Here is a 55,000-nt window from a genome sequence, read left to right on the forward strand (position 1 = left end):
GAACTCTCCCAAGAAGCAGAGGAGATCGGCTTCCTGGGTGTCATGTCCGGACCGTTGGTGCGTTCTTCGTACCGTGCCGGTCGTCTCTGGGCCACTGCCATGCGCAAGAAGGGCTTGGACATTCCCGAACACCTCGCCCACATCGCTGAAGGTATCGAAGATTCCGGCCACACCCGCCAAGAAGCCGCCTCCCTGCTAGCCGCAGGCTAATCATGCCGCTGGGGTCGATGCCGGGGGAGTGGGAGCCGGAAGCAGGTGCGCCGGAAGCAGGTGCGCAAGATTCAAGTGCGCCGACAGCAGCGGCCCTCCCGACGCGCGTTGAAATTATCCCCACGGCGGGGATTGTGGATGCAGTGCTCACGCAGCTGTCAGTCAGCACTACGGTCACTGTGACCTGCCTTCCGCACCACGGTCTTGAACGCACCATGGCTGCGGCGCTGGAGCTCGCTGATCACGGCTACAACGTGGTCCCGCACCTTGCTGCGCGGTCCGTTGAATCACGCCAGCAACTCGCGGCCATGGTCCGTTCATGTGTTGCGGGCGGGATCACCGAGATCTTCGCCGTTGGCGGCGATAAGCAGTCAGCAGCTGGGCCCTACGGTTCGAGTGCCAGCGTCATGAAGGACTTGGCCGAGCTGAGCGGCGGTTTACTGTCCATGGGTGTTGGCGGGTATCCGGAAGGGCACCCCGCCATCACCGACGCGCAGTTGCTTGACGATCTGCGAGCCAAGGCGGCTCTGGCTGATTACCTAGTGACGCAGATGTGCTTTTCACCGGACGTGATTGCCGCCTATCTCGCCACGCTCTGGGAAGAAGGCATCGATCTGCCGGTCTGGGTAGGCGTTGCCGGGGCAGTGCCGCGCACTAAGTTAATCTCGCTTGCCACCAGGATTGGTGTTGGCAGTTCGCTGCGCTTCATCAGTGGCAAGGGTTCCCTGGGGCTGCGGCTACTTGGCGGCAGTCGCTACAGCCCGGATGCTCTCGTTGCCGGGATGGCTGCGCTGCCGGCGCCTCCGGCCGGCATTCACTTCTACAGCTTCAACAGTCTCGACAGCCTGGTCCCAACGTCCGCCTGATCGTTCTTGCCTAGAGGCCTGGATAAGAGACTCCGATGCTAAGCTGGTACTTCGAATCTTTGTACTAGGCGGTGGTGGTGTGTTTGGTGTGGATCCGGCAGCTCGCACGCCGCCCCCTGGTGAAGCAACTGGCTTCGCATCGCCTGCCCGCGACTATTTTGATGGCGGCATTGACCTCAACCGTCATCTGATCAGGGACCGCACCAGCACCTTCATCATGCGCGTGTCCGGGGAGTCCATGGCCGGGGCAGGTATAGCCGACGGCGATGAAATCATTGTGGACCGGGCCCTCACCCCGCGCGATGGCTCAGTGGTGGTGGCCGTCGTCGACGGTGAATTGTTGATCCGCCGCCTCATCATGCACGACGGCGTGACCTCCCTGATCTCTCACCCCACCGAGTTGCCGTCCCCGAGTCTGCGTGCGGACTCAGAAGCCGACATCTTGACGGGTGAAGCAGCCGTCTGGGGCGTTGTTACTAGGTGCCTGCACTATGTGTAAGCGCTGCTTTTGCGGAAAATCCTGATGCGGCGGTAGATTCTTGGCCCCAACCAGAAACAGTGGAAGCCTACGACGCGCTCATGGACGATCCGGCTACCTAAATGAGTATTGCTCAGGTGCGTGCGCGACTCTCGGCAAAGTATTCCAAACAACCGTGACTCGCACGTTTTGCTGAACGCCACCCGGGACGCAGGAGTAAGTCCTCATGTCACGGCGCTATGGGCCGTTGACGGATGGCTATGATTGGGCCAAATGACGTAGCCAATTCGCGGGGGACTATCTTGGGGTATTTTCGAGGGACAGTGGATAAGGGCAAGAAACCGGTGGAAGGAATTCCCGTCCCGCCGTTTGCCAGGCCACAACAAAAGCGAGACTTCGTCTCCGCGCTGCAAATGTTCGTGGCCCACCTAAACGAGGGCGAGCAGCAAGGATTAAGCCAGTACGCCATGAACGCGGCACTGGAGGCCGAGAGCTACGCCATGAAGGTGACGGACAAGGAAGAATTTGACCCCTACCCGTCAAGAACAGTGTTTGCCGTAGCCTGCGCAGTTCGGTTTCCAGCTCCTTGGACGCCGGAAGGAATTGCTGCCTTGCTCAAGGAGTATGGACGCAGGGGCCACCGGCTCGAAGAATTCCACACCGTTAGTGCTGGCACTATTGAGTTTGGCATTGATCCGGTGACGGTATGCCAGCGGCACGGCGACAACGGGTGGACTGTGACCAGCAACGAGCGAGGCCACGTCCGAATGGCGGCCCGTCCTGCGGACGACTTTGCCATGGTGATGTATCTCATGGACCAAGGGACCGGGCATCCCGGGCCGTACCATGGCCAGTACAACGAGCGGATAGGGACGGAACTTCGTCAGCCGGCACAGGCTGTGGTGGGCGAGTGGGGAAAGTTCGTGAAAAACTCGGCATCGATCAACAACTGGCTCAGGGAGTGGCCCCGCCCAAGCTGAAAGGGCTGCGCCGCCGTCGTCCCACTGGGTGTGTCTGCCGTTGCAGGGTGCCCAATTCTCCTCGAGGGGATGTCAGCATGGCGGGTTAGGACGTAAACATCCACTTCCACCATGAGGCCGACAACATCAGTTTTACCGTGAAAGTTAGGCAGCCTGGATTCGCGGACGCGCTGGACCCCGAGCCCCGGCTGCTGGAGCTCTTCGATCGTCTGGTAGAGCAGAAGGTGCTGCCGCCGTTCGGGGATCGCTGACGCACTGCAGGGGAGGGGTGCTGGACGGGAGCCGCAGTTTTTGCCGTGCTCGCCGTGCACTCTCTGGCACTCTTCGGCGCCTCCACTGTCAGTGCCCCAGCCTAAGATGATGAGATGGGGAAAAGACGCGGACTAACAGAATCGGCAAAGCGCACACCCATCTATGTGGAGATCCATATCCGAGCCACGATGGAAAGGGTGTGGGAACTGAGCCAGAACCCGGAGCTGCACCCACGGTGGGATCTACGGTTCTCCCGAATCATCCCTGTGGACCATGATGCCAACGGCCAGCTCCGTTTTCGTTACGAGTTCCTCCTTCCCTTGCACGCCATTAAAGGAACCGGAACCTCGCTGGGTCACCGGCACCGGTCCGACGGGCAAGCCACCTCCGTGTTGAAGTTCGATACAGCTGATGTGCTCTCGCCCATCGGTGCCGGGGCAGGCTATTGGCGGTACCTCCCGACAGCTGAGGGCCTGAGGTTTATCACTGGGTACAACTACCAGCCAGGCATGGGCTTGCTCGGGCAGGCCTTGGATGCTCGGTTCATACGGCCCGCTTTGGGATGGGCCACTGCCATAAGCTTTGACCGGCTGAGATTGTGGGCGGAATCGGACTTGGAACCTCAGGATTCCCGCAACCGGTGGTTCATGGATGCCGGCGCCAGGGTGGCAGGCCTGGTGGGTGCAGCTGCGCTGCTTCGCCGAGCCCATCACCCGCGAACCTCGGCAGGATCAGCTCTCGGCATGACAGTGCTGGGTGTGAGTGCGGCGTTGGCATCGTGGGCACTTCCTGCCCATGGCTCGGTGCCCCGGGCAGGGCGATGTTCGCGTACGGCCCCCAATGCTCGTTCAGCACGCGCCCCGTCCGCGCTCGCGGATCTAGAATCACCAGGACAACACCACTCCGAAGACGAAGCGACAGTCAGCAAAACGGCAGCCGGCAACATCACAGCACCAGTAGGGAAGAACTAGACGTGGCCTCAATTTTTGAAACGGCGTTGGGGGAAGACTTTCAACGACTGCATCCCATGCTGCAGAAACGCTTCGGTGTTGATGTGGAATCCGGATACGCCTGCGTCGGTGAAGGGGTATTCTCCGAGGTTCGTCGTGGTGCGTGGTGGACGGTACCGTTTCTGCGGTTTGGTGCGTTTCGCAATATTCTGTTCCCCGATCACGGAAACAACATTCCCTTCACCATCGAAAACTACCCCTACATTGACGGCTTTGGCCGCCCCACTGTCACGTTCATCAGGACTCTGGATGCGCCAGGGGCCCTCAAAGGCCGCACTAAGAAGCGCCGCTTTGATGCCACCATGGTGTACAGCGAAGCGCGTGGTGCCGTGGTGGACTACCTCGGCACCCATCAGCATCTGGCCACGGATCTGGTTCTGGAGGTGTTAGCTGATGGCTCACTGCACCTACAGACCACAGGGCAACGGTTCTACGAAGGCCCTGTGGCGTTCAGCTTTCCCAGCATCGGCACCGGCACAGCGGACCTCTATGAAAGCTATGACGAAGACCGGGATATCTTCACCATCCAAATGCAGGTGCGGAACACCGTCTTTGGATTCCTCTTCGGCTACAGGGGCGAATTCAGCTGCACCTATCCACTGGTGGAGAACAACAACATTCCCCTGCACCTCAAACCGGTCAGGGAAGAAATTCGTGAATAGCGGCAGGGGAGATGCACCGTGAGCAACGCACGCATTGCGCTGGTAGATGTCAACAACTTCTATGTCTCTTGCGAGCGGGTCTTTGACCCAACGCTGGAAGGGCGTCCCGTCGTCGTGCTTTCCAATAATGACGGGTGTGTGGTGGCACGATCGGCTGAAGCCAAGGCGCTGGGTATTGCGACAGGGGCACCCTGGTTTCAGATACAGTCCCAAGCCAAGGCGTGGGGGCTGGTGGCGCGCTCCAGCAACTATGAGCTCTATGGTGATTTGAGCGCCCGGGTCATGGAAGTGGTGGGCCGATTCGGCACGTGGCAGGAGGTGTACTCCATCGATGAATCCTTTGTGGGATTGGTGGGGGATTCGGCCCAATTGCAGCTGGCCGGACGGGATATTCGGGCCGCGGTGATGCGCAATGTGGGTGTTCCTGTCTGTGTCGGCGTTGCTACGACAAAGACGCTGGCGAAGTTCGCCAACCGGATCGCCAAGCAAAACCCGGCACTGGGTGGGGTGTGTGCGCTGGAGGCGATGCCGGCGGGGCATGTCGAGAGCATCCAATCGAAGGTTCCCGCTTCAGGGTTGTGGGGTGTTGGCGGTAAGACAGCAGCCCGGCTGAAGATGATGGGCATTGAAACCATCGCCGATCTCAAGGCCGCCGATCCTGCCCTGATTCGTAAGAAGTTCTCCGTGGTGCTGCAACGAACGGTCATGGAACTCAATGGCACAGAGTGCATGCCGCACACGGAAGAGCGGGTGAACAAGCAGCAAATCATGTTCTCGCGCAGCTTCTCCGAACCCGTCACCACGGTGGCGGGCATGGAAGAAGTCATGGGCATCTACGCTCAGCGCGGCGCCTCCCGGCTGCACGAAGAAGGCCTGCGGGCATCCCTGATGACAATCTCCGCCGGCACCAGCCGTTTCACCGCGGGGGAGGGTAGCTTCCCGGCAGCGACCATCCGTTTTGCGACGCCCACTCAGGACCCCATTGTGCTGGTCCGGGCCGCCGTAGCTGCTATCAGGGAAGCTGCCGTTCCCGGTGCTTCGTATCTGCGGGCCGGGGTCATGTTCAGCGGGCTCGAACCGGCGTCAGGCGCAGGGATGCTGGATATCTTCGGGACAGAGGCGAAGCCGCCAGAAGTGGGCGGGGTCCTCGGGGAGGTGCGCAGCAAATTCGGCAACATGGCAATCGGGATAGGTATTGGCGGGCTCGCCCAGGCTCCGCAGTGGTCCATGAAGCGTGAGCACTCCTCGCCGCGCTACACCACCGAATGGAAAGAGCTGCCGGTGGTGCGGGCATAGGCCGGCTCACTGGTGATCCACGGACCGCTGAGCTGGCCCGCCACTAGACTCAAGCCCATGACACTCGTGAAAACCACCAAGTCCCGGCGCCTGGCGCTGTCCTTCGCCGCAACCGATGTCATCATTCTTGGTTTGGTGATCCATTTCTTCGTCCCGGGCGATGTTGCCAGTCTCATCGCCGACGCCCTCTACACCGTGATGGTCTACCTGGTACTGGCAGTGATCTTGCCCCGCGCCAAGAGAGCATGGCTGGCGCTCGCCGCCTTCGCCATCAGCGCCCTCATCGAGCTCGCCCAGCTGACGGGCGTGCCCGAACAACTCGCGGTGAGCTTCCCGCCGTCGCGCTTGGTCTTTGGCACCACCTTTTCCGCCCTGGACCTGGTGGCCTACGCCGTAGGTGCCGTGGCGGTGTACTACGCGGACACCATCATTTCTGCACGCCTGTCCGCGCGCTCTTCTGCCAGCGATTCTGCTAGCGATTCTGCGAGCGGCGCCCAGTGGCGTCCAACACAGCCGGAATAGCCTTCCGCCACCACCCGTTGGAGCTCATAGGAGGCAAGAATGCTCGACGTGGTGGTTATTGGTGCTGGTCAGGCCGGACTTTCGGCTGCGTATTATCTGGCTCGGCACGGGCTGGTTCCCGAGACGGACTTTGTGGTTCTCGATGCGAATCCGGCCCCCGGTGGTGCGTGGCTTCACCGCTGGCCCTCGCTCACCCTGGGCGCAGCTCACGCCGTGCACGATCTTCCGGGCATGAAACTGCCTCGCTCAGACCCTGACGAGCCTGCCGCCGCGGTGGTCTCGCGCTACTACGAAAGCTACGAGAAGGCCTTTGGCTTACCTGTGCACCGGCCCGTAAAAGTCCTGGCGGTACGCACCTTGGTTGCGGACTCCGCCATGCTCTTTCCCGAGGATGACGCCGGCCTCCCCGCCGACATTGCCGGCCCGCCTCTGGTCGTTGAAACGAACCGCGGATCCTACGAAACCCGCCTGGTGATCAACGCCACCGGAACCTGGGATAAGCCCTATTGGCCATACTATCCGGGCAAAGATGTCTTTGCCGGACGGCAGCTGCACACCCACGATTTCCGCTCAGTGACCGAGCTCGCCGGGCAGCGCGTTGTGGTGGTTGGCGGAGGAACATCGGCCGTTCAGTTTCTGCTGCAACTCTCTGAATCGGGCGTAGAAACTGCGTGGACTACCCGGCGCCCGCCGGAATTCGCCAGCAGGGAGTTCGACCCCAACTGGGGCCGCGACGTTGAGCGTCAAGTCAATGAGCGCACGGCCGCAGGACTGCCGCCCCTGAGCGTTGTGGGCGTGACCGGACTTCCTTTAACACAGCAGTATCAAAACGGGATTGCCGCTGGCACCCTGGTTTCACGGGGCCCGTTGCAACGATTGACGGCGTCGGGAGCTCTTTTTGAAGACGGCACCACCTTTGATGCAGATGTGGTTCTGTGGGCCACCGGCTTCCGGGCTGCCCTTGACCATTTGGCGCCGCTGAAACTACGCGAACCCGGCGGTGGCATCGTCATGGATGGCGTGAAGGTGGCCCGCGAGCCACGCCTGCTCATGGTGGGCTACGGCGCCTCAGCTTCCACGCTCGGTGCCAGTCGGGCCGGCCGCGCTGCAGCATTGGCCGCCCTTGACCGATTGAGCGTTTCCGTTTAGCGATGCCGCTAGAACCGGGGAATGGAAATATCCACACGTACTTGACAGTTGGCGCAAGTAAGACTCCTTTGAAAGGCACTACCCATGACACTTCCCCTATCCATCCTTGACCTGGCCCACGTTGGCGATGACGGCATTGCCGAAAGCTTCCGTGCATCCGTTGATCTGGCGCAGAAAGCCGAGGGGTGGGGGTACAAGCGGATCTGGTTCGCCGAGCACCACAACATGCCCTCCATCGCGTCCTCGGCAACGAGCGTGTTGATCGCGCACGTGGCAGCCAACACGAAGTCCATCCGGCTCGGGGCCGGTGGCATCATGTTGCCCAACCACTCACCGTTGCAGATCGCGGAACAGTTCGGCACGCTCGAGACCTTGCATCCCGGCCGCATCGATTTGGGCTTGGGCCGCGCTCCCGGCAGCGACCAAAACACCATGCGTGCCCTGCGCCGTGACCCGATGGCTGCAGACACTTTCCCCTCCGATGTACAGGAGTTGCAGGCCTATTTTGCTGGCCAAACACGCATTTCCGGTGTCAACGCCTACCCTGGCAAGGACACCAATGTGCCGCTGTACATTCTCGGCTCCTCGTTGTTTGGAGCTCGACTGGCAGCGGCCTTGGGATTGCCGTACTCCTTCGCGTCGCACTTTGCCCCGCAGGCGCTGGAGGACGCAGTACGTATTTACCGCCGCGAATTCAAGCCCTCCGAGGTCCTGGCCGAACCGTATGTGATTGCCGGCGTCAACGCCATTGTGGCCGACACCCAAGAAGAAGCAGACAAGCTGGCTCTGACCGCCCGCCGCAATCGTGTGGTGTCTCTGGTGGGCCGCGGACAGACGTTTACGGACGCTGAAATGGACCTCTTGCTGGATTCGCCAGCGGGCCAGCAGGTCAACACGATGTTCAGCTACGCCGCGATCGGAACACCGGCCGTTGCGCGTGAATACTTGGAAAAGTTTGCCGTGAAGGCCGACGCCGACGAGCTCATCGTAGCCACGCAGGTCACCGACCGTACCGCCTGGATCCGCAGCTATGAATTGCTCGCAGGGGTTATGGAACTGACGCCTTCGGTGTAGCGTGCTGGCATGGCTATTGCACGCTTCCCCAACGTTGTCCTTGATTGCCCGGAACCATCCCAGTTGGCGACCTTTTATGGCGCGCTACTGGGGTGGGAGACTTCGGGGGAGGGCGACTGGCTCATGATCAAACCCGCCGACGGCAGCAATTGCATTTCCTTCCAGCAGGCCAGCGGATATCAGCCCCCGGAATGGCCCGGTCAGGACAAACCCCAGCAGCTACATCTGGATTTTGATGTTGACGATCTCGACGCCGGTGAGGCCGAAGCGCTAAGTCTCGGCGCCACCAAGGCCGAGTTTCAGCCCGGGACCACCTTCAGGGTTTTCTTGGACCCGGCCGGCCACCCCTTTTGTCTCTGTTCTTCCTAAGACTGCTTGGAACTGGTCGTGCCGGCGGGGATGTGCTGGCGGTCGGAATGGGAGATGCTGACGGCCGCCACGATGGTGCCGATCACCACGCCCACCAGAGTGTCAGCCACGCGGCTCAACGCGGCGTCCGGGCCTAGATTTGTTCCCAGCCCGGTCATGATCAGCGCCATGGGGGTCACCGCGATGGTGGTCAACGTGTAGTTTTTGAGCACCAGGAGTTCTGCCAATACCTGGAAAATAACCACAAGAACCACGGAGGGCCAGAAGCCCAAGGCCAGCGACAAAATCCCTACGGCCACGATGGCGCCGAGCACATTACCCACTAAACGTTGGATACTGCGCTGCACAGTGGTGGCGTAGCTCAAACCCTGGAGAGCAGCGATGGCGCCCATGGTGGCCCACAGGGGATGTTCCAGACCAAGCCCGACGGCGGCCCAACCGGAGAGTGCCGCGGCTGCGGCCATTCGCAGGGCCTGATGGATGCTGGCCCTGGCCGTTAGCTCGGCCTTGGCTGCTTCCACGAAGCCCTTGGGTACCAGGTGTCGGGTGGAATCCACGGACGGCACTGCGGGAGTCATTGGTGCTGAGACTGTGGGGATGCCGTGGATCTTACGAAGCTCGGATTCGTGCTGGGCCAAGCGGCCAAAGGCTTCCGAGTAGGAGCCATCGCTTGAGGACTCAAAGAGGGCCAGCGCAGCCTCAGCTTCATCAAGCAGGAGGTGCAGTTGATCCGCATTCTGATGGAGCCTGACCGAACGCGAAGTGGACGTGTGCACCGTCCCGACACTCACGGTCACCGATTCCCGGGCCGAGCGCAAGCTGGCCTTGGCAGCGGTACGGAGGGGGCCGGCGTCGTCCGCTTCTAGGCGGAGAATGTTGGCGATGGCCCGTGCAACAGCCAGCCGCGAGGGAGCCAGGGGAACCCAGAGAACCGGTGCCATGGCCGCGAGCCAACCAACCACGACGCCGATGATGATGGCGACGATGGGCCAGAGCATGGCGGCGTAGCTGTGCGTATAGCCCGAACCGGCTCCAGCCGCGAACACCAGAATGACGGCGCCGGGACCGGAGATGCGGAACGCCAAGAAGATATGTCCGGCCAGTCCTGCGAGTACGGACAGGACCACAATTTGGATCATCATGGGCACGGCCGCAGCGCCGAGGAAGGTGCCAATGACCATGGCGATGACCATGCCAGCACCCACGATTGCCATCATGCGTCCTAGCCTGCGATAGGGCTGATAGCGGCCAAACGCACTGGTCAGGGCCCCGAGAGCGGCCATGCCGGCAAGTTGCGGCTGACCCAGTAGACCGCCTGCGATGAGAACAACGGTGGCCGCGATTCCAACTTTGATGGCCGTGGTGAAGATGGCATCGGCCGGGCGCACAATAAAGGCATCGCGCCAGGTGGAGCGAGCGAGAGGATGAGCCAAAGCGGTGCCGGTGTGGCGGAATCGGGGGGATGTGGTCATTTGACTATTCTACAATCTATTTTACTAGTAAAATAGATGCTAAACATGTGAGTGTTGTCTCTAGACTGGAAGTATGAGCGCAGAAGCGATGGATTTTGTTGATCGGGCACGGCAGGGGTGGGAGATATCGCGCCCGGACCTGGACGTTTCCAGTATCGAAGTCATGGGACGCATCGGGAGAATCGGGGCCTTGGCCTCGCACCATGCGGGCCGAGCTCTGCAGTCTGCGGAAATTACCCGGGCAGAATTCGATGTCCTTTGCACACTGGCTCGCGGCGAGGGCCCGCTGCGTGCAAGTGAAGTCACCGCTGCCACCATGCTCAGCGGCGCCTCCACCACAAAGAATGCCGAACGGCTCGTCAAGCGCGGACTCATTGAGCGTCTGCCATGGGAACGCGATGGTCGGGTGGTCCTGATGCGGCTCACGGCTAAGGGTGAGGAGCTCATTGACAGGGAATTTCCGCGCTTCTTGGAGACTGACGCTGCCATGTTGGCAGGGCTTACGGCCAACGAGCGGACGCAATTGGCGGCGCTGCTGCGCAAGGTTGCCCTGACCGTTGAAGCCCTGACTTAGCTCTGGTTCCGCCACCATTGGATGGTTGCTTGGGCGGCTATATCTAGCGGTGTGGGGGCGAGGTTCAGAAGTTCCTCACTTGCCGTTGAATCCATGATGAACGGTCGCTGGAATTGGTAGAGCAGTTCCGCCAGTTCACGCATTGGCGGAGAAACTATCCCAGCGGCCTTGATGGTCCAGTTGGGTATGGCACCAACGGCCGGAGTCGGTGCGCCAGCGGCCTCGGCAAATGCGTCAGCAAGCTCGCGCTGGGTCAGTGCTGGCAGAGTAGGTGCGTGCAGAACCCTGTCCCATGCCTCCGGGGTATCGGCGGCCCGAATCATGGCTGCAGCTAAATCTGGAACGTAGGTGAATGAGTGCGGGGTATCTGTGCTGCCCAGAACGTGGATGCGTTTTCCGGCTAGAACGAGTGGCACCATTCGGTCGCCAGCATGGGCGTTATGCACGTGCGGCCCAAAGAAATCCGAGGCCACTACGCTCACCATTCGGGTGTGCGAGGCTGCGCGGGCGGCCAGAAGCGTTGTCCGCACGCCGCGCTTTCCGTGCGTGGCAAGCCGAGGACTATGTTCGGCCATGACGTTCTCCGGGGAACTGTAGGAGTAGAGGCTTTCCGGGAAAACCACGACGGCGCCCACCTCGGCCGCCGCCTCCAGTACCGTGCGTTCGGCGCGAGGCAGCTCTTCGCGCCAGGCTTTTGCGCTGTATTTTGAGCCGTGAATGCAATGAAAGACTGCATTGGCTCCTTTTGTGGCAGACCTCAACTGTGCAGGGTGACTGACGTCTAGGCGCAGTCTTTCAATGAGGGGATGGATCGGACCTGAGCCGGAGCGGGTCAGGAGACGGACGCGGTGTCCGGCCTCGGCAAGTTGTGTTGCAACGGTGGTGCCAACAGGGCCTGCGCCTGTAACGACTTTGATGGATTCCATGGCTGTAGTCATTTCTTGAGTCTGCTGAAAGGTGGAATAAGAGCACTGCTCTCAGTTCAAGAATGGTGACTCGCCTGAATTAAGTCAAGAGCAGTGCTCGCTTAAGTTGACGGTGGTCTCGAAGGTGGTGAGACTGGAACCATGAAACCGACACCCCGAGAACGCGCACGGCAGCAAACCATGGTGGAGATTATTGAGATTGGTCGGGCGCATTTGGAAATCCATGGGGCTGCGGGGCTGTCTTTGCGGGCCGTAGCGCGCGATCTTGGCGTGGTGTCTTCCGCCATCTACCGATACGTCAAGAACCGGGATGAACTGCTGACACTGCTAGTGGTGGACGGCTATAACGCACTCGGCGACGCCGTAGATGCGGCGCTCAAGGATGTGCCAGCCGGTGATTTTCGGGCCCAGTTCCGCACTACTGGGCGGGCCGTGCGGGAATGGGCAGTAGCTGAGCCAGCCCACTATGGATTACTTTTTGGCTCACCGGTCCATGGCTATGACGCACCAGCGGAACAAACCACTATGCCGGGAACGCGGGTGGTGACTCGGCTGGTTTTGATTCTGAACGAGGCCTATATAGCCGGTGAGCTCACCGCCCCAGAGCGTGTACTTGATCCGCGCCTGCGCGCAGACTTAGCAACGATCCGCCAAGAAATGGGGGTGGCCATGGACGATTCCGTCCTGGCCGCCGGGGTCCTAGCATGGTCATCACTCTTCGGGGCCGTCAACTTTGAGGTTTTCGGCCAATATGGTGCGGCGACCTTCAGCGTTCCAGCCGAACTCTTTGAGTCTCATCTGGATGGGCTCGAAGCGATGGTTGGTCTGCGCTAGATTAGGGTGCTAGATTCCTGCGTTAGGTCAGGGTGCCATGACTAGGCACGTGCTCGAGGCGGTGGCCAGGACACGGCCCTCGCTGTCGCGAATATCGGCCTCGGCAAATGCTGCCCGGCTACCTGGCTTGGTGATCCAGCCATGAACGGTGACCCGCCCGGTGTCCCTAGTGATGCCGCGAAGCATGGAAACCTTCAATTCCAGTGTGGTGTAGCCAACCCCGGCTGGCAGTGTCGACTGGACGGCGCAGCCACACGCCGAATCAAGCAGCGTGGCAGCAAATCCGCCATGAATCGAGCCAATGGGGTTGTAGTGCGAGGCATCCGGAGTGGCCGCCAGCAACACATCACCAACGCTGGCGGTGAGAAATTCGATGCCGAAATGACTGGCGATCGGTGGTGCCGGGAAGCGTCCGTCAATGATCGCCTGGAGCTGCTCGACACCCGGGAGACCAAAAACATCGGCCAGGTAGGGAGCAGGGTCCTCGTAGTTCAGGGTCTTGCTCTGGTGCGGAAACTCGGATCGCTGTGTCATTGCTGGCCGCCTGAAATAGAGAAATGCTTTGCTCTGGAGCATAGTGTGCCAGCCGCTGCCGCTACGAATGTTACCGACGAGTAGCCGTCACGTAGATTACCCTAGCGCAGGCAAACGGGAGAGCAGCTCCTGGGCGGCCGACGTCGGATCCTGAGCCTCGGTAATGGCCCGCACCACCACAATCCGGGACGCGCCGGCAGCCACCACCTGATCGACGTTGGACAGATCCACCCCACCTATCGCGAACCACGGCTTGGAGGTCCCCAGCGAGGCGGCATGCTCCAGCAGGGAAAGGCCCACGGCGGCCCGGCCCGGCTTGGTGGGGGTGGCCCAGAGCGGCCCCACGCAGAAGTAGTCGGCGTTGGGATCGGTTGCAGCGGCAGAAACCTGAGCGAGGTCATGGCTGGAGAGACCCATTGAGACCGCCGGGCCCACCAGCGAACGCGCCGCCGGCAACGGCAAATCCTTCTGGCCAATGTGGAACACGGGCGCGCCGCTCAAGGAAGCAATATCGGCGCGGTCATTCACGGCCCAAACCTTGCCAAATTCCTGCGCAACCGACTTCAAAACTTCCAGTAATTCCAGCTCCTGCGCCGCCTCGATGGACTTGTCGCGAAGCTGGATGATGTCCACTCCACCGGCATAGGAAGCCCGCAAAAAATCGGCAAAATCACCCTGTTCGATGCGCGCGTCCGTGCACAAATAGAGCCGGGCACTTTGTAACGAAGGGGTAGGAAAAGTGGTGGTGGCAGCGGGGATGGCAGAAGTTTGGCTCATATCTCATAGACTAATGCAGTACCGCGGGAGCCAGTGAAGCTGGCTGAGAGGGCGCCGACTGCGCCGACCGAATGACGCCCCCTGCAAGGGCGCAAGAACCTGATCCGGATCATGCCGGCGTAGGGAAGGAAGAACTGTGAGCGCTGTTGCGCCCGAAATTTTGACCACCGAGGTGGCCGTCATTGGCGGCGGCATCATTGGCCTCGGCATCGCATGGGAAGCCCAACGAGCCGGCCATACTGTCACTGTCATTGACCCCGCTCCTGCCACAGGGGCCACCTTTGCTGCGGCCGGAATGCTGGCCCCGGTGAGCGAGTTGCACTACCAAGAAGACGCCTTGCTGCAGCTGACACTGGCATCGGCGGCGCGCTGGCCGGAGTTCGTAGGCTCCCTCCCTGACGGGTTGCCCACCGGATTCAACACCTCCCCGACCTTGGTGCTGGGAGGCGATCCTGCAGATCGCCAAGCACTGTCCGATTTACGCGATGTCCAACTGCTCCATGGCTTGGACGTGTCGCAGCTAAGTATTCGCGAAGCGCGGGCACTGGAGCCGATGATTGGCCCGCAGATTTCTTGTGCCTACAAGGTGGAGGCAGATCATCAAGTTGATCCGCGAGCCATGGCGGCGGCACTGCGGGCGGCGCTGGTGGCGTCTGCCCGTGTGCGCGGCACCTCGGCGGCGAGCTTCATTGAACAATCCGCCACCTCGCTGTTGCACGAGGATCCCAACGACACTCACTCACGGGTGACCGGCGTGCTGCTGGCCGATGGTCGTGAGGTCCACGCACGGGAAGTGATTGTGGCGAATGCGCTGGGAACGCCGGCATTGGCTGGCCTGCCGGACGGGCTGAACTTACCCATCCGTCCTGTGTACGGCGACATCCTTCGACTCCGCGTTCCGGAACAGCTTCGCCCGCTCACCACGGCCACCATTCGTGGCATGGTGCGTGGACTGCCGGTCTATATTGTGCCGCGCGAGGATGGCACAGTGGTGATTGGAGCCACCAGCCGCGAGGATCACAACGCTGGGGTCAGCGCCGGGGGAGTGCATCAACTCTTGCGCGATGCCCAAGTGCTGCTGCCCGCCGTCGCGGAACTGGAACTCCTTGAATGCACGGCCCGGGCCCGCCCGGGTACCCCCGACAACGCGCCGCTGCTGGGCCGGGTTGCCGGAGCTGACGGTAAGGACATTCCAGGGCTCATCATCGCTACCGGGTTCTTCCGTCACGGCGTCCTCCTCACCGCCATCGCCGCGAACATTGTGCGCCAATTGCTGGGCAACATCACGGATCTGGCGTGGGAAGACTTCCGCCCAGACCGCTTTTCACCCACGCTTCACCCGGCACACACTGCCGGCCACACCACCTAGGAGCAAGCCATGAACACGATCAACCTCAACGGTGCCACCGAGTCTCACCCGGACGGAACCACCGTGGCCCATCTTGTGACAGCCATGACAGGACGGGAACTGCTGCCCACCGGTCAAGCGGCCGACGGCGGTCGGCTCGGTGTTGCTGTTGCCCGCAACCAGGAGATTGTGCCCCGTAGCCAATGGGCCGCCACCGCCGTGGAGCACCACGACGAGTTCGAAATCGTCGCCGCAGTCCAAGGTGGTTGAGATGCCTTCACGCGCTACGCCATCTTTGAAATCCAGCCTGAACCAGACTGAAAGTGAACGCCATGACTGAAATCCTGACCCGCAATGATGCCTTGGTGATCGACGGGGTGGCTCTGAACTCCCGCCTCATCATGGGCACCGGCGGCGCCCCCAGCCTGAGTGGTCTGGGCGCTGCCCTGGTCGCTTCCGGCACCGAACTGACCACCGTGGCGATGCGCCGCTACTCGGTAGATGAGTCAGCAGGCGGCGGCACCAACTTGTTCAAGCTGCTGCTGGAAAACAACATTCGCGTCCTGCCCAACACCGCTGGCTGTTTCACGGCCCGCGAGGCCGTCATGACGGCCGAGCTGGCACGCGAGGCACTTGAGACGGACTGGGTGAAGCTGGAGGTGGTGGCCGATGAACACACTCTTTTGCCCGATGCCCTGGAACTGGCCGAAGCCACCGAGCAGCTGGTCAACCGCGGCTTCAAGGTTTTCGCCTACACCAACGACGATCCCGTCCTGGCGCTGCGCCTGGAACAGCTCGGTGCGGTTGCCGTCATGCCGTTAGGAGCCCCCATTGGAACCGGCCTGGGCATCCTCAATCCGCACAACATTGAGCTCATCGTTTCCCGAGCCGGAGTGCCCGTAGTACTCGACGCCGGCATCGGCACAGCCTCCGACGCGGCCCTAGCGATGGAGCTGGGTTGCGACGCCGTCTTGTTGGCCACTGCGGTCACCCGTGCGCAGAATCCTTTAGTCATGGCTGAGGCCTTTAAACACGCGGTCATCGGTGGCAGACTGGCATCACAGGGTGGCCGCATTCCTAAGCGGGCACACGCTTTGGCCTCTTCGGTGATGGCTGGCCGCCCCGACTTATAAGACCCTGGTATGGGGGCCAAGGCGCGTGGAATCGCTGAAAGGATACGCTGATGGCTGCCCCTGATGATGTGCTGACTTGGGCCCGGATCCATACAGAATTGGAATCGCTGCCCCAGTGGCGTTACAGCGGTGACCTGCGCACGGTACTGAAATGTCCGACGTCGGCCGTGGCCTTGGAACTCTTCGCCACCATTGGGGAACTCGCCCAAGAAGCGAACCACCACCCAGATGTGGATTGGCGCTATGACACCTTGTTCATCGCCACCAGTTCACATGATGCTGGTGGGCAAATTACCGCCCGTGACATCGCCTTGGCGCGCGCCATCTCGAACGCGGCGGCGGAAGCAGGGGCCGTGGCCAGACCGGAACTGATCGCCAGGGCCTGATGATGGGTTCGCTACACTGTGACGTTTTCGCCTTGGATCAAACCAAGGCGAAAACGTCACAGTGGTGCGAAAACCGAAACAGTTAGTGCATTTGCAGGATCTGAGTGCTGCGCTGTACTTGGTGGGCATGGCGGGAACGGCCCACAAACGCGGCGGTGGCCCAAGCAACGGCGCCGCCCACCACCATGGATGCGATCCACGGAATCCATGCAGTGGCGCTGTCATTGTTCAGGCCCAGTGCCATGGTGAGGATCCAGACCAGCAATGAGGCGGCCACGGCAGCACCTGCAGGAAGTACCGCGCCAAAGGTGGAACGATGCTTGCTTACAGCCCAAGCGATAGCGCCAAAAGCGCCGGCTGTGAGGGCAATAATGACCAGGGCAACCATGAATATTTCCGTCTCTATGAGTCTGAATCTAGAACTTGGAAGTCTCGCTTAGAGGGCGCCGAAACCTACGCCACGAGCCTTCTCGCCACCGAGTTCAACGTAACCTAGCGCGTTGCCGGGAACAATGATCACACGGCCCTTTTCGTCTTTCAGACGCAGCTCGGTGCCCTTGGCCAGTGCCTCGGAGACCTGATTGGCGACGTCGTCCGCGCTCTGCTCGGATTCAAGGATGATTTCACGGTTGATGTTCTGGATGCCGATCTTAATTTCCACAGCTGTCTCCTTGATGCACACGTACTAATAGAAAAGATATAACAACCACTCTAGGGGCAGTCGCTTCAGGATTCCTTGGGGAAGCGGCTAATTCCGCGCCAAGCTAAACGGTAGACCAGATCACTGGCCACATCGAGGTCAAGGTCGCTGCTTGCCTCCAGCCAGTAACGGGCGCTGACCTGGGCCATTCCGGCCAATGCGCGGCCCAGCAAGGTGGCCTCAACGGGCGGTAGTTTGGTGTCCTCGGCGATGACGGCGCCGATCGCGTCAGCGTAGTTGGCGTTGAACTTCTCTAGGCGTGCGGCCACCTCTGGGTCATTGACCAGATCGGATTCGAAGACCAGCCGGTGGGCCTGGTCGTCGTTGGCCATGAATTCAAAGTAAGCCTTGATGGCGGCCTGCACGCGCAAGTCATTGTCAGTGGTGGAATTCAGGGCGGCCAGCAGCATGGTGGTCAGCGCCTCGAGGTGGCTGTCCAGTAGTGCTAGGTACAGCTCCCGCTTGCTGGGGAAGTGCTGGTAGAGCACGGGCTTGCTGACCTTGGCGGTCTCGGCAATCTCATCCATGGCGGCCCCGTGGTAGCCGTGGTTCACAAACACCTCGAGTGCCGAGGCGAGCAATTGGGCACGGCGTTCATCACGCGGCATGCGGCTCGGTTGCGTGCGCGGCGTGGGGCGTTCCTTCGCGGCTGGGTCCAAAGTCATGGCGGTTGCCTCTTTCTCCGTGCCCCGAGGGTGATGCATAGGGCGGTTTGTGTCATTCTACCGGCCGGTAGTGACGCGGACTGCGCAAGCCGGACTAGATTTGTAGCTATGGTTTCCTTGATCCAGCCCCTTTCCACCACCAAGCCTGCAACTTTGCCGCCGCTCGTTGAGCCCGGCCCGCCCCTGGCCCCCGAGGAACTGGAGCGGTATTCGCGCCACGCGCTGATCCCGGAAATTGGTTTGGAGGGCCAGCGCCGGCTGCGCAACGCCCGCGTGCTCGTCATCGGCGCCGGCGGTTTGGGTTCCCCGGCGTTACTGTATTTGGCTGCGGCCGGTGTGGGTACCCTGGGTATCATCGATGACGATTCCGTGGAGCTCAGCAACCTGCAGCGCCAGGTGATCCACGGCGTGCACGACATCGGCCGCACCAAGCTCGAATCCGCGCGCGATTCCATCTTGGAACTGAACCCGGGGATCAACGTGGTCCTGCACCAGATTCGGTTGGATTCCGCCAACGCGCTCGCGCTGTTCGAGGACTACGACATCATCCTTGACGGGGCCGACAACTTCGCCACCCGCTACCTCGTCAACGACGCCGCAGCCATTCTGGGCAAGCCGTATGTGTGGGGTTCCATCCTGCGCTTCGACGGCCAAGTGAGCGTCTTTTGGGACAAATTCGGCCCCAATTATCGCGATCTCTACCCCGAACCGCCGGCGCCCGGCACCGTCCCCTCGTGTGCTGAGGGGGGCGTTTTCGGCATGCTGTGCGCCTCGATCGGGGCCATGATGGTCACCGAAGCTGTCAAGCTCATCACCGGGATTGGCCAATCACTGCTGGGCCGGCTCCTGATTTTCGATGCGCTCAGCTCCCGGTGGCGTGAAATTCGCATCTCCAAGGACCCCGCAGCGCCGCCCATCACCGAGCTCATCGACTATGAGATTTTCTGCGGTCTGCTCCCTGCCCAGAAGGACGACGCCGATCTCATCTCTGTGGATCAGCTCGCCTCACGTTTGACTCGCCGGGAAGCCGGCGCGGACAACTTTGTACTGGTGGACGTGCGCGAACCGGTGGAATTCGAAATCTCCCGGATACCCGGATCGGTACTGATTCCCTTGGCCGGAATCCGCGACGGGTCCGCGCTGGGAGGCCTGCCGCAAGGAGTTCCCATCATTCTGCATTGCAAGGCGGGAACCCGCTCGGCCCAAGCTTTGGCGAGTCTGCGCGCAGCCGGTTTTGCCGACGTCGTGCATCTAGAAGGGGGCATTGACGCTTGGGCTGCTAGCGACAAACGCGGTGCACAGGAGTAAATTGCGCACAAGGGCCCCTTTTAGCGCGGGCCGGCACGCAAAGAAGAGGCGCATCATGAGTCGAGTCGATTTTCAGCCCACCCCGCAGCAGCCCATTGGTTCGGGATTTGGCCACGATAGTACGGCAGGTGCTGTGGTTGGGGGCCTGAATCTTGCCGGGTGCGCGGCGATTGTGACAGGCGGCTACTCGGGGTTGGGCTTGGAAACCGTGCGTGCACTCGCCGGTGCCGGGGTGGAGGTTAGTGTTCCCGCACGCCGCCCTGATCACGCCCGAGGAGTACTTGCCGCGGCAGATCTGGGCGGTGTGGCCGTGTTTGAGATGGATCTTGGCTCGCAGGAGAGCGTGAAACGGTTCGCTGCGCAGTATCTTGGCTCGGGGCGGCGCCTGGATATTTTGATCAATAACGCCGCGATCATGGCGTGTCCGGAGACGCGGGTGGGGCCTGGCTGGGAGGCGCAGTTCGCCACCAACCACCTGGGTCATTTCACGCTGGTTAATGAGTTGTGGCCGGTACTTTCCGTAGATGGTGCGCGTGTGGTGGCGCTATCCTCCACGGGCCACAAACGTTCCGGCATCCACTTTGACGATCCCCAATTCACCCAGGGGTACGACAAATGGGAAGCCTACGGTCAGGCAAAAACTGCCAACAGTCTCTTTGCCGTTGAACTGGATGCGCTCGGGGCCGAACACGGAGTACGTGCCTTTGCCGTCAACCCGGGCGGCATCATGACCGGTCTACAGCGGCACCTGACACAGGAGGAAATGGTGGCAGCCGGCTGGATGGATGCCGAGGGCACGCTGCGTGAGGGATTCAAAAACGCCGAGCAGGGTGCCGCCACCTCTGTCTGGGCTGCGACCTCACCTTTGCTTGATGGCCACGGCGGGGTCTACTGCGAAGACTGTGACATTGCCGCACCCACTGACCCCGCCTCGGAGCTGGCCCGTATTTCCGGTGTCGACGCCCACGCCATTGACCCCGAGGGTGCCCGGCGTCTCTGGGAACTGTCGGCAGAACTGACCGGCGTCAACGCGTTCGGCTAGTTCGGATAGTGGATATCCGCTTAGCTCCGGTAGGCAATCAGCGGCGCCGCCAGGACGTCCGCGCGCCTCGAGTGTGCAGTTCTCGATCGGGGAATCCAGCCCGAGAAAATCATCAGGAAGCTGCCGGTCTTGAATCGTGGGACAAGACGATTCCCGCGTAGCCAGCCAGCCAGCTGTCGTGAGCAAGCTCAGGTTCGCTGAGGTATTTGCGGACTGGAGGTAAGACCGACTGGAGACATGCCGGATTAACTTGGCCTACCACACGGTCAGGAGCGGTTCAGCGACGAGTAGGTCTGTTGGGGCTTACTTTTTGAGCCCGAGGATAAAAGCTGAGTTAACGGGAGAGGCATTATTCGGATAATGGGGTGCGGCAAGCGGTAATGAGTGTGGCGACCTGCCCGTGGGCTGCAGTCCGCGGGTCAGGCGATTGCTTCGGTGGCGGTGGCTGTGCCCGTGCCGGAGTCTGTGTCTGTGGCCGTTTCGGTGAGGGAGTCGTCCGAGGTGACGGGGCCGCCGTCGTTCTCTGCCTTTGAATTCAGGGCAGAACCAATAATTTCTGGCGAGAGCTTGAGCCCGTAGAGGACATCCAATGCTGCCAGATAGCTTTCGGAATCACCCGCAGCTGCCAATTCCTTGGCGCGAACCGTGGGCACATGCAGCAGCTGCTTGACCATCCGGCGCATGGCAAATTCCACCTCGGCGGTGGCAGCGTTACAACCGTGCTGTTTTCGGACCTTGGCCAGTTCATCGTCCAAGACACTCATGGTGTGCCGGCGCAGAGCCACGATGGCGTGATCCAAAGACCGTGCGTTGCGGGCCTGCTCAAAGTTTCTGGTAGCTTCGGCCACCATGGCTGAGGCTTGTGCCAACGTTGATTCCTGTTCGGCCGGGGCCGCTTGTCGCACGGTCTCCAGCGTCAGCAGGTCGACGCCGGGAAGAGCAGCCACATCGGAGTCAAAATCGTGGGTCAGGGCAAGATCAATCACTGTCAGCTGCTGTGAATCGGCGTGGCGCAGCTGTGCCAAATCAGCGTGCGTGATTTGCTGCCCGGAGCCGCTGCAGCCCACCAACAAGGAGGCCTGTGCCAGCGCAGAGGGGAGCGAGTGCTCATCAAGGGCGGTGCCGCCGCGCGAGGCGACGAAGGCTTCGGCCCGCCCCGAGGAAGAGTAGACGGAAATATCCGTGCAGCCGCGCTGCATGAGCTGGGCCATGGCGGCCCCGGCGTAGGCCCCAGTACCAAAAAGCACTGCTGATTTTCCGGCGAGGGAGCTGGCTGGTGCGATAGCGTTTGGCGACACGCCGGCCGATGGTGCGATAGCGTCTTGAAGGTCTGCGGCGAGGTCTAGCGCCACGGAGACGATCGACATGCCACGTCGGCCCAGTGCTGTCTGAGCGCCCACCTCTTTGGCGGTCTTGGCGGCGGATTGGAACAACCGCACCAGAGACGGCGTGGTGACACCCAATTCCTGAGCGGAGCCGAGCGCGCGGCGGACCTGACCAGCGATTTCGCGTTCGCCGACCACTGCGGAGTCCAAACCCGTGCTCACGGCGAAGAGGTGACGGACCACGGCGTCACCCTGCAATGTTGCTAAAGCTTGGGAAACTTGGGTTTCGGCAAGTCCGGAATGCCGGCTGATGGCTTCAATGGCCGTGCTGCGAGCAGCTTCAACGTCCTCGCCGCTAATGGCTTGGACATACAGCTCGTAGCGGTTGCACGTGGTTAGCGAGACCAGCCCGGCTACGGGGTTGTTGCCCGCGCAGAGCTCAGCACTGACTGCCGCTGCCCCAGCACTGAGGCGGGCAACGGTTTCCAGGTCAAGGGAAGTGTGAGAGGCGACGAGCGAAAAGAGAACCACAATTTCAATATGGTAGCCCCCCAAGCTGGGATTTTATGCACAAGAACTAACAGACCGTCACTAAAAAGTGTGATTCTGATTACCCAGGCCGAGGCAGGTGCACCCTCCTACGGTGACAACTTGTGCACAAAAGTCGCCCAGTTTGGCTCTGTAGGGTGGTGCCATGACACTGAGCCCAAGCCACCCCCTGATGGATGGCCGCACCGCTAATTCCCCTCTGATCACGGCTTACCGGGGTGGAACCCCTAGCCGCCGACCCATCTGGTTCATGCGCCAGGCAGGCCGGTCGCTGCCCGAGTACCGCGAACTGCGGGTGGGCACCACCATGCTGGAATCGTGCCTGAAGCCAGCGATGGCCGCTGAAATCACACTCCAGCCCGTGCGCCGCCACGGTGTGGACGCAGCAATTTTCTTCTCTGACATCGTCATTCCGCTCAAGCTGGCCGGTGTGGGCGTAGACATCGTCCCTGGCGTTGGCCCCGTCCTGGATAAGCCCATCCGCACCGCCGCAGACATTGCTGCCTTGCCCGAGCTGACGGATGAATCCCTGGACCCGATCCGTGAAGCTGTCGCGCTGACGGTTGCCGAGCTGGGCAACACGCCACTGATCGGTTTTGCCGGTGCACCGTTCACGGTGGCCGCCTACATGGTGGAAGGCAAGCCGTCCCGCGACCACCTGGGCCCGCGCACCATGATGCACGCGCAGCCCGAACTCTGGGCAGAACTGATGAACTGGGCTGCTGACGCCTCAGGAAAGTTCTTGCGCGCCCAACTCGAAGCTGGCGCCAGTGCAGGCCAGCTTTTCGATTCCTGGGCGGGGTCGCTGGGACTGGCCGATTACACCGCGCATGTGGCCCCGGCGTCGAGCAGGGCCTTTGATCATGTCCGTGACCTGGGTGTTCCGCTGGTCCACTTTGGCACCGGCACCAGTGAACTCCTCGGCGCCATGTACGCGGCCGGCGGCGACGTCATGGGCGTGGATTACCGGCTGCCGTTGGATGAGGCTAACCGCCGTCTCGGTGGCGCGGTGCCGCTGCAGGGCAACATTGATCCGGCCCTGCTCAACGCGCCCTGGGAGGTGCTGGAGAAACACGTTCGCGAAGTGCTTGCCGCTGGCTCCAGCGCACCCTCACATGTGGTGAACTTGGGGCATGGAGTGCCGCCGGAAACGGATCCGGCCGTCCTGACTCGTCTCGTTGAATTGATCCACTCCATCTAGCACCCGGGCCACCGGCACACGCCAGACCGGCCCACACCCGTAACCCGTCCCAGTCGCAAAGGGGAGACCATGGAAAACCGCAGACTCGCAGCTAAGGCCCAAAAGCCACAGAGCCACCCCGCTCCCAACCAGGCAGTGGTGGTGGGCGGCGGAATTTCCGGGCTGGTGGCAGCCCTGGACCTGCAGGCGGCCGGGTTCCAGGTGAGCATTTACGAGGCCGGCTCCGCGTGGGGTGGCTGCGTTGGCGTTCATGAACTGGCGGGTGTGAAACTCGATAGTGGTGCCGAATCATTTGCTACCCGGAACACGGCCGTGGCGGATCTGGCGGCCGAGCTGGGTCTGGGGTCCAAGATCGTGACCCCGGATCCTGCCGGTGCCTGGGTATGGCTGCCCGATGGCCCCGTGCCGCTGCCGCGCACGGGAATCCTGGGCATCCCCTCAGACCTCACAGCCCCCGAGGTCAAAGCTGCATTAGGTGCTTCCGGCGTGCTGCGGGCCGCCTTGGACGCCAAAATGCCCGTCAATATCGGCACCACAGAGTCCGTGAGTAGCGTGGCCGATCTGGTCCGTTCCCGCATGGGAAAGCGGGTGCTCGACCGCCTGGTGGCACCCGTTGTTGCGGGCGTACATTCGGCCGATCCGGAGCTGCTGGATGTGGACATGGTGGCGCCAGGGCTGCGCGCCGGTATTCGCGAACACGGTTCCCTCGCCGCTGCCGTGGCCGCTCAGCGTGCGGGTGGCAGCAAGCCCGGTTCTGCCGTGGGTGGGCTGGAAGGTGGCATGCACACGCTCATCAGCGCGCTCGTTACGGCGCTGCAAAAAGCGGGCATCGCCATGCATTCCGGGCATCGCATCAGGGCTATTTACCGTGGCGACACCGAGGAGCCGCAGAAGACTGGAACCGCGTACGACGGCGATGAGCCCCTGCGCTGGATTGTGGACTGGGAGCACGGTACAGAACGCGGATTCGAGGCCGCCAACCTGTTGGTGGTAGCCACCGATGGTCCCACCGCGGTCAAGCTCCTAGGGCAGGAAGTCCCCAACTTGAGCGCTTTTGCCCCGGCGCCTGGGCCTGACATCAGGCTTGTCACCCTTGTGGTGGATGTCCCTGAATTGGATTCTGCTCCCCGCGGCACGGGCATCCTCGTGGCGCCCGGAGTGGATGGTGTGAGAGCCAAGGCCCTCACACACGCCACCGCAAAGTGGGAATGGCTGGCTGATGCCACCGGTCCCGGAACTCATATCTTGCGCCTGTCGTACGGCCGTGCTGGCACGAAACCAGCCGACGCCGTCCGCCTCACCGCCCGCACACCCAGCGATGAGGACTTGGTCACCACGGCTCTGCGCGACGCCACAACACTGTTGGGGATTCCCGTCACCGAATCCGATCTCCTCGGTTCGGACATTGTCCGCTGGCAAGGCGCATTGCCGTTCACCGCCGTCGGACATCAGAGCAAGATCGCCAAGGTTCACGCTCTCGCCAACGAAGTTCCGGGGCTGGTGCTGACGGGTGCCTGGATGAGTGGCAACGGCTTGGCAGCGGTGGTCAGCGGGACTCGCCGGCAGGTACGTGCTGTGGTGGACGCCGCCGGAAGAGTGTGAGCTTGGCCACTTTCTACGCCATGTAGAGAACTACGATTTAAGCTTTCGCGCCAATGGGTGCAAACTTGAAGCCATGAGCCACACTTCTGCACAAACTGTCACTAAAACTCCTGCCGAGACTCCGTTCACTTTGTGGACCGTGTTCAAGCGGACCGGATCCTTCACAGGCGGGGAAGCCGCGGTGAGCGAATTCGAGACGCTCGTTGCCTCGCTGGCCGCCGAAAGCATCACCCTTCGCGGAGCCTACGACGTTTCCGCGATGCGCAACGACGCAGACGTCATGGTGTGGTTGGTGGGCGCTGAGGCTGAGGGTCTGCAGCGGGCCATCCGCAGCATCCGCCGCACTGAGCTGTTCGCAGCTACGGAAATCGCCTGGTCCGCGATGGGCGTGCACCGCGAAGCTGAGTTCGCCAAGTCCCACGCTCCGAGCTACATGGGCCCGAACGGCGCCAAGGGCTGGGTTTGCGTTTACCCCTTTGTGCGCTCCTACGACTGGTACATCATTCCGGCCGAGGACCGCTCCCGGATGCTGCGCGAACACGGCATGCTGGGCCGCGAATACCCACAGGTTCAGGCCAACACCGTCTCCGCCTTCGCCTTGGGCGACTGGGAATGGCTGCTGGGTCTGGAAGCTGACAACCTCACAGATTTGGTCGACATGATGCGCAGCCTGCGCTACTCCGATGCCCGCCTGCACGTGCGCGAAGAAGTGCCGTTCTACACCGGCCGCCACATCGACGCAGCCGAGGTTGCCGAGGTTCTCCGATGAACAACCGCAAGGTAGCGCCCGCCGAATACGACGCCATTTTGCTGGCCTCCTTTGGCGGTCCCGAGGGCCAAGATGATGTCATCCCGTTCCTGCGCAACGTTACTCGCGGCCGCGGCATCCCCGACGAGCGCCTCGAAGAGGTCAGCCACCACTACCGTAAGAATGGTGGCATCAGCCCCATCAACGCACAGAACCGTGCGTTGAAGGCGGCTCTGGAAGCCGAACTGGCAGCCCGCAACATCGCGCTGCCCGTCCTCTGGGGTAACCGCAACTGGGATCCCTACATCCCCGCCGTTTTGCAGGATGCGTACGACGCCGGTCATCGCCGACTCTTGATGGTCACCACCAGCGCCTACTCCTCATACTCGAGCTGCCGCCAGTACCGCGAAGACATTGGCATGGCCCTGACCGAGACAGGCTTGGACGGCAAGCTGGCCGTGGACAAGGTACGCCAGTACTTTGACCACCCCGGTTTTGTTGAGCCCTTCATTGAAGGCACTGCCGCATCCTTGAGGAAGGTTCGCGCCCAGTTGGCCGCCGCTGGCACTCCGGAGGCGCCGGTGCACGTCATGTTCGCCACCCACTCAATTCCCACCAGGGATGCCGAAGCCTCGGGTAACTCCGAGCTGGAACTGCGCGAATTCGCCGAGAATTCAGCCTATGTGGCGCAGCACCTTGCCGCGGCCGAAGCCATTATGGCCGCGGTTGATCCGGCCCAGGAATGGTCGCTGGTCTACCAGTCCCGTTCAGGTGCTCCGCATGTGCCGTGGCTGGAGCCGGACATCAACGATGCCCTTGCCGAGAAGGCCGCGGCTGGCACCAAGGGTGTTGTTGTAGTCCCCTTGGGCTTTGTCAGCGACCACATGGAGGTCCGCTGGGACCTCGATACCGAAGCCGCAGAAACGTGCGCCGAACTTGGCCTGGCCTTTGACCGCTCACCCACCCCTGGCACGCACCAGAAGTTTGTCAGTGGCCTCGTGGACTTGATCTGCGAACGCACCATTGAAAACCACATCGAAGAACGCCCGGCCATGACAAAGCTGGGACCGTGGTTCGATGTGTGCAACCCGGGCTGCTGCGCTAACTTCCGCGGCGAGAAGCCTGTCATCTCAGAAGTGGGCAGCACCATAGGGCTGGTATCCGCGCCGGCTGGCTCCTGATCGCCATGGCTGAAACAATGACAAGTGTGAAAATTGGAACCCGCGGAAGCAAGTTGGCCCTGAGCCAGACTCAGCAAATCACCGATCAGCTCAGCGCTGTCGGCGGCTTTGTTGCCGAGATCATCCCTGTTAAGACCGACGGCGACGTCCTCACCGGTCCGCTGTCTCAAATGGGTGGCACGGGCGTCTTCGCCGCTGCCCTGCGTGACACGCTCCTCAACGGTGGGGTCGACGTGGCTGTCCACTCGCTCAAGGATCTGCCCACGGCAGCGGTGCCTGGCCTGACTCTGGGTGCCATTCCTGTGCGTGCCGATGCCAGAGACGCGCTGTGTTCCCGCGACGGACTCAAGCTTGCTGAGCTGCCAGTTGGCTCAACGGTTGGCACGGGGTCCCCGCGCCGAGCGGCTCAGCTTCTGGCGGCCCGTCCGGATCTGCTCATCGTGGATATCCGCGGCAACGTAGATACCCGTCTAGCTCGGGTCCCCGGCTTGCCCGGTAACCCCGACGTAGAACGCGTGGACGGAAAAGTGGCTGATCTGGATGCCGTGGTGCTTGCCGCCGCTGGTCTGGGCCGGATCGGCCGGCTCGATACCGTCACCGAATTCCTTGATTCGTTCATCATGCTGCCGGCCCCCGGGCAAGGCGCACTTGCGCTGGAATGCCGCACGGCCGACGCCGATCTGAACGGGGTTTTGGGGCAGTCGCTCAACGCGGTGGACGATCATGATACTCGTCTTGCCGTCACCGCCGAACGTGCTCTCCTGGCCCGCCTTGAAGCCGGCTGCAGCGCACCGGTCGGTGCTCTCGCTCACCGCAAGGGCTCCATGCTTTACCTGGAAACCGTTGTGGTCTCGCTCGATGGCACCCGCTCACTACGCCTGAAGAAAGCCACCGACGGTCTCACCTCTGTTGGAGCCACCCTCCTCGGCATTGAACTGGCCGAAGAACTGCTCGCCGGCGGCGCAGCCGACCTGGCGGAATTGGCCGGCTCCGCGAAATGACCGAAAGCGGCAACGTCCCGCTGGCCGGCCTGCGCGTGGCCGTGACCCGCAGTGCTGACAGGGCCGGGGCCATGGCTGATGCGCTTGCTGCGGCTGGTGCGCAGCCGGTTTTGGTTCCTGTCATCGATTTTGAGGTGGGCGAGCAAAAGGTTCTCGGGGATTCGCTACAGCGGCTCGCCGCAGGGGAGTACCGCTGGCTGGTCATCAGCTCCATCACCACTGTGCGCGCTCTGAAGCAATGGTGCGAGGCGGCTGGAACATCACTGCAAGCGTTGATTCCGGCGTCGACCTCCGTCGCAACCATCGGCCCCACCTCTGTCGCTGTTTTGGCGGCAGAGGGCATTCATGCGGAGCTGGCACCTGTTGATCTGCAATCGGCCGCGGGCCTGGTAGCACTGTGGTCCGACTTTGATTCGGCCGACGGCGGATCCCCTCGAGTTCTGTTGCCGCAGTCGAACCTAGCCGAGCCCACGCTGGTGGAGGGTCTTACCGCCAAGGGCTGGCACCCCGAGATCGTCACGGCGTATAAAACAGTCGACTATCCAGCCGATCCGGCTCGCCGCCTGACGGCTACGTTGGCGGGCCGCTCCCCGGAGCGGGGATGGATTTACGAAGGTCGCTCAGCGACCGAGGAAATCTTACCGCCCGCGAGGGGAGCCGACCGCCAGGGAGGCGCCGGCAGCTCCCGCGCTTACCCCCTACTCACTCCGGCAGAAGCGGCAGGGGAGATCCGTGCGCGGGCGATTAACGCCGTCGTACTTGCCTCGGGAAGTGCGGCGCGCAGGGTGGCCGCCACCATGGCGCCACTGCCGGAGAACTGCCTGGTCATCGCGATCGGCCAACCCACGCAGGCTGAAGCCCAGCGCTTGGGCATGGTGGTTGCCGCGACCGCCGATCACCCTACGCCGCAGGGCATCGTGGCCGCACTGGCCCGGGCCCACACTAATTTTCTAAACCAGCAAGTTACGGAGTCGTCATGAGTTTCCCCCAGCACCGCCCCCGCCGCCTGCGCACCACCACCGCCATGCGTCGGCTGGTCAGCGAATACTCGGTGGCGCCGGCGGATTTGATTCTGCCGGTGTTCATTCGTGAGGATCTGAGCGAGCCGAAGCCCATCACCTCGATGCCGGGCGTGGTGCAACATACAACGGCGTCGCTGGTGAACGCTGCGCGCGAGGCCGTGCAGCTGGGGCTGGGCGGCATAATGCTGTTCGGCATTCCGGCGCAGCGCGATGCTACCGGGTCTGCCGGCGTGGATCCCTTTGGCGTGCTGAACAAGGCCATTCGGGACGTGCGCGCCGCCGTCGGTGATGACCTCGTGATCATGAGCGATCTTTGCCTGGATGAATTCACCGATCACGGCCACTGTGGAGTGCTGGATTCCGCCGGACAGGTGGACAATGACGCCACCTTAGAGATTTACGCCAAGATGGCTGTTGCTCAGGCCGCCGCGGGCGCCCATGTTGTGGCGCCGTCCGGCATGATGGATGGCCAGGTGGCTGTGATTCGTGAGGCTCTGGATTCTGCTGGATTCACCAACGTGTCCGTGCTGGCCTACGCCGCCAAGTACGCCTCCGCGTTCTACGGCCCGTTCCGCGAAGCCGTTGATTCCCAGCTCGACGGGGACCGCCGCACCTACCAAATGGATCCGGGTAACCGTACCGAAGCCCTCCACGAGGTTGAACTGGACCTGGCCGAGGGCGCCGACATCATCATGGTCAAGCCGGCCATGAGCTACCTCGACATTCTCGCCGACGTGGCAGCGATGAGCCCCGTGCCCGTGGCCGCGTACCAAATCTCCGGTGAGTACGCCATGATCGAGGCAGCCGCAGCAAATGGCTGGATCAACCGCCGTGCCGCCATCGAGGAATCGGTGCTGAGCATCAAACGCGCTGGCGCGTCCATGATCCTCACGTACTGGGCGGCAGAACTGGCCGTCTGGCTGCGCGAAAACTAGCGCTTCCTCTTTACCTCGTCCTTTTAGTGTTTAGCCCTTAGCAATCAGCCTTTAGTCAAGGAAATTTCATGACCTCCTCGCAGGAACTTTTTGACCGCGCCAAGACCCTCATGCCCGGTGGGGTGAACTCGCCCGTGCGTGCCTTCGGCTCCGTGGGCGGCACACCGCGCTTCATGGTCAACGCCAAGGGCGCCTACCTCACCGACGCCGACGGCCGTGACTATGTGGACCTTGTGTGCTCTTGGGGCCCGGCCCTGTTGGGCCACTCGCACCCGGATGTGCTGGCAGCCGTCCATGCCGCCGTTGATCACGGACTGAGCTTCGGCGCCTCCACCCCGACCGAAAGCGAACTGGCCGCTTTGGTCCAGGGGCGCGTGTCCGGCGTCGAACGTCTGCGCATGGTCTCCACCGGCACCGAAGCAACCATGACGGCTGTGCGTCTGGCCCGCGGCTTCACCGGCCGGGACCTGATCATCAAGTTTGCCGGTTGCTACCACGGCCACCTGGACTCGCTGCTGGCCGCAGCAGGTTCGGGGCTGGCCACCTTGGCGCTGCCAGGTTCAGCCGGTGTCACGGCCGCGACCGCTGCCGAAACATTGGTGCTGCCGTACAACGATCTGGCGGCCGTCGAGGCCGCGTTTGCCGCGCATGGTGACCGGATTGCTGCCGTCATCACGGAGGCTGCTCCGGCCAACATGGGTGTTGTAACACCGGGGGAGGGCTTCAACGCCGGACTGTCACGCATCACCACCGCTCATGGCGCGCTGTTGATTCTGGATGAGGTTCTCACCGGATTCCGTGTTGGTGCGGCAGGTTATTGGGGCTTGACCGGCGGCGCGGCTGACTCCGCCGAGCGCTGGACACCTGACCTGTTCACCTTCGGCAAGGTCATCGGCGGCGGACTGCCGACGGCCGCACTCGGCGGCCGCGCCGAGGTCATGGACTATCTAGCCCCCCTGGGACCGGTCTACCAGGCCGGCACGCTGTCCGGAAACCCCGTGGCCATGGCCGCCGGCGTTGCCACGCTGACGGCCGCGACATCCTCGGTGTACGACACCGTGGATGCGCGTTCACTGGAACTGTCCGCGGCGCTGTCCTCCGCCTTGACTGCCGAGGGTGTGGATCACTCGATCCAGCGTGCCGGCAGCCTGTTCTCTGTTGCGTTCGGCACCTCGGCGGCTGGCGTGCAGAATTACGATGACGCACAGGGCCAGGAAGTGTTCCGTTACGCCCCGTTCTTCCACTCCATGCTGGACTCGGGTGTGTACCTGCCGCCGAGCGTCTTCGAGGCTTGGTTCCTGTCCGCGGCGCACGATGACGCTGCCATGAACCGTATCTTTACGGCACTGCCGGCCGCGGCGAAGGCTGCAGCAGCCGCCACCGTGGTCTAACGGTTCGGGCCTGCGTAAGGCTACTTTTGCCACCTGGACGGGGCTTGGCGTGGTTGGCGATGCCCACCACGGCGTCACGGTCCAACACCTCTCGCGCGTCAGGGCAGATCCTTCGGCTCCCAATCTGCGCCAGCTGCACCTGATACAGACGGAACTCTTCGAATGGTTGGAACCCAGAGGTTTCAATGTTGCTCCCGGGGAACTAGGGGAGAACATCACCACCGGAGGCGTCGACTTATTGAAACTTCCGCGCGGGACCCTGCTGCACCTTGGCGGGCACGCAGTGGTGGAGCTGACGGGACTGCGTAATCCCTGTTCTCAGATCGAGAATTTCCGCCCCGGATTACTCAAGGAACTCGTGGGCTACGACGACGGCGGCAGTGTGGTTCGCCGGGCCGGTGTCATGGGAGTGGTCATCACCGGCGGCGCCATCCGCCCAGGTGAGCCGATCGTCGTCGAACTTCCTGACGGAGCGCACGAGGCCCTAGAACGCATCTAAACATAACTGCCCCCGGACTCTAGGAATCCGGGGGCAGTTGTGTTGGGCCCACGCCAACGAGAAACGAGCCGTGGGAGCCGGTGGGGACTACAAGACGTCCGAGAGGAAGCCTTTCAAGCGCTCCGTCTTCGGCTCGGTGAACAGCTGATCCGGGGAACCGGTTTCAACCACCACGCCGCCATCCATGAAGGTGACGGTGTCGGAGACATTGCGTGAGAAGCCCATCTCATGGGTCACCACAACCATGGTCATGCCGCCCTTGGAAAGATCGGTCATGAGCGACAGAACGCCCTTGACCAGCTCGGGGTCCAGCGCAGAAGTGGCCTCGTCGAAGAACATGACCTCGGGCTCCATGGCCAACGCGCGGGCAATCGCCACGCGCTGCTGCTGGCCTCCGGAGAGGTTCCCGGGGCGGGCATCGGCCTTGTGCTTCAGGCCCACCAGCTCGAGCTGTTCAAGGGCCTTGACGTGCGCCTGATCCTTGGGCATCTTGCGGATCTTGATGAGCGCCAAAGAAACGTTCTGCACAACGGTCTTGTGCGGGAACAAGTTGAACTGCTGGAACACCATGCCGATACGACGGCGGAGCTCGTCCGGGTTGTCCTTCAGGACGGACTTACCGTCGAGGAGGATATCGCCTTGATCAGGTTCAATCAGTCGGTTCATGACGCGCAACAGCGTTGACTTGCCTGATCCCGAAGGACCGATGACCGAGGCCGTGGTGCCCTGCGGAACGTGCAGGTCAATGCCGCGCAGCACCTTGTTAGCCCCGAAGGCAAGATGGATGTTCGTGGCGGTCAGGGAACCTGAATTAAAGTCGCTCATGGTTAGGCGCCCTTTCCGATTACAGCAGCGGCGTCGTCGGGCTCAATTTTCTGGGCCTTGCCTTCGCGCATGCGCTTGTCAATGAAGTTGACCAGATGCGTCAACGGCACAGTCAGGCACAGGTATAGGACGCCGGCGGCCACTAGGGGGGAGAGGTTTCCGGAGTTCGCCGCTGCATCATTACTGATGCGGAAGATCTCGCGCTGGCTGCCCAGCAAACCCAACATGTAGATCAATGAGGAATCCTTGATCAAGGAAATCAGCTGGTTTACCAGTGCCGGCAGAACCCGGCGGATACCCTGAGGCACCACCACCAGCAGCATCGATGATCCGTAGCTGAAGCCCAGAGCACGGGAAGCTTCGAGCTGTCCTTTCTCCACACTTTGAATTCCCGAACGGAAGATTTCACCAATGTACGCCGTCGCCATCATGGACAACGCCAAAACAGCCATGGGATACGGGTTGGTGCTTCCAGTCAGCGCACGTACCGTGGGCCCCATACCGATGCCGATGACCAAGATGACCAAGATGGCGGGCAGACCGCGCAGGGCATCTGTGTAGATCCTGGCGATCCACCGGGCAACAGGATTGCGCGAGATGCCCATGATGGCCAGAATCAAGCCAAAGAAGCAGCCCAAAATAGCCGAGGTTACGGCAAGGATCAGGGTGTTGGGTAAGCCGACAGTGAGGAGGTTTGGAATGACTTCCGCCATTGCCTGCCAGTCAAAGAAGGTTTTTAGGAACTGCTCAAATGCATTCATGCGCCAGCCTTAAGGGAGCTTGACAGCCTTGGAACCCGGTGACCAGGTGGTCGGGGTTTCGCGGTCCGGGTACCATTCTTTAGCCAACTTGCCCCAGGTGCCATCGGCCACGACGGCATCCAGGCCAGCGTTGATGGCGTCGGTCAGGGCCTTGTTGCCAGAGTTTACAGCGTAAGCGGTGAAGTTCTGAGTGTTGATGATCGACTCGGCGATGTGAGTGTTGTCGCCTTCTTTGATCTGACCCGAGGCCTGCTGTGAGGGGGCCACCCAAGCGTCAATCTGACCGTTCTTCAGGTTCGCATATGCGGTGTTGTAGTCCGGGAAACGAACCGTGGAGGCTTCCAGCAGCAAGGTGTTGGTGGCGTAGTCGTCCTGAACGGTGCCCTGGATGACTCCGAGGCGGGTGTCCTTGTTCAGGTCTGCGAAGGACTTGATGGGAGAGTCGGTCTTGGTCACGACAGCCATGTAGCCAAAGTCGTAACCGTTGGTGAAGCCAACGTTCTTACGGCGGGCGTCCGTGGTGGAGATCGAGGAGGAACCGATGTCGAACGTCTTGTTTTCAACCTGAGCCAACAGGGCCGAGAAGTCGGTGGACTTGAACTCAACCTTGAGGTCTAACTTCTCTGCAACGGCACGCAGCAGTTCGTTGTCGAAACCGGTGAACTTGCCGTCCTTGTCGATGAAGATGTTCGGCGGGGCGTCAGAAAGGGTTCCGACCGTGATGGTGCCGGGCACGATCAGGCCCAGAGCGTCCTTGTCGATCGAGTCAAGAGCCACTACATCGTCAGTGGTGTACTTATCCAGCGAGACCTGATCACTACCGGCGAGGGCATTTGAGGACTCGGTGGGGGTGCCGGCATCCGTGCCGCCGCCGCATGCTGCGAGGGAGAAGGCCAGAGCAACGGCAACCGGGGCGGCCGTGAGCCACTTCAGGGCAGATTTCTTCATCAAACATTCACTTTCATTGCAGGTGCCCAGCCCGAAGGACTGCTCGGGAGGGATAAGCGTGGCATGGGAGTCGGGCTGGATACTCACAGGAGTTTCTTAGCAGAACTCAACCAACGGAACTAAATTATGTCACCCCGCCCTAAATTATGGCGGATGCGAACTTATGCGAGGCAAAAAGCGCGTTCGAAGAAATAATCGGCGAAAATTAGGGCGTTCACCACGGCAGCGATCACGCTCTAGCTAGCGCAGGCGCACGACTGACGCGCAGGAAACTCGCCAGCCCTCAGATTTTCTTTGTGATTTAGCTCACAGCAGGGGTTTTGTGGAGCCTAGAATCAGGGCAGAACGGGCCAATCGCCCTCAATGACGGCGGCCGGGTCCTTGACACGGCGCAAATATGCCTGGAAATCGGCGGCCTGGTCCCGAGCCCACCCAATCTGAGCATTGTGCAGATCCATCACATCAATGCGCAGCGCGCTGTATTTTGCCGCCAGCGCATCTGCCAGCCGCAGGGTGGCTTCGGCGTCGGCAGCCGAGGTATGGGCGTCCTTGAGACTGATTCCGTATTCCTCACAGAGGGCCACCAGGGTCCGGCTGCCCTTGCGGAACCGGTCCACGTTCTTATTGCAGATGAAGGGGTCAATGACCGGGGCCGCGGTAATTTGAGCCAGGCTGTGGCGGCGCGCTTCATGGGCCAGGACGGTGAAGTCGTAACTGGCGTTGAAGGCGATCACGGGAATGTTGTTGGCAAAGAGCGTATCGAGAACAGCCCCTACCTCGGCGGTGACCATATCTGAGGGCCGACCATTTTCGCGGGCATGCTCGGTGCTGATGCCGTGGATGGCGGCGGCCTCCTCAGGAATTTCTATCCTGGGATCCGCCAACCATTCGTGCGTATCCACCACGGTGCCGCCCTCATCGACCACCACGATCGAGGCCGTGACGATCCGGGCCGTGCGGGGATCCTTGCCAGTGGTTTCTAAGTCAAAGGCGGCACGGGGATGCATATTCCAGCTAGTCATGACACTTACGGTACCTGTTGGCACCGACATTTAAGTCCGCCGCGGCCTGTGCATCCGCTCAGCTGTGTTGCAAACTACGCTGGAGGCATGCGTGAGGAGTATGTTGAGGCGGTTCTGGCGGTGGCCGAGCTGATCCCTGAGTCCAAGGTTTTGTCGTATGGGGACATCGCTGCCCTCTTGGAAAGTGGTGGGCCGCGCCAAGTGGGTGCGGTCATGTCCGCCCATGGCAGCGCTGTGGCGTGGTGGCGGGTCATCCGCGCCAGTGGTGCTGCTCCGCTGTGCCACGAGCGCGGGGCGTTGGAGCATTATCGACAAGAGTCGACGGCGTTGCGTGGCGACACCGCGGCCGCGGCCGTGCCGGGCAAGAACCCGCCGTGGCGCGTGGAGATGAAAAGTGCCCGCTGGAATCCGCACGAGGCCGAGTTTGAGCTCATCGACGCCATCTCAGCGGCTCTGCACGCCGCCGCTGGGCTTGACACCGATGCCACTGTGGATCCAGATATCAGAATGTCAGAGCCTCGTGGTGAACTGGGAATATGAGCACGCAAGCAGAGCAATCGCAGCAACAGCTCCCCGCTGACCCTCAGGCTGACGGACAGCCTGCCGCACCACCGGCGCGGACCGCGACAGTGAGCAAGGACTTCCAGCCCTTGCCCCGACTGGTGTTGGTGAAGCCCTCGCAAAGCATCAAGACCGAGTTGCAGCTAAGTACCGACCAACAAACCGTGGTCGATCTGGCGCCCGGCACCGGGCCCGTTCTGCTGTGGGGTGCCCCCGGTACCGGCAAGTCCACCGTGCTGATCGAGGCGGCCGTCAAACGGATGGAGCACGACGGCGTAGATCCAGCTGGTGCCCTCCTGCTGGCACCTTCCCGGTTGGCTGCCGCTAGGCTTCGTGACGGTTTCAGCGCTCGGCTCACTAGGAGTATCAGCACCTCCCCAGCCAGGACCTGGTCCTCCTATGCCTTTGACCTGCTGCGCCGGGCCACCGTGGCAGGCCGGATGCCGCACCTGGACGGCCCGCCACGGCTCATGAGTGGTCCCGAACAGGACCTGATCATTAAGGATCTGCTGGCCGGGCACAAGATGGGACTGGGCACGGACCCGCAGTGGCCCGAGGAGCTCAAAGAGGCACTGGAAACCCGCGGCTTCCGTCAGGAAATCCGGCAACTTTTTGACCGTGTCATTGAATACGGACTCCTGCCCGAGGAATTGGCACAGCTAGGTGTCGCCAACCGTCGACCCGACTGGGTGGCCGCAGCATCGCTGTACGCCGAGTACCGGGATGTGGTGGATTGGGGCAAGTCGGGCTCCTTTGACCCGGCCGGCATCATCACAGCAGCCACCACACTCTTGCAACTCGATGCGGAATTCCTGGCCGCAGAGCGTAGCCGGTTGGAACTCATTGTGGTTGACGATATTCAAGAGGCCAACAGGTCCGTCCATGAACTCCTGAAATTGGTGGGCCGGGGCAAGGACCTGCTGGTGGCGGCAGCCCCGGACGTTGTGGTTCAGGGTTTCCGCGGTGCCCGCCCGGACATGGTGGCGTCCCTGGTACAGTCGCTGGGCACCGAAGAATTGCCCTTGCAGCAATTTGTGTTGTCCACCTCGCATCGGATGAGCCCCGCCGTTGCGGGCGCCTGGTCCGGGGTGGCCGAGCGGATTTTCCAGATCCGGGGCGGACAGAAAGCCCGCGAACTTGCGTGGCCGGAACCGGCCACCCAAGGTGGCTTGGAAGCAGCAGCCGGGGACCCGGCGTCGTACGTCAGGGCTCATGTAGTGGCCTCTGAAGTCCATGAATTGCGCCTGGTGGCGGAGCGAATCCTGCACCTGCAACACATTGAAAGGCACAGCCTTGATCAGATCGCCGTGATCGTGCGGACGGGTTCGGCACTGGCTGCCCTGCAACGATATTTGAGCGGGTTGGGGATCGCCGTGAAGGTGCCAGTGGCAGAGAACCCGGTCCGCGACGAGCCCGCGGTTCGCCCCCTCTTAGAGGCCTTCGGGGTGGCGCTTGATCCCGGCAAGCTCGACGCCGAGGCTTGCGTGGCGTTGTTGACCTCGCGTTTGGGGCGGTCAACGGCGCTGCAATTGCGTCGGCTGCGCCAAGCGCTGCGGCAACAGGAGTTGCAGTCTGGTGGTGGTCGGGCCAGCGACGAGCTGCTCGTTGAGGCGTTGCTGCACCCGGAAAAGTTGGCGCCATTGGGCTGGGAAGCAGGCAACGCCACCCGTATTGCCGCCATGTTGGCTGCCGGAAATGACGCGGTGGCCCAGCCCGGCGCTAATGCCGAAACTGTCCTATGGGCGCTATGGGAGGCCTGCGATAGCTCCGGAACGTGGGAAACACAAGCGTTGCGCGGCGGGCCAACCGGTATCCGTGCCGACAGGGATCTGGATGCGGTCATGGCGCTGTTCCAGACGGCTGAACGGTACGTAGACCAACTGCCCGGATCGAGTCCGCAGCAGTTCCTTGATTATTTATTGAGCCAGGAACTGCCCATGGATACCTTGGCGGCGCGTGCTCAGCGCACCGACGCCGTGGAGATCCTCACTCCGGCTAGTGCGGCCGGCCGGGAATGGCAGGTGGTTATTGTCTCGGGGTTGCAGGAAGGCGTGTGGCCCAATACCCGGCTGCGTGGGGAGCTTCTGGGTAGTCAACTATTGGTGGATGTGCTGGAAAATGGGGCCGAGATGGCTCGGCAGATCGAGCCCGCCGCGCGCATTCGAGATATCCGGTATGACGAGTTGCGCAGTTTTTCTGCTGCCGTTTCACGGGCAGGGCAAAAGTTGATTCTGACGGCCGCCGCCGGTCACGATCTGCAGCCCTCACAATTTATTGACCTTGCCGCCCCGTACATTCCAGTCACTGATTCAGGTGGCGAATCGCAGTATCCGGTGCGTCCGGTGGAACAGGTCCCGCGGCCCATGACGTTGCGGTCATTGGTCTCTGAGCTACGGCAGGAATCGGAGATGTATGCCGATCCCGAAGCCGCCAGAATGCTGGCCGTGCTAGCTCACGAAAACGTTCCCGGGGCCCATCCGGAGCAGTGGTGGGGTTTGCTGCCGCTGAGCAGCGACGCGCCCATTGTCCCTGCCGGTGAACCGGTCAACGTCTCCCCGTCCAAGGTGGAAGAAGTACTTAAATCGCCACTGAACTGGTTTATCCGAGCCGCCGGTGGGGAAGCGACCACCGATTTCGCGCGGAGCTTGGGAACCCTCATTCATGCCATCGCCCAGGACATTCCGAACGGGGCCGGGCACGAGTACTTGGCTGAACTGGACAAGCGCTGGCCCACTCTGGGCCTGCCCGATTCTTGGGAAACCCAGGTGGACTACAAGCGCGCCCAAGAGATGCTGGGGAAGCTGGCCCAGTACGTGGTGGAGGCCAGCCAAGAGGGCCGCACGCTGATCGGTGTGGAAGAGGACTTCAGCGTTGAAATTGGCGAAATCCCTGCCATGTTGGGTGGATCGACGGGCGGTGCAGCCGGTCACCAACCGGATGCAGTGCCCGGGGATACGCCTTCAGAAACACAATCGGGGATTCAAGGCCACGTGGTGCGGTTGCGTGGCCAGGTGGACCGGCTCGAAGCCGACTCCAACGGGAACCTGGTGGTGGTCGATATCAAGACCGGGCGCACCAAACCCACCAAGGACCAAGTTCTGGCCCATCCACAGCTGGGGGCTTATCAAGTGGCCGTGACAGCGGGAGGCTTTACCGAGCTGGCCGAAGCCGCCGGTTTTTCCGGTTCGGTCTCCGGGGGAGCAGCCCTGTTGCCGCTGGGCGACGGCACCAAGAGTGTCAAGACTCAGGATCAGCCTGCCATGGTGCCCGGAAGCGAGAACGATCCCACTGCCAAAGTTATGGAAGCTGCACTCCTGATGGCCCAAGCAGTATTTCCTGCCCGCCACGGTACGGATTGGTCCGAACGTAACGGTTGCCCGCTGCCAACTATTTGCCCGCTGTGCCCGGAAGGGAAACAAATCACCGAATGACACTTTCACAGCCCCTGAGCCCGTATGAATTGGCCGAACTGTTGGGGCAGTTCCCGCCCACACCGGAACAGGCCGCCATCATATGTTCGCCCCTGGAACCGCTGCTCGTCATTGCCGGAGCTGGCTCGGGTAAGACCACCACCATGGCGGACCGCGTGGTGTGGCTGGTGGCCAACGGTCTGGTGCTGCCGGAAGAGATCCTGGGCGTCACCTTCACTCGCAAGGCGGCAGGGGAGTTGGCCACCCGGATCCGCGGACAGCTGGCCAAGCTGGGTACGTTGGCACGCTCCGGTGAGGTGGAGTTGGCGCCCGCCGCAGCGGCCAAGGATGCTCTGGAAGCCAAGGTTTCCACCTACCATTCCTACGCCAGCGGCATTGTTACCGATTACGGACTGCGCTTGGGGATTGAGCGTGATGCCGTGGTTCTTGGCGCCGCCGAGGCATGGCAATTGGCCAGCGAGGTGGTGGAAGCCCACAACGGCGCTCACGAACACTTCACGGCCGCCAAATCGACCTTGATCCAGTCCGTCATGGATCTGGCCGGGGAATGCGCCGAACACCTGCAAGAGCCCGAGCAAGTCCGGGAAACCATTGCGTCCTACTTGGCACGGCTCGATGCCCTGCCCTACATCGCCGAGACCGCCAAGCCGCGCACTGCCGTGGTCAACAAGCAGCTGGATGTCTTGCGGACCCGCGGCTCGGTGGTGGAGCTGGTCCAAAAATATGCCGAGGCCAAGCGGCGCCGCAATGTTTTGGACTACGGCGATTTGGTGGCGTTGGCGGCCAAGATCGCCCAGGAAGTCCCCCACGCCGGCGAGGTGGAGCGCCAGCGGTACAAGGTGGTGTTGCTGGATGAATTCCAAGACACATCGCACGCTCAGCTGCAGCTCTTCGCCGAGCTCTTCGGCTCCGGCCACCCCGTCACAGCCGTGGGCGATCCCCACCAGTCGATCTATGGTTTTCGAGGCGCCTCCGCCGGGCAGCTGTTCCGCTTCCCGGAGATTTTCCTCAAGTCCGACGGCGGGTACGCACCAACTGCCGAACTCACCATCGCGTGGCGGAACTCAGCCCACATTCTAGATACCGCCAACGTCATGTCAGCAGAACTTGCCCAAGCGCAGACACGCAAGGCCCACGCCAAACTGGCGGCCGGGCTAACCGAGGAAGAACGGGCAGCAGCCGGCCCGCGGGTGGTGGTTTCACCCCTGCGCGAGAAGCCCAACGCACCCGACGGGGAAGTGGTGCTGGCCCGCTTTGAGACAGAAATAGCTGAGGCAGAAGCCATCGCCGATGAAATTCTGGACCGAAAGGGGGATTTCACGCACCGCAGCGGCACCCAAGGTGCCATGACAGTGGCAGTGCTGTGCCGTCGTCGTGCGCAGTTTGCTGGGCTGCAGAGCGTCTTTGAGGCCCGCGGCATCCCGTACGAGACCGTAGGACTGAGCGGGTTGCTGAGTACCCCGGAGATTGTGGATTTGGTCGCCACTTTGCGCGTGGTGGCCGATCCCGGACGTTCGGATGCCCTGATGCGGCTGCTGACCGGTGCGCGGTGGCGAATTGGGCCGTTGGACCTCATGGCATTTTCGGACTGGGCCCGGCACCTGGCCCGGCGCCGAAAGTGGGCCGCCGAAAATCGGGTGGACTTCAACGCTGCAGCCTTGCGCGGTGAGCTGGAGCTAGATTCCGGCCATGGCGGCCCGGACGGGGCCGCGCACGAAGCCGGTGAGGGAGCGCCGGAAACTGTGGTGACGGCAGATCTCGTGGACGCCTCATCGCTGATCGAAGCCTTGGACTATCTCAGTGCCGACTACTGGCCGGAGTCAATACGCCCGCTGTCCCAGGTGGCGCGGGCCAGGTTGCTGACGCTGCGTGATGAGTTGCGCATGCTGCGTACTTTTGTGGGTGAGGATCTGAGCAACCTGCTCGGTGTGGTGGAACGCACCATGCTGCTGGACATTGAATTGGCAGCCAAGCCCGGCGCCAGCATTCACCATGCCCGGCGCAACCTCGATGCCTTTGCGGACGCCGCCGCAACCTTTATGCAGGCGGCGCAGCGGGTTGACTTGGATGCTTTCCTCGGGTGGCTGGAAACAGCAGAGTCCGAAGAAGGCGGACTGGAAATGACGCCATTGGAGAGCAACCCCGATGCGGTGGCGCTGCTGACAGTACATGCCTCCAAGGGGCTGGAATGGGATGTGGTGTTTGTTCCTGGGATGAATATGGGGGCGTTTCCGAGCACTCGGGCTGACCGTTGGAGCACCGGGGCAAAATCCCTCCCCTGGCCGCTGCGTGGTGACCGGGACGATCTGCCGGAATGGGATTTGAACGTCCCGGACCTGAAGACCCTGTTGGACAATGAAAAGCTGTTCGCTGCCGATGTCAGCCTGCACGGCGAGGAAGAGGAACGGCGGCTAGCCTATGTTGCCTTCACCCGAGCCCGCGATTTTCTCATGTGTTCCAGCACGGTGTGGGGTAGCGGGAAGAAGCCACTGCAACCTTCCCCCTTCATCTCCGAGCTGCTGATGCTGGCCGAAGGGGCGCAGCAAAGTGCCCGAATTTCGCTGTGGTCCCCGGATCCTGAAGAGGATGCCCAGAACCCCACCAGCGCCGGTGCCGAAAGTGCGCAGTGGCCTTATGACCCGCTCAACGGCCCTGAGATCCAAGGCCGCCCCGGAGCTGTGAAGCGGGTGGGTCGGCGTGGGAACGTTAGCCGGTCAGCTGCTGCCGTGGACAGTGAACAGGAAGCAATTCGCGCCAGCGGGCTCACGCCGGAACAACTTTCGGCACTCGTGGGTGGCAGCGAATTTTTGGCGAGCCACCCGCGCTGGGGGCTCGAGACCAGCGTGCTATTGGCACAGGAACAAGTGGAGTCGGACCAGCTCAGGGTGGAACTGCCACCGCACATTTCCGCCTCCCGGCTAGTGGCTCTGAGCGAAGACCCGGAGAAGGTCACCCGCGCCATGCGCCGACCCGTGCCCACCAAGCCTGGCATGGCGGCTCGGAAGGGAACGGCGTTCCACACCTGGATTGAGGACTTCTTCGGCACCACCGGGCAGTTGGACTTTGATGAGTCTCCCGGAGCTGACTCCTATGTGGATGAGGCCTATGGATTGGCCAGCATGCAAGAAACTTTCAAGAAATCCCAGTGGGCTACCCGAGTTCCTGCCGAGCTAGAGGTGCCCATTGAAACCAGGGTGGCCGACGTGGTGGTTCGTGGGCGTATTGATGCAGTCTTCAGGGATGCGGACGGCAGCTGGGACCTGATCGATTGGAAGACCGGAAAGGTTCCCGGAAAGCAACAGTTGACGGTCCGTGGGGTGCAGCTGGCCGTGTACCGGCTTGCTTGGTCGCGCCTCAAGGAAGTGCCCTTGGATCAGGTGCGGGCAGCGTTTTACTACGTGGGCCAGGACAAGCTCATCAGGCCCGTGGATCTGGCTGGACAGGACGAGCTAGAGGCCATCGTCACCAACGCCTACTCCGCCTAATGCTAGGGGTGGCCACTAGTGCGCTGGCTACTTTTCGATGGTAATGACCTTCATCGCGGTGGTGTCGACGTCTTCGCCAGATGATGAAGCATCGGGGGCAGAGTCCTGAGTATTGGCGTTTGCGTCGTCGCCGTCAGTGTCACTGTCAGAGTTGGTTGCGTCTGCGTCTGAGTCTGCGTCTGAAGTCGTATCACCGGCGACATCCTGAGGATTGTCGGCGTCGTTCTTGCCGGATTCACCGGATGGCCCAGCGGTGACATCGGTGGCCGGCTGCTCGTTGATCTGGGGGTCAGCGATCGAGATCGATGCTGTATCAGGAGCCGGTTCGGCAGCTACTTTAGTTGGGGATTCGCTGGGCTGCGGCTCGGTGGCCTTGCTCACTGGGCTAGCTGGGCTAACTGCGGTGGGAGCAACAACAACAGTCGGCTCAACGCTGATGGGCTGGCCGCCGTGCTCGGCAATGTCCGCTTCGAGGGTGCGCAGCATGGATTCTGCATCTTCCACCATGCGTGCACTGTCGGCGGCGTACCCCTTGACGAGCCACTGCGCCAACGCAAACTCGGCGCTGAGGGCGGCCCTGCGAAGCAGGTGCGGGTCCGGGGTTTCATGGCGGGCGCCAGCGTAAGCCTGCAGCACTGTGTCAACAAAGTCGGGATCATCCACGGCGACTAGCCATGCGAAATCATCAGCGGGATCGCCCACACGCAGCTCGGTCCAGCCATTGACGGCGGTGACCTGATCGCCGTCGAGCAATATATTGTCCTCGTGCAAATCACCATGGACCACACACGCGTTGAAGCGCCACAGGGCTACATCTTCCATGGCGTGTTCCCAGCGGCGCAGCAGTGCCGGCGGGATCTTGCCCGTGGTGGCCGACTGATCCAGTTCGTTGAGCTTGCGTTGACGGAATTCATTGGCGGTGTAACTGGGGAGATCGTAATTGGTGACGAGTTCCTGAGGAAGATCGTGAATGGCTGCAATGGCGGCACCGATTTCCATGGCCAAGGTAGCGTTTCCCGCTGAGAGCTGCTCCACTGTGTATGCCTTCCCCCGGATGTGGGAGTACACAAAGGTGATGAGTTCGCCCTGCCGTACAGTTCCGGCCACGGTGGGCAGCAAGAAGGGTAGCTCGGCTCGAATCGCAGGGGTGAAGGCGCGCAGGACCTGACGCTCGGTTTCCAGACGAGTACTGGCCTCGGCATGGCGCGGCGAACGTACCCTCCAGCGCCGATTTTCCGAATCCACCAACAACGCGGAGCAAAAATCGGCTGCATGGTCGGGCTCCGGACCAAACGCTGTCACGTTGAGTCCGGGCACGGCGGCGCTGGCAATAGCGGCCAGTTCGATTGCAGTCATTCTTCTCACCCCTCCACCGTAGAACGCGAAGGCTCCAAACCTTGCTTCCTCGGGGCGGCGAGTCGTAAGAAGTCGTGCACAAATCCTCCTGCGCGAATCGCATCCCAGCGCCACCTTGTCCACAATCACGTGCTGCGGAATGTAAAAAAGTGCAGTGGATGCGTACGGTAGAAACATGAGCAAACCCAACCTTTCCCCCGACGTTGTGCTGGACCGGGAATGCGAACAGCGCAATGAACCCGGGTTTTTGGAGACGGTGTTGGCGACGGCAGCCCACAAGGTAGTGCTCTTCCACCGCGGTAAGGCCCTGGTGGCCGGTGCCAGTCTCAGTTCGTTGGCCTATCTACACCCCTCACAACTGCCCCAACATCTACCGGCCGGGACCCTGCCGGTCTATTTGGGAAAGGTGCTTGAGGGCAACGGACATACCCTACTCGCGGGTACGGAGCTGGTGCTGATCGCATTACCGGACGACGCCGGAGAGCCGGCTTGGGTGCCGGAGGGCAGCTCCTTCGCCGGTTACCGAGCTGCCGCAGAGCAGATGAGTAGGGCCGATGCGGAGGTTTTCATCCAGGCTCAGGCGGCAGCCAACTGGCATGCCACTCACGCGTTCTGCCCGCGGTGCGGCAATCCCACAGAAATTCAGGCGGCAGGCTGGATGCGCCGTTGCAGCCAAGACGGTTCCGAACATTTTCCCCGCACCGATCCGGCCGTGATCGTGGCGATTGTGGGTGCCGATGAGAAAATCTTGCTGGCCAACAACTTCGCATGGGATGAGAACAGGTACTCCACCGTGGCGGGTTTCGTAGAAGCAGGAGAGAGCGCCGAAGCAGCTGCGGTGCGTGAGATTTTTGAAGAGGTGGGTGTCCGTCTGCATTCTCTCCAGTACCGATCTTCCCAAGCCTGGCCGTTTCCCCGGTCCTTGATGTTGGGTTTCATGGGCTACACGGATGACACGAACGCCACCCCAGATCTGACGGAAGTCCGGGCGGCCCGTTGGTTCGGGCGAGAAGAGTTGCAGGACGCGGTGTTGAAGGGTGAGGCAGTGATCTCGCCCCGGTTGTCCATTGCGCGGGAACTGATTGAGCACTGGTTTGGCGGAAGAATTGTAGAAGCCGGTGAACAGCTATGAGTTTTGACCCCAGCCAGCTGGGTCTGCCCGTAATGGATGAACGCACGGCGGAGGAAAAGATTCTCTCCGGTTTGGATGAGGAACAACGCACCGTTGCCACCACTCTGAACGGGCCTTTGTGCGTGCTGGCAGGCGCCGGCACCGGAAAGACACGCGCCATCACGCACCGCATCGCCTATGGCGTACACACCGGTGTCTACAATCCCAACCGTCTGCTCGCCGTGACCTTTACAGCCAGAGCGGCAGCCGAAATGCGTACCCGGCTGCGCGATCTGGGCGTGGGCACTGTCCAAGCCCGCACCTTCCATGCCGCAGCGTTACGGCAGCTGCAGTATTTCTGGCCGCACGCCGTCGGCGGTCAATTGCCGGGCCTGCTCGAACACAAGGCTCAGATCATCGCCGAGGCCGCGCGCAGGCTCCGGCTGCCCACCGACAGAGCTGCCATCCGGGATTTGGCCGCCGAAATTGAGTGGGCCAAGGTGTCCATGATGACCCCGGAAACGTACCTCATCAAGGCAGAAGATCGCGGCGAACCAGGCGGGCTGGACAAGGTCACGGTGGGCAGGCTCTTCCAAGGGTACGAAGACGTGAAGGCGGATCGAAACCTAATTGATTTTGAGGATGTCCTGCTGATCACCGTGGGCATTCTGCAGGAAGACCCGCGGGTCGCAGCTACGGTACGCGATCAGTACCGGCACTTTGTGGTGGATGAATACCAGGATGTTTCCCCGCTCCAGCAGCGGATGCTCGATCTGTGGCTAGGTGGCCGCGACGAACTGTGCGTGGTGGGCGATGCCAGCCAGACCATTTACTCCTTCACAGGTGCCACACCGCGGCACCTGCTGGAATTTCCCCAGCGCTTCCCCGAAGCAAACGTGGTCAAGCTGGTCCGTGACTACCGTTCCACCCCGCAGGTGGTGGGCTTGGCCAACGGCTTGCTGGCCAATCGGCGCAGTGGAGGCATGACTGCCGATGCGCTCTGGTCTAAGCCGCTAGAACTTGTGGCGCAGCGCCCAGGCGGTCCGGCGCCTGAATTCATGGAGTGCAGCGATGACGAGGCCGAAGCCGCAGCCGTCGCCGCCAGAATCAAGGTACTGGTTGAGAATGGCACACCCGCCAGCGAAATTGCCGTGCTGTTCAGGACTAACGGTCAATCCGAAGCTTATGAGCAGGCGCTGACCGCGGCCGGACTCGGCTACCAGTTGCGCGGTGGCGAGCGGTTCTTCGCCCGCAAGGAAGTCCGCGACGCTATGCTGCAGCTGCGCGCTTCCTCCCGTGCTGCCGAAGATGAAGCCCTGGGCCAGCTAGTCCGTGATGTGTTGGGCAACCTCGGCTACCAGGCAGAGGCCCCCAAAACGGGCGGTGCCGTGCGGGAACGCTGGGAATCACTCAGCGCCATCGTTGCCCTGGCCGATGAGCTCGTGGTCTCCCGCAGCACCCCCGAGCACACTTTCTCCATCCTGGACTTTGTCGCCGAACTACAGGAACGGGCCACGGCCCAGCATGCCCCCACCGTCCAAGGTGTCACGCTGGCTTCCTTGCACTCGGCCAAGGGATTGGAATGGGACGCCGTGTTCCTGGTGGGCCTCAGTGAAGGGTTGATGCCCATCTCCTTCGCGGACACACCCGAAACCGTGGATGAGGAACGCCGGCTTTTGTACGTGGGCATCACTCGTGCTCGGGAATACCTGAACTTTTCCTGGTCCACAGCACGCACCCCGGGTGGCCGGGCGAACCGCAAGCCCTCCCGGTTTTTGGACGGCTTGCGGCCCAATTCGGTGGGTGGGGCTCCCACCGGCCCGCGCATGGCCACCACCCGTAAATCGCGCAAGCTGGCGGGTCCCTCAGTGTGCCGGGTATGCGGGAAGATCCTCAATACCGGCGCCGAACGCAAGGTGGGGCGTTGTTCCGACTGCCCGCCTGGGTACGACGAAGCAGTGTTTGAACAGTTGCGAGAGTGGCGTCTGAAGGAATCGGTATCCGCGTCAGTGCCAGCCTTCGTGGTGTTTACCGATGCCACACTGATGGCCATTGCCGAGGCTGCTCCGCAGGACCTGGATGAACTAGCTGCCCTGCCTGGAGTGGGGCCCTCTAAACTGGAACGCTACGGAGAAGCTGTTCTGGAAATTGTGGCTGGCTGATTCTGCCATTGGCAGCCGCACTCAGGGTGGGCGCTGAATTCCTGCTCTGTCCAGCGTCCGCTCCCAGAATGGAAACTCAGGACGGCGGACCACGCGCTGGGCTGATTGACGCCGTCCAGAAATAGCAGTGCCTGGGTGGCTGCGGTACCAGCTAAAGCCAGCGAGGTAGCGCTAGCTTCCAAACGACCAGCTGAAGGCCCAGCTGTCGGTCCCGCTAACGGCCCGTCACCGTCGCCCTGCAACCACGGAGATTCAGGGCCGTTGCGCTGCCGTTCCACACAGCCCGCGCAGGCGGTCTCCCCAGGCACCACGAGTGGACCCACCGTGCCGTCTTGCTCCCTGTGCAACACCAGCAGATGGGGCCTTTCGGTACCCAGAAAACGAGACGTCAGCCCAACTGCCGCGCAGTCGAAACCCACCAGAACGGCAAGATCAAGGCTCTGAAGGCTGGGACCTCCTGCCCCGCCGTCGTGCACCATGTGAATGTGCGTCAGCGGATCCAGAGCTGTGAGATGGCGCCGCAGGGCCAGGGAGCGGGGGATGCCAATGTCGGCCTTGGTGTAGGCGCTCGGTGACACGTCGGACGCGGCGACGGGGGAGTCATCCTCGAGCAGGAGCGTGCCCACTCCGGCGTTGGCAAGTGCCCCGGCTAAGGTGGCGCCGGTGCGTCCCAACCCCGCCACATGAATCACATTCTGCTGGCGCTGGGCCAGGCGCTTTTGTGCCGAATCCCGATACAAGCCCAAGAGCGCAGTCCTGTCAGGGCGCAGCCGTTCCGCCCGGTACCCCTGGGTGGACAGTTCGGCGTCGGGACACAAAACGGTGTCGAGCATAGTGCAAATCTCCTGGGCACGCGCGGCAGGAACACCAAGTTCAACGGCGGAACTCACCACTTTCTTGTCGGCGATTCCGCGGCGCAACGCGTTGATGAACGCCACGTCTGAGGCCTGTAGTCCCTCCAAGATCAGGCCGCCGGGCCCCAACCCAATTTGCACGCTGTGGGCGCCTCGGCTGACCATGCGAAGCGCCGGATTGACAGCCGTCATGATGACCTCCCTAAGGATTCCGGCGAGTAGATGCCGTAGTTAAGATCATTGCACTTGAAGTGCTGGGCTGCTGTGAGTTATCCACAGCTAGGTGTTCTCCACAACTTGTCCCCGCACAGGGCCAGCGGCGTGCTCTGGGTGGCACGGTGGCGGTACGGTCGATATATGGCACCTGCACCAGCACCAGCTCCTAGAACTCCGGCACAGACACCCACCCCTGCACGGTCACAGTCACCGGCACCGGCACCGGTACCGGCGCTGGCAGCTGCTGCGCGCCGCAGGCCCATCGGCACGGGAACCAAAGGTCCGCTGGGCGATTCAATTTCACTCCACCGGCTCAGCACAGGCGATCCCATCGTGGTCCGGCGGACGGCGCGGCGGAAAACCGGGCTGGCTGCATTCTGGGAGAACGGACAGGCAGTCATAGCCGTTCCAGCGCGGCTAAGTCTTGACGATGAGGCGTATTGGGTGCCGCACATGGCCGCCAAACTGGAACACAGCAAACAACGCGAAGCAGGCCTGGCTGGCCGTCGGAACGTCCCAGCCAGTGACGCTGCCCTGTTGCAGCGCAGCCACTCTCTTTCGGCTCAGTTCTTGGGTGCCCGGGCTGTGCCGGATTCGGTGCGCTGGGTTAGCAACCAGAACGGTCGTTGGGGCTCGGCCACCCCGGCCCGGAAGACCATCCGCATTTCCCACCACGTGCAGGGTATGCCTGACTGGGTTGTGGACTATGTGTTGTTGCACGAACTGGCCCACTTGATCCACCCAAACCACAGCCCCGCATTCTGGGCGGAACTGGCCGGGTACTCGAAGCTTGAAGAGGCGAAGGCATTCTTGCAAGGGGCCTCGTTTGCTTCGGCGCGAAACATCATGGGTATGGGAGAAGGTATGGATGACGGACGTGATGACGGTACTGACGACGGAAGTGAAACCTCGGAATAGTCCGTCTCAGCAATTATACAAAGAGGGCGGCGGGAACCTCAGTTCACTGCCGTAGCAGTGGATCTGCGATTCCCGCCGCCGGGATGTGATGGAGCCGTGAGCTCCTTAGCTCTTGTCTCCGGTCCCTGAATCCGTGCCCGAATCCGGGTCGGTCTCTGAGTCTGTGCCCGAATCTGTCTCGCCGGCACTGTCCCCGGATTCCTCGCCCCCGGATTGCTCGGCTGGGGTCTCCGCTGCATCCTCGGTCTGGAAGTCGTCAAAGCCGCCGTCCAAGAGCTTGGCCAATGCCGCATCAACGTCTGATTCAGAAGCGTCTTCAGCGCTGCGACGGGCACTGAAACCAGCCGCATCGTCCAAGTCGGCGGAGGTGGGCAGCAGATCCGGGTGGGCCCAGATCGCGTCACGACCGGCAATGCCGCGTTGATCCTTCAATGAAGCCCACAAGGCGGCAGCTTCGCGGAGCCTGCGTGGACGCAACTCCAGTCCCACTAGAGAGCCGAAAGCATGCTCGGCGGGACCGCCCGTGGCACGGCGCCGGCGGATCGTTTCACGGATGGCCGCAGCCGCAGGCAGATTCGCTGCTGCCTCGAAACTGAGCTCGTCAACCCAGCCTTCCACGAGGGCGAGGGCTGTTTCCAACTTTGCCAATGCGGCGTCCTGCTCCGGTGTGCGGGCCGGCATGAAGACACCCTCGGACAGGGCTGCCTGCATGGCCTCGGGGTTGGAGGGGTCCAAATTCTGGGCCAAATCTTCAATACGAGACATGTCAATATGGATGCCGCGTGCGTAGGATTCGATGGCGCCCAGCAGATGGCCGCGTAGCCACGGAACCTGCACGAAGAGCCTTGCGTGAGCAGCTTCTCGCAGGGCCAAGTACAGCAGGACTTCTTGTTCGGGAACTTCCAAGCCTTCACCGAAGGCCTTGACGTTGGCCGGGAGGAGAGCCATCTGAAGGTCGGCCAGCGGGATACCGATGTCGGTGGAGCCGACAACTTCCTTGGCTAGTGCACCCACGGCAGCACCAAGCTGCATGCCGAACAGGGCGCCGCCCATGTTCTGCATCATCGACGCTGCGCCGCCCATCATGGACTTCATCTCTTCGGGCAGTTGTTCGTTCATGGCCGTGGAAATGGCGAAGGCAATACTGTTAGCCACCGGCTCGGTCAGACGCTTCCACGTTCCCAGAGTTTCCTCTACCCATTCGGCGCGGGACCAGGCGTGGCCCACGATAGCGGTGGCGGCAAGGTCCGTGAACGGATCCAGCCACATTTCCGCCAGACGAAGGGCATCATCAACTTCTCGCTGCTGAGCTGGCGTCACTGACGGGTCATCGCCTGCGGCGGCCTTGCGGGCAGCATCGTGGGCCAGCTCCCAATTGACAGGTGTATCTGAGGAGCCGCTCATCATGGCCTGCACCTGAGAGAACATTTGCGCGAGCGCATTCGGATCTGACGGCAAACCCGCAGCCTTGGCCAGTTCTGCCGGGTCAAAACCATCCATGCCCTGTCCGCCCATAAGGTTGGCGAGCATTTCCTGAAGCGGATCCTTCGGGGTTTCGTCGTCGTTGTTGGCTGGTGTGGAAGACATGATGGCCCGTTCGTTGGCGTGGACGCTGAATATCTTCACGTTACCGCCGCCGCGCAGCGTTGTCGCCCTGCAGCGGCCCACTGTTCGCTCTAGGCAAAGGGTGTCAGACCTTGGGACGCGTGGCACTGTCGCATTCATTGGATGCTCCCAGCCGGTGCACAAGCACAGCACATCCAGACACAGTAGGCTTGAGGGTTGGTACCCCGTTTTGTTTTAGAGTTTTAGTCCGCGGATGTCTGCCGGACTCGATAGAATGTGGAAAGGTCACTGCTTTGAGCCAGGAGACACCCGAAATGGCAGCGACGCCACGCACTTTTCGCGACAAAAGAATCTCCCTCATGGCGGTCTCCGGCGTACTGGCGGTAGTTTTGGGTGTGGCCGCGGTGACGTTGCCGGTGCCGTATGTCATTGAATCCCCGGGGCCGGCGATCAACACTATTGGCGAGCTCAACGGCGAGCCCATCATCGCTGTTACCGGCCACGAAAGCTTTCCGCCAACGTCCGGCAGCCTTGATCTGACCACGGTTCATCTCACAGGCGGCTTGCCGGAGAGTCAGGTCAATTTTTTCAACGTACTGACCTCGTGGTTGACGCCCTCCCACACTGTCTACCCGGCCGAACTCATGTACGCACCTGGGACCAGCCAGGATGCCATTAACAGTGAGAACTCTGCGGCCATGACCGGTTCACAGGAAAATGCCACAGCCGCGGCCATGACCGCCATGGGCATTGACTTTGAGAGCAACCTAGCGGTGGCCATGGTCCCTGCCGACGGCGCCGCGTCAGGCATCTTGAAGCCCGACGACGTTCTCCTCACCATTGACGGTAAGAAGATCACGGATCTGGGCGTCATCCAGACCGCGTTGACTGATGGCAAGGGCGCGCCCGTGGAGCTTGAGATCCGCAGAAACGATGCCGAACAGAAACTGAGTCTCACACCGAAGCTGGGTGACGAAGGCAAATATTTGCTGGGTGTTCAGATCCAGAATGTGTTTAAGTTCCCCTTCGATGTCGAGATCACATTGAGCAACATTGGTGGGCCCAGTGCGGGCATGATCTTTGCTCTAGGCATCATGGACAGCCTGACACCGGGAGATCTCACTGGCGGGAAAAAGTTTGCCGGCACGGGAACCATCGATCCAGAGGGCAAAGTTGGAGCCATTGGGGGTATTGCCCAGAAACTGGTGGGCGCTCGCAGCACCGGTGCTGATTATTTTCTGGCTCCCGCCGCAAACTGCGGCGATGTAGAGGGGAACATTCCCGATGGCCTTCAGGTCATCAAGGTGAGTACGCTCACAGAAGCCCACGACGCCGTGGCCCTGATTGGCTCCGGCAAAGACGGCTCAGGGCTGCCCACATGCAAATAACATTTGAGCCCCGATGCGTAACGATTGCGCATCATACGGAACTTGGCCCGCGACCCGTTCGTGGCACCCTTATGGAAGTACCCAGAATTTTTCTTGTCCAACAGTTGAGTAAGAGGTAGAGAGTGACATCCCGCCCAGCCCCGCCGCCGAGCAACACCATCCGGCCCAAGCGACGTAGCGCATTGATGCCCACCATCATTGTGGTGGCGGTGCTTGTGGTCGCAGTGCTGATCTTTTCAGGGATTTACACCGATCTGCTGTGGTTCAACCAGATAGGTTTTTCTGAAGTTTTCTGGACCGAACGCATTGCGAAGATCCTGATATTCATCGCTGGCTTCCTCATCATGGCTGCGGGGGTGTTTTTCTCCATCCGGGCCGCTTACAAGGCGCGCCCCATCTACGCCCCCGATAGCGCACACGAGGATAACCTCAACCGCTATCAGATGCAGCTGGAGCCGATTCGCCGCGTGGTGATGATTGGTGTGCCGATTGTTTTCGGTCTATTTGCCGGTACAGCAGCCATGGCCCAGTGGGAAAAGGTCATGTTATTCCTCTACCGCGTTCCTTTCGGCTCAACTGACCCCGAATTCGGGCTGGATATCAGCTTCTACACCAACACCCTGCCGTTCCTAGGTTTCTTGGTGGGCATGCTCATCAGCGCCACGGTAATAGCGTTCATCGCCGGAATGCTGACCCATTACCTGTACGGCGCCATCCGCTTGACCGAGCGCGGCATCTTCACCACACGCGGCGCGCAGATTCACATCGCTATTCTCGCGGGCGTCTTCTTGCTGCTGCTGGCCGGCAACTTCTGGCTCGGCCGCTACGCCACGCTGCAAGACAACGGCGGATTCCGCGCTGGTGCCATGTTCACCGACGTCAATGCCGTGATTCCCACCAAAGCTATTTTGGCTGCGGCAGCCATCATCGTGGCAATTCTGTTCATCGTTGCAGCATTTATTGGCAAGTGGAAGCTGCCCCTGATCGGTGCTGGCATGCTGGTAGTCACCGCAATTGTTGCTGGCGGCCTGTACCCCATGGCCATCCAGGCGTGGCAGGTCAAGCCCTCACAGGGAAACATGGAAGCTGAGTTCATTCAGCGCAACATTGAGATGACACGTGAGGCGTACGGCCTCTCTGACATTGAAGTCACTCCTTACAAAGCAACGACGACGGCGGAAGCTGGCGCCCTGCGTCAGGACGCCGACACTGCAGCCAACATTCGTTTGTTGGACCCCAACCTACTCTCGGCAACCTTCCGCGAGCTGGAGCAGTACCGTCCGTACTACGAGTTTCCTAAGACGTTGAACGTTGACCGATACACCATTGACGGCGAGGTTCGCGACGCCGTGATTGCTGTGCGTGAGTTGAATCCCAACGGATTGAACCCAGCTCAGCAGAACTGGTACAACCAACACCTGGTGTACACCCACGGTTATGGCATGGTGGCTGCCTATGGCAACACCGTGACAGCTGATGGCAAGCCCAAATTCATGCAGTCCGGTGTACCTTCCACGGGTGTGCTGGGGACAGACACTAGCTACCAGCCGCGCATTTATTTCGGCCAGTCCATGACCGAATACTCTCTGGTGGGTGCTGAAGAGGGAACCGCTCCCATCGAGTTGGATCGCCCGCAGGGCACCACCGCTGGAGCTGCCGACGCGACGGCTGATGAGGCTTCTGGCTCGGAGTCTCTGACAACCTTCACCGGCAACGGTGGGCCCAATGTGGGCAACTGGTTTAACCGTGCCATGTACGCGCTGAAGTTCCAGTCAACTGACCTGTTGCTGACTAACGGTGTCAACAGCGAGTCGCAGATCCTCTACGACCGGACGCCCGAAGAGCGCGTTGCCAAGGTAGCTCCTTACCTCACAATCGATGGCAACCCTTACCCGGCCATTGTTGATGGCAAGGTCAAGTGGATTGTTGATGGTTACACCACCAGCTCCTACTACCCCTACTCGCAGCAGCAGCAGTTGCAAGAAGCCACCACGGATTCTCTGACGGCCACCAATGGTATGGCTACGCTGCCCAATGCTTCCGTGAACTACATCCGCAACTCGGTCAAGGCCACAGTGGATGCTTACGACGGATCTGTTGATCTATTTGCGTGGGACACCGAGGACCCCATCCTGAAGTCTTGGCAGAAGATCTTCCCGAGTACCATCAAGCCGTACACGGAAATGTCAGCGGATGTCATGTCGCATGTGCGCTACCCGGAAGATATCTTCAAGGTCCAGCGTGAGCTGTTGGGCCAGTACCACGTGACTGATCCAGACAAGTTCTTCCAGAACACCGAAGCATGGTCCGTTCCGGATGACCCCACAACCACGGCGACAGACAAGCAGCCGCCCTACTACCTGTCCTTGAAGATG

At 61.6% G+C, this 55,000-nt stretch carries 50 protein-coding genes, 1 pseudogene and 1 riboswitch (1 of these 52 cut by a window edge); of the genes and pseudogenes, 36 read left to right on the forward strand and 15 right to left on the reverse strand.

From position 1 onward, the window contains the following. From AB0P14_RS16600 to AB0P14_RS16650, 11 genes and pseudogenes are all read left to right on the forward strand, one after another. Positions 1 to 210, forward strand: a pseudogene (locus AB0P14_RS16600) (lipoyl synthase); the annotation flags it as partial. A 2-nt stretch (positions 211 to 212) separates the two neighbouring features. Next, positions 213 to 1,076, forward strand: a complete 864-nt coding sequence (locus AB0P14_RS16605) for a methylenetetrahydrofolate reductase (protein WP_363844799.1) — start codon at positions 213 to 215, stop codon at positions 1,074 to 1,076. Positions 1,077 to 1,155: 79 nt separating this feature from the next. Next, positions 1,156 to 1,575 carry a translesion error-prone DNA polymerase V autoproteolytic subunit gene (gene umuD / locus AB0P14_RS16610; RefSeq protein ID WP_363844802.1) on the forward strand — a complete coding sequence of 140 codons (420 nt, stop codon included), beginning with the start codon at positions 1,156 to 1,158 and terminating at the stop codon, positions 1,573 to 1,575. 281 nt (positions 1,576 to 1,856) lie between these two features. Next, positions 1,857 to 2,534, forward strand: a complete 678-nt coding sequence (locus AB0P14_RS16615; protein WP_363844805.1) for a hypothetical protein — start codon at positions 1,857 to 1,859, stop codon at positions 2,532 to 2,534. A gap of 365 nt (positions 2,535 to 2,899) precedes the next feature. Continuing rightward, positions 2,900 to 3,757 carry a hypothetical protein gene (locus AB0P14_RS16620; protein ID WP_363844808.1) on the forward strand — a complete coding sequence of 286 codons (858 nt, stop codon included), beginning with the start codon at positions 2,900 to 2,902 and terminating at the stop codon, positions 3,755 to 3,757. Between the two features lie 56 nt (positions 3,758 to 3,813). Further along, complete coding sequence (locus tag AB0P14_RS16625; protein ID WP_363844811.1) at positions 3,814 to 4,458, forward strand: DUF4166 domain-containing protein; 645 nt, start codon at positions 3,814 to 3,816, stop codon at positions 4,456 to 4,458. Positions 4,459 to 4,476: 18 nt separating this feature from the next. Further along, on the forward strand, positions 4,477 to 5,754 hold the full coding sequence (locus AB0P14_RS16630) for a Y-family DNA polymerase (RefSeq protein WP_363844814.1): 1,278 nt from the start codon (positions 4,477 to 4,479) through the stop codon (positions 5,752 to 5,754). A 57-nt stretch (positions 5,755 to 5,811) separates the two neighbouring features. After that, positions 5,812 to 6,276, forward strand: a complete 465-nt coding sequence (locus AB0P14_RS16635) for a DUF2809 domain-containing protein (protein ID WP_363844817.1) — start codon at positions 5,812 to 5,814, stop codon at positions 6,274 to 6,276. A gap of 39 nt (positions 6,277 to 6,315) precedes the next feature. After that, positions 6,316 to 7,425, forward strand: a complete 1,110-nt coding sequence (locus AB0P14_RS16640) for an FAD-dependent oxidoreductase (protein WP_363844820.1) — start codon at positions 6,316 to 6,318, stop codon at positions 7,423 to 7,425. Positions 7,426 to 7,509: 84 nt separating this feature from the next. Then, positions 7,510 to 8,499, forward strand: a complete 990-nt coding sequence (locus AB0P14_RS16645) for an LLM class flavin-dependent oxidoreductase (protein WP_363844823.1) — start codon at positions 7,510 to 7,512, stop codon at positions 8,497 to 8,499. A 9-nt stretch (positions 8,500 to 8,508) separates the two neighbouring features. Further along, on the forward strand, positions 8,509 to 8,868 hold the full coding sequence (locus tag AB0P14_RS16650; protein WP_363844826.1) for a VOC family protein: 360 nt from the start codon (positions 8,509 to 8,511) through the stop codon (positions 8,866 to 8,868). Here the strand turns inward: AB0P14_RS16650 and AB0P14_RS16655 are convergent. Next, on the reverse strand, positions 8,865 to 10,340 hold the full coding sequence (locus tag AB0P14_RS16655; RefSeq protein WP_363844828.1) for an FUSC family protein: 1,476 nt from the start codon (positions 10,338 to 10,340) through the stop codon (positions 8,865 to 8,867). The genes AB0P14_RS16650 and AB0P14_RS16655 overlap by 4 nt on opposite strands. 73 nt (positions 10,341 to 10,413) lie before the next feature. On the opposite strand from AB0P14_RS16655, the gene AB0P14_RS16660 reads away from it, so the two are divergent. Further along, complete coding sequence (locus AB0P14_RS16660; protein WP_363844831.1) at positions 10,414 to 10,914, forward strand: MarR family transcriptional regulator; 501 nt, start codon at positions 10,414 to 10,416, stop codon at positions 10,912 to 10,914. Here AB0P14_RS16660 and AB0P14_RS16665 read toward each other — a convergent pair. Continuing rightward, positions 10,911 to 11,852: an NAD-dependent epimerase/dehydratase family protein gene (locus tag AB0P14_RS16665; protein WP_363844834.1), complete on the reverse strand. Its 942-nt coding sequence runs from the start codon at positions 11,850 to 11,852 to the stop codon at positions 10,911 to 10,913. The genes AB0P14_RS16660 and AB0P14_RS16665 overlap by 4 nt on opposite strands. 129 nt (positions 11,853 to 11,981) lie before the next feature. Between AB0P14_RS16665 and AB0P14_RS16670 the strand changes: the two genes are divergently transcribed. Next, entirely contained in the window at positions 11,982 to 12,674 is a 693-nt protein-coding gene (locus tag AB0P14_RS16670; RefSeq protein WP_363844837.1) for a WHG domain-containing protein, read from the forward strand. 27 nt (positions 12,675 to 12,701) lie between these two features. On the opposite strand, the gene AB0P14_RS16675 is transcribed toward AB0P14_RS16670, so the two are convergent. Together AB0P14_RS16675 and thiE are read right to left on the reverse strand one after the other, a co-directional pair. Continuing rightward, on the reverse strand, positions 12,702 to 13,208 hold the full coding sequence (locus tag AB0P14_RS16675) for a PaaI family thioesterase (RefSeq protein ID WP_363844840.1): 507 nt from the start codon (positions 13,206 to 13,208) through the stop codon (positions 12,702 to 12,704). A gap of 96 nt (positions 13,209 to 13,304) precedes the next feature. Continuing rightward, positions 13,305 to 13,985 (reverse strand): thiamine phosphate synthase, encoded by a 681-nt coding sequence (gene thiE / locus AB0P14_RS16680; protein WP_363844843.1) that lies wholly within the window; start codon positions 13,983 to 13,985, stop codon positions 13,305 to 13,307. A 13-nt stretch (positions 13,986 to 13,998) separates the two neighbouring features. Then, positions 13,999 to 14,129: riboswitch (TPP riboswitch) on the forward strand. Between thiE and thiO the strand changes: the two genes are divergently transcribed. The 4 genes from thiO to AB0P14_RS16700 all read left to right on the forward strand — a co-directional run bounded on the left by thiO (position 14,122) and on the right by AB0P14_RS16700 (position 16,852). After that, positions 14,122 to 15,354 carry a glycine oxidase ThiO gene (gene thiO / locus AB0P14_RS16685; protein ID WP_363844846.1) on the forward strand — a complete coding sequence of 411 codons (1,233 nt, stop codon included), beginning with the start codon at positions 14,122 to 14,124 and terminating at the stop codon, positions 15,352 to 15,354. It overlaps the preceding riboswitch by 8 nt. A gap of 9 nt (positions 15,355 to 15,363) precedes the next feature. Continuing rightward, complete coding sequence (gene thiS, locus AB0P14_RS16690) at positions 15,364 to 15,603, forward strand: sulfur carrier protein ThiS (RefSeq protein WP_363844849.1); 240 nt, start codon at positions 15,364 to 15,366, stop codon at positions 15,601 to 15,603. 62 nt (positions 15,604 to 15,665) lie between these two features. Further along, on the forward strand, positions 15,666 to 16,466 hold the full coding sequence (locus tag AB0P14_RS16695) for a thiazole synthase (protein ID WP_363844852.1): 801 nt from the start codon (positions 15,666 to 15,668) through the stop codon (positions 16,464 to 16,466). Positions 16,467 to 16,516: 50 nt separating this feature from the next. Beyond that, positions 16,517 to 16,852, forward strand: coding sequence for a 4a-hydroxytetrahydrobiopterin dehydratase (locus tag AB0P14_RS16700; protein WP_363844855.1), 336 nt, complete (start codon positions 16,517 to 16,519; stop codon positions 16,850 to 16,852). Positions 16,853 to 16,934: 82 nt separating this feature from the next. Here the strand turns inward: AB0P14_RS16700 and AB0P14_RS16705 are convergent, their stop codons facing one another. The 3 genes from AB0P14_RS16705 to AB0P14_RS16715 all read right to left on the reverse strand — a co-directional run bounded on the left by AB0P14_RS16705 (position 16,935) and on the right by AB0P14_RS16715 (position 18,217). Further along, positions 16,935 to 17,240: a hypothetical protein gene (locus AB0P14_RS16705; protein WP_363844858.1), complete on the reverse strand. Its 306-nt coding sequence runs from the start codon at positions 17,238 to 17,240 to the stop codon at positions 16,935 to 16,937. A 48-nt stretch (positions 17,241 to 17,288) separates the two neighbouring features. Further along, positions 17,289 to 17,513: a DUF3107 domain-containing protein gene (locus AB0P14_RS16710; RefSeq protein ID WP_363844861.1), complete on the reverse strand. Its 225-nt coding sequence runs from the start codon at positions 17,511 to 17,513 to the stop codon at positions 17,289 to 17,291. Positions 17,514 to 17,578: 65 nt separating this feature from the next. Beyond that, on the reverse strand, positions 17,579 to 18,217 hold the full coding sequence (locus AB0P14_RS16715) for a TetR/AcrR family transcriptional regulator (protein ID WP_363844864.1): 639 nt from the start codon (positions 18,215 to 18,217) through the stop codon (positions 17,579 to 17,581). 108 nt (positions 18,218 to 18,325) lie between these two features. Here AB0P14_RS16715 and moeB point away from each other — a divergent pair, with 108 nt between their 5' ends. Continuing rightward, positions 18,326 to 19,525, forward strand: a complete 1,200-nt coding sequence (moeB, locus tag AB0P14_RS16720; RefSeq protein ID WP_363844867.1) for a molybdopterin-synthase adenylyltransferase MoeB — start codon at positions 18,326 to 18,328, stop codon at positions 19,523 to 19,525. A gap of 55 nt (positions 19,526 to 19,580) precedes the next feature. Further along, complete coding sequence (locus tag AB0P14_RS16725) at positions 19,581 to 20,567, forward strand: SDR family NAD(P)-dependent oxidoreductase (RefSeq protein ID WP_363844870.1); 987 nt, start codon at positions 19,581 to 19,583, stop codon at positions 20,565 to 20,567. Positions 20,568 to 20,986: 419 nt separating this feature from the next. On the opposite strand, the gene AB0P14_RS16730 is transcribed toward AB0P14_RS16725, so the two are convergent. Continuing rightward, the gene (locus tag AB0P14_RS16730; protein ID WP_363844939.1) at positions 20,987 to 22,423 is read right to left on the reverse strand and encodes a glutamyl-tRNA reductase; all 1,437 of its coding nucleotides are present in this window, start codon (positions 22,421 to 22,423) and stop codon (positions 20,987 to 20,989) included. 163 nt (positions 22,424 to 22,586) lie between these two features. Between AB0P14_RS16730 and hemE the strand changes: the two genes are divergently transcribed. The 9 genes from hemE (at position 22,587) to AB0P14_RS16775 (ending at position 32,021) form a co-directional block, all read left to right on the forward strand. Beyond that, positions 22,587 to 23,642: a uroporphyrinogen decarboxylase gene (gene hemE / locus AB0P14_RS16735; protein WP_363844873.1), complete on the forward strand. Its 1,056-nt coding sequence runs from the start codon at positions 22,587 to 22,589 to the stop codon at positions 23,640 to 23,642. 69 nt (positions 23,643 to 23,711) lie between these two features. Continuing rightward, positions 23,712 to 25,244, forward strand: coding sequence for a protoporphyrinogen oxidase (gene hemG / locus AB0P14_RS16740; protein WP_363844876.1), 1,533 nt, complete (start codon positions 23,712 to 23,714; stop codon positions 25,242 to 25,244). Between the two features lie 73 nt (positions 25,245 to 25,317). Next, positions 25,318 to 26,013: a hydrogen peroxide-dependent heme synthase gene (gene hemQ / locus AB0P14_RS16745; protein WP_363844879.1), complete on the forward strand. Its 696-nt coding sequence runs from the start codon at positions 25,318 to 25,320 to the stop codon at positions 26,011 to 26,013. Then, positions 26,010 to 27,173, forward strand: a complete 1,164-nt coding sequence (locus tag AB0P14_RS16750) for a ferrochelatase (RefSeq protein WP_363844882.1) — start codon at positions 26,010 to 26,012, stop codon at positions 27,171 to 27,173. Before hemQ ends, AB0P14_RS16750 begins: the two co-directional genes overlap by 4 nt. 17 nt (positions 27,174 to 27,190) lie before the next feature. Next, complete coding sequence (gene hemC / locus AB0P14_RS16755; protein WP_363844885.1) at positions 27,191 to 28,174, forward strand: hydroxymethylbilane synthase; 984 nt, start codon at positions 27,191 to 27,193, stop codon at positions 28,172 to 28,174. After that, complete coding sequence (locus tag AB0P14_RS16760) at positions 28,171 to 29,154, forward strand: uroporphyrinogen-III synthase (protein WP_363844888.1); 984 nt, start codon at positions 28,171 to 28,173, stop codon at positions 29,152 to 29,154. Before hemC ends, AB0P14_RS16760 begins: the two co-directional genes overlap by 4 nt. Further along, positions 29,151 to 30,131: a porphobilinogen synthase gene (gene hemB / locus AB0P14_RS16765; RefSeq protein WP_363844891.1), complete on the forward strand. Its 981-nt coding sequence runs from the start codon at positions 29,151 to 29,153 to the stop codon at positions 30,129 to 30,131. The genes AB0P14_RS16760 and hemB overlap by 4 nt, the downstream gene beginning before the upstream one ends. A gap of 68 nt (positions 30,132 to 30,199) precedes the next feature. Further along, a complete protein-coding gene (gene hemL / locus AB0P14_RS16770) occupies positions 30,200 to 31,522 on the forward strand; it encodes a glutamate-1-semialdehyde 2,1-aminomutase (RefSeq protein WP_363844894.1) in 1,323 nt (440 codons plus the stop codon). Positions 31,523 to 31,571: 49 nt separating this feature from the next. Continuing rightward, positions 31,572 to 32,021: an MOSC domain-containing protein gene (locus tag AB0P14_RS16775; protein WP_363844897.1), complete on the forward strand. Its 450-nt coding sequence runs from the start codon at positions 31,572 to 31,574 to the stop codon at positions 32,019 to 32,021. An 87-nt stretch (positions 32,022 to 32,108) separates the two neighbouring features. On the opposite strand, the gene AB0P14_RS16780 is transcribed toward AB0P14_RS16775, so the two are convergent. From AB0P14_RS16780 to AB0P14_RS16795, 4 genes are all read right to left on the reverse strand, one after another. Beyond that, complete coding sequence (locus tag AB0P14_RS16780; RefSeq protein WP_363844900.1) at positions 32,109 to 32,846, reverse strand: amino acid ABC transporter ATP-binding protein; 738 nt, start codon at positions 32,844 to 32,846, stop codon at positions 32,109 to 32,111. 2 nt (positions 32,847 to 32,848) lie between these two features. Next, entirely contained in the window at positions 32,849 to 33,607 is a 759-nt protein-coding gene (locus AB0P14_RS16785) for an amino acid ABC transporter permease (RefSeq protein WP_363844903.1), read from the reverse strand. A 9-nt stretch (positions 33,608 to 33,616) separates the two neighbouring features. Next, positions 33,617 to 34,555: an ABC transporter substrate-binding protein gene (locus AB0P14_RS16790; protein WP_363844942.1), complete on the reverse strand. Its 939-nt coding sequence runs from the start codon at positions 34,553 to 34,555 to the stop codon at positions 33,617 to 33,619. Between the two features lie 335 nt (positions 34,556 to 34,890). Further along, positions 34,891 to 35,577, reverse strand: a complete 687-nt coding sequence (locus tag AB0P14_RS16795; protein WP_363844906.1) for a 3'-5' exonuclease — start codon at positions 35,575 to 35,577, stop codon at positions 34,891 to 34,893. An 87-nt stretch (positions 35,578 to 35,664) separates the two neighbouring features. Here AB0P14_RS16795 and AB0P14_RS16800 point away from each other — a divergent pair, with 87 nt between their 5' ends. From AB0P14_RS16800 to AB0P14_RS16810, 3 genes are read left to right on the forward strand one after another with little or no spacing between them, the layout of a single operon-like run. Continuing rightward, complete coding sequence (locus AB0P14_RS16800; RefSeq protein ID WP_363844909.1) at positions 35,665 to 36,117, forward strand: MGMT family protein; 453 nt, start codon at positions 35,665 to 35,667, stop codon at positions 36,115 to 36,117. Continuing rightward, positions 36,114 to 39,569: an ATP-dependent DNA helicase gene (locus tag AB0P14_RS16805; protein ID WP_363844912.1), complete on the forward strand. Its 3,456-nt coding sequence runs from the start codon at positions 36,114 to 36,116 to the stop codon at positions 39,567 to 39,569. The genes AB0P14_RS16800 and AB0P14_RS16805 overlap by 4 nt, the downstream gene beginning before the upstream one ends. Continuing rightward, positions 39,566 to 43,054, forward strand: a complete 3,489-nt coding sequence (locus AB0P14_RS16810; RefSeq protein ID WP_363844915.1) for an ATP-dependent DNA helicase — start codon at positions 39,566 to 39,568, stop codon at positions 43,052 to 43,054. Before AB0P14_RS16805 ends, AB0P14_RS16810 begins: the two co-directional genes overlap by 4 nt. A gap of 27 nt (positions 43,055 to 43,081) precedes the next feature. On the opposite strand, the gene AB0P14_RS16815 is transcribed toward AB0P14_RS16810, so the two are convergent. Next, complete coding sequence (locus AB0P14_RS16815; protein WP_363844918.1) at positions 43,082 to 44,410, reverse strand: phosphotransferase; 1,329 nt, start codon at positions 44,408 to 44,410, stop codon at positions 43,082 to 43,084. A gap of 175 nt (positions 44,411 to 44,585) precedes the next feature. Here AB0P14_RS16815 and nudC point away from each other — a divergent pair, with 175 nt between their 5' ends. After that, positions 44,586 to 45,542: an NAD(+) diphosphatase gene (gene nudC, locus AB0P14_RS16820; RefSeq protein WP_363844921.1), complete on the forward strand. Its 957-nt coding sequence runs from the start codon at positions 44,586 to 44,588 to the stop codon at positions 45,540 to 45,542. Continuing rightward, complete coding sequence (locus AB0P14_RS16825) at positions 45,539 to 47,683, forward strand: ATP-dependent DNA helicase UvrD2 (protein ID WP_363844924.1); 2,145 nt, start codon at positions 45,539 to 45,541, stop codon at positions 47,681 to 47,683. Before nudC ends, AB0P14_RS16825 begins: the two co-directional genes overlap by 4 nt. Here AB0P14_RS16825 and AB0P14_RS16830 read toward each other — a convergent pair. Next, entirely contained in the window at positions 47,647 to 48,729 is a 1,083-nt protein-coding gene (locus AB0P14_RS16830) for a ThiF family adenylyltransferase (RefSeq protein ID WP_363844927.1), read from the reverse strand. The two genes, AB0P14_RS16825 and AB0P14_RS16830, sit on opposite strands and share 37 nt — an antisense overlap. Positions 48,730 to 48,894: 165 nt before the next feature. Between AB0P14_RS16830 and AB0P14_RS16835 the strand changes: the two genes are divergently transcribed. After that, on the forward strand, positions 48,895 to 49,671 hold the full coding sequence (locus AB0P14_RS16835; RefSeq protein WP_363844930.1) for a YgjP-like metallopeptidase domain-containing protein: 777 nt from the start codon (positions 48,895 to 48,897) through the stop codon (positions 49,669 to 49,671). A 105-nt stretch (positions 49,672 to 49,776) separates the two neighbouring features. Here AB0P14_RS16835 and AB0P14_RS16840 read toward each other — a convergent pair whose 3' ends face one another. Next, the gene (locus tag AB0P14_RS16840; RefSeq protein ID WP_363844933.1) at positions 49,777 to 51,258 is read right to left on the reverse strand and encodes a zinc-dependent metalloprotease; all 1,482 of its coding nucleotides are present in this window, start codon (positions 51,256 to 51,258) and stop codon (positions 49,777 to 49,779) included. 293 nt (positions 51,259 to 51,551) lie between these two features. Here AB0P14_RS16840 and AB0P14_RS16845 point away from each other — a divergent pair, with 293 nt between their 5' ends. Together AB0P14_RS16845 and AB0P14_RS16850 are read left to right on the forward strand one after the other, a co-directional pair. Then, positions 51,552 to 52,625 (forward strand): S16 family serine protease, encoded by a 1,074-nt coding sequence (locus AB0P14_RS16845; RefSeq protein ID WP_363844936.1) that lies wholly within the window; start codon positions 51,552 to 51,554, stop codon positions 52,623 to 52,625. A gap of 185 nt (positions 52,626 to 52,810) precedes the next feature. Beyond that, positions 52,811 to 55,000, forward strand: partial view of a UPF0182 family protein gene (locus AB0P14_RS16850; RefSeq protein ID WP_363844945.1) — the 5' portion only. It continues 765 nt past the right edge of the window; the window shows 2,190 of its 2,955 coding nt (coding positions 1-2,190); its start codon is at positions 52,811 to 52,813; the stop codon falls past the right edge of the window.

Source organism: Specibacter sp. NPDC078709, assembly GCF_040686795.1.
Lineage (GTDB): Bacteria > Actinomycetota > Actinomycetes > Actinomycetales > Micrococcaceae > Specibacter.

Coding starts and splice junctions, on each gene's coding strand:
- AB0P14_RS16605 (WP_363844799.1), top strand. CDS start 213: ATGCCGCTGGGGTCGATGCCGGGGGAGTGGGAGCCGGAAGCAGGTGCG.
- AB0P14_RS16620 (WP_363844808.1), top strand. CDS start 2,900: ATGGGGAAAAGACGCGGACTAACAGAATCGGCAAAGCGCACACCCATC.
- AB0P14_RS16625 (WP_363844811.1), top strand. CDS start 3,814: ATGCTGCAGAAACGCTTCGGTGTTGATGTGGAATCCGGATACGCCTGC.
- AB0P14_RS16635 (WP_363844817.1), top strand. CDS start 5,812: ATGACACTCGTGAAAACCACCAAGTCCCGGCGCCTGGCGCTGTCCTTC.
- AB0P14_RS16640 (WP_363844820.1), top strand. CDS start 6,316: ATGCTCGACGTGGTGGTTATTGGTGCTGGTCAGGCCGGACTTTCGGCT.
- AB0P14_RS16645 (WP_363844823.1), top strand. CDS start 7,510: ATGACACTTCCCCTATCCATCCTTGACCTGGCCCACGTTGGCGATGAC.
- AB0P14_RS16650 (WP_363844826.1), top strand. CDS start 8,509: ATGGCTATTGCACGCTTCCCCAACGTTGTCCTTGATTGCCCGGAACCA.
- AB0P14_RS16655 (WP_363844828.1), bottom strand. CDS start 10,340: ATGACCACATCCCCCCGATTCCGCCACACCGGCACCGCTTTGGCTCAT.
- AB0P14_RS16660 (WP_363844831.1), top strand. CDS start 10,414: ATGAGCGCAGAAGCGATGGATTTTGTTGATCGGGCACGGCAGGGGTGG.
- AB0P14_RS16665 (WP_363844834.1), bottom strand. CDS start 11,852: ATGACTACAGCCATGGAATCCATCAAAGTCGTTACAGGCGCAGGCCCT.
- AB0P14_RS16670 (WP_363844837.1), top strand. CDS start 11,982: ATGAAACCGACACCCCGAGAACGCGCACGGCAGCAAACCATGGTGGAG.
- AB0P14_RS16675 (WP_363844840.1), bottom strand. CDS start 13,208: ATGACACAGCGATCCGAGTTTCCGCACCAGAGCAAGACCCTGAACTAC.
- thiE (WP_363844843.1), bottom strand. CDS start 13,985: ATGAGCCAAACTTCTGCCATCCCCGCTGCCACCACCACTTTTCCTACC.
- thiS (WP_363844849.1), top strand. CDS start 15,364: ATGAACACGATCAACCTCAACGGTGCCACCGAGTCTCACCCGGACGGA.
- AB0P14_RS16695 (WP_363844852.1), top strand. CDS start 15,666: ATGACTGAAATCCTGACCCGCAATGATGCCTTGGTGATCGACGGGGTG.
- AB0P14_RS16700 (WP_363844855.1), top strand. CDS start 16,517: ATGGCTGCCCCTGATGATGTGCTGACTTGGGCCCGGATCCATACAGAA.
- AB0P14_RS16705 (WP_363844858.1), bottom strand. CDS start 17,240: ATGGTTGCCCTGGTCATTATTGCCCTCACAGCCGGCGCTTTTGGCGCT.
- AB0P14_RS16715 (WP_363844864.1), bottom strand. CDS start 18,217: ATGACTTTGGACCCAGCCGCGAAGGAACGCCCCACGCCGCGCACGCAA.
- moeB (WP_363844867.1), top strand. CDS start 18,326: ATGGTTTCCTTGATCCAGCCCCTTTCCACCACCAAGCCTGCAACTTTG.
- AB0P14_RS16725 (WP_363844870.1), top strand. CDS start 19,581: ATGAGTCGAGTCGATTTTCAGCCCACCCCGCAGCAGCCCATTGGTTCG.
- hemE (WP_363844873.1), top strand. CDS start 22,587: ATGACACTGAGCCCAAGCCACCCCCTGATGGATGGCCGCACCGCTAAT.
- hemG (WP_363844876.1), top strand. CDS start 23,712: ATGGAAAACCGCAGACTCGCAGCTAAGGCCCAAAAGCCACAGAGCCAC.
- hemQ (WP_363844879.1), top strand. CDS start 25,318: ATGAGCCACACTTCTGCACAAACTGTCACTAAAACTCCTGCCGAGACT.
- AB0P14_RS16750 (WP_363844882.1), top strand. CDS start 26,010: ATGAACAACCGCAAGGTAGCGCCCGCCGAATACGACGCCATTTTGCTG.
- hemC (WP_363844885.1), top strand. CDS start 27,191: ATGACAAGTGTGAAAATTGGAACCCGCGGAAGCAAGTTGGCCCTGAGC.
- AB0P14_RS16760 (WP_363844888.1), top strand. CDS start 28,171: ATGACCGAAAGCGGCAACGTCCCGCTGGCCGGCCTGCGCGTGGCCGTG.
- hemB (WP_363844891.1), top strand. CDS start 29,151: ATGAGTTTCCCCCAGCACCGCCCCCGCCGCCTGCGCACCACCACCGCC.
- hemL (WP_363844894.1), top strand. CDS start 30,200: ATGACCTCCTCGCAGGAACTTTTTGACCGCGCCAAGACCCTCATGCCC.
- AB0P14_RS16780 (WP_363844900.1), bottom strand. CDS start 32,846: ATGAGCGACTTTAATTCAGGTTCCCTGACCGCCACGAACATCCATCTT.
- AB0P14_RS16785 (WP_363844903.1), bottom strand. CDS start 33,607: ATGAATGCATTTGAGCAGTTCCTAAAAACCTTCTTTGACTGGCAGGCA.
- AB0P14_RS16790 (WP_363844942.1), bottom strand. CDS start 34,555: ATGAAGAAATCTGCCCTGAAGTGGCTCACGGCCGCCCCGGTTGCCGTT.
- AB0P14_RS16795 (WP_363844906.1), bottom strand. CDS start 35,577: ATGACTAGCTGGAATATGCATCCCCGTGCCGCCTTTGACTTAGAAACC.
- AB0P14_RS16800 (WP_363844909.1), top strand. CDS start 35,665: ATGCGTGAGGAGTATGTTGAGGCGGTTCTGGCGGTGGCCGAGCTGATC.
- AB0P14_RS16805 (WP_363844912.1), top strand. CDS start 36,114: ATGAGCACGCAAGCAGAGCAATCGCAGCAACAGCTCCCCGCTGACCCT.
- AB0P14_RS16810 (WP_363844915.1), top strand. CDS start 39,566: ATGACACTTTCACAGCCCCTGAGCCCGTATGAATTGGCCGAACTGTTG.
- AB0P14_RS16815 (WP_363844918.1), bottom strand. CDS start 44,410: ATGACTGCAATCGAACTGGCCGCTATTGCCAGCGCCGCCGTGCCCGGA.
- nudC (WP_363844921.1), top strand. CDS start 44,586: ATGAGCAAACCCAACCTTTCCCCCGACGTTGTGCTGGACCGGGAATGC.
- AB0P14_RS16825 (WP_363844924.1), top strand. CDS start 45,539: ATGAGTTTTGACCCCAGCCAGCTGGGTCTGCCCGTAATGGATGAACGC.
- AB0P14_RS16830 (WP_363844927.1), bottom strand. CDS start 48,729: ATGACGGCTGTCAATCCGGCGCTTCGCATGGTCAGCCGAGGCGCCCAC.
- AB0P14_RS16835 (WP_363844930.1), top strand. CDS start 48,895: ATGGCACCTGCACCAGCACCAGCTCCTAGAACTCCGGCACAGACACCC.
- AB0P14_RS16840 (WP_363844933.1), bottom strand. CDS start 51,258: ATGTCTTCCACACCAGCCAACAACGACGACGAAACCCCGAAGGATCCG.
- AB0P14_RS16845 (WP_363844936.1), top strand. CDS start 51,552: ATGGCAGCGACGCCACGCACTTTTCGCGACAAAAGAATCTCCCTCATG.